This window comes from Acidovorax sp. A1169, from assembly GCF_030704685.1.
Classification (GTDB): domain Bacteria; phylum Pseudomonadota; class Gammaproteobacteria; order Burkholderiales; family Burkholderiaceae_C; genus Acidovorax.
On the sequence record NZ_JAUZDX010000002.1, the window covers coordinates 500,324 to 557,423 of the forward strand.

Sequence of the window (57,100 nt, forward strand, 5' to 3'; positions counted from 1 at the left end):
GGGGGGCGGCGGACATCAGGGCATGCATGGGTTGTCTCCATCAGGGGGTTGCCATCGCTATGCATTTGGCATGCCAAGAACATTGTGTGACAAGCATGCATTGCTTCGCCAGGCCCCGTGCAGCGGGCGTTTGGCAGGGGTGATCCCCCATTTGGCGTATGCCCGCAGGCATCGTTATTGCATACTGTGCGGGCAAGAGTAGAAGCGTTCACTGCGCGGCGGGTCGGGAGGTTCTCCCACCATGCCTGCGGCCGGAAATTGCTCTTGAAGCCCGCCCCAGTGGCATGCCAGCGCATGGCGTGCCAAGGCTTCAAGAGACCGGTTGCGCCGCGCGCGCAGGCCATTCTTTCGATGCGTGGGGGCGGGTGGATTTTTCTATCCATCCCACTTCAGGAGAACTGCCATGACGACGACTGCCACCACTGCCACGACGGCCACCGACACCTACGCCCTCGCCGAGCTCGACAAGGAAACCCGCATGGGCGCCCTGGGCTGCGAGACCGGCGCGCGCGAGATCCGCCGCATCGACCTCTCCGACTTCGCCCACCGCCAGGATGCCATCGCCGATGAACTGTGGGACGCTGCGGTCGATGTCGGCTTCTTCCAGGTGGTGGGCCACGGCATCGACCTGGCCGAGGTGCGCAAGGCTTTCGCGATGACCGAGCGCTTCTTCGCCCTGCCCGAGAGTGTGAAAGCCCAGTACCCGCTGCGCAAGGCGCTCAACGTGGGCTGGGAGAGCCGCGCGCAGGTGCGCCCCTCCACCGGCACGCCGGACCAGAAGGAGTCGTACCAGATCACGCGCCCGCACATGGAGGGCCTGTGGCCCACCGATGAGGAACTGGCGGGCTTTCAGGCCACCATGCTGGCCTTCGAGGGGCAGTGCTGGCAGGTGGCGATGCAGGTGCTGTCGTGCTTTGCGCGCAAGCTCGGCTTCGCGCCGGACTTCTTCGCCCACGCGCACGACCCGGCCAAAGCCAGCTACCAGAGCACGCTGCGCCTGCTGCACTACTTTGCCACGCCACCCGAGCAGCAGGCCCACCTGGGCCTGTGGCGTGCCGGTGCGCACACCGACTTCGACTGCCTGACCCTGCTGTTCCAGCGCCAGGGGCAGGGCGGCCTGCAGGTGTGCCCCGGCAAGGAAATGGACAGCCAGGCATGGACCTCGGTGACGCCCGACGAAGAGGCCATCACCTGCAACATCGGCGACATGCTGATGCGCTGGAGCGATGACCAACTGCCATCGAACTTCCACCGCGTGAAGAACCCGCTGCCCGGCGAGTACATGGGCCCGCGCTACAGCATCGCCTTCTTCGCGCAGGCCAACCGCGACGCCACCATCGAAGGCCCTGGCCGCAAGTACCCGGCGATTGCGGCCGGCGACTATTTGAACCAGCGCGTGGCCGCGAACTTCAAGGCGTATTAAGCGGGTCGGTCAGTCTCAGGGGCGCAGCAGGTAGAAGGCGGCCACGGCGACCACCAGCGCCGCCACGATCCAGACAACGCCCTGGCTGCCGCCGCGCGGCTGTTCCCCAGGGGACAGGCCGTGCGGGTTGCCGCTACCGGTGGCTGCGGCCAGTGCATCGACCCGGTCCTTGGCCTCCTTGAGGCCAATGCCTGCATGCGCGCGCAGCAGGCGAATGGCTTCGATCTTGTTGCCGGCGGCCAGTGCCTGGCGCACGGAGTCGGGCACGTGGCTGCTCGCGTCCGATGCAAAGCCAGTGGAGTGCGCCGGCGCCGCCGCATGGTGCCCCTGCTGGTGCGCGTCGATGAGGTCCTTGGCTTCCTTGAGCCCCAGGCCTTGCACCACGCGCAGTTGCTTGATGGCGTCGATGGTGCGGCCCGCGTCGAGCAGGGCCTGCACATCAGGCGGTAGAAGGAATCCGGTCGAAGGCATGGGGGCTCCAGTCCGTGGCACTCGGACCGTTGTACCACGCCCGCTGTGCAAGCCCCGTGCAGGTGCGCGTCAAGGTGCCCGTGCGACCGTGCCGTCGGGCAGGCCGAATGCGCTGAGCCGGAACACATGGTCCTCAGGGTCGGCCAGCACCGCCTGCCACTGGCCGTAGTAGGTGGCATAGGGTGGCTTGACCATGTGCCCGCCCAGTTGCACGGCAATGGCGCAGGCCGCAGTGACGGCGTCGGGCGATTCGAGCATGAAGGTGGCATAGCCCGTGACCGGGTCGGCCGACCCAGCGGACCGCTCGCGATCAGCCAGCCCGAGCAGGGCATACGCCCCGTGCGCGTTGAAACCGAGCTGGAAGTGCTCCGTCTCCACCGCACGGTAGATGGGCGAGCGCGTGCCCGCGGCCTCGGGCAGATGCAGCAGCGCCTGGTAGAACTGCAACTGGGCCTCGATGTCGCGGCAGAACAGGTTGAACCAGAGCTTCATGCCATTGCCACCGCAGCCTTGCTGTCCGCCAGGCCATAGGTCTTGCGGTACATGGCCTGCAGGTGCTCGCCCACCGTGCAAGGATCGAAGCGCGGTGCCTCGCCCTCGGGCACACAGGTGGCGACCGGGGCCACGCGCGCCTCGTAGTCGGGCGTGTAGAAAAAAGGGATGGAGTGGCGCGCAACACCGCCGCTGTGCACGTTGCGCACGCGGTGCGGGTTGGAGCGGTACAGGCCATTGGTCCATCGCGGAATCATGTCGCCCAGGTTCACCACCAACGCGCCTTCCACGGGCGTGGCAGCCGTCCACTCGCCGCTGGGCAGCTTCACTTCCAGCCCGCCATGCAGGTCCTGCGCGAGCAATGTGATGGCGCCCCAGTCGGTGTGCTCGCCAGCGCCAAAGGTCAGCGCATCCGCCCCCTCGGGGTGCGGCGGATAGCGCAGCAGCCGCAGCGTGAGCATGGGGTTGGCGTGCGTGTGGTCGAAGTAGTCCTCGGGCAAATCCAGCGACAGGGCCATCAGCTGCATGAGCCGCAGCGCCAGTTGCTGCATGGCGGCGATGTAGGCGCGGCACTGGTCGCCGAGTGCGGGCAGCTGCGCGGGCCACTGGTTGCTGCCGTACGAGTGGTAGCCGCGCTGCACGTAGGGGTGGTCGGCCGCGTAGTCTAGTCCGCAGTAAAAGCTCTCCTTGAGGTCGGGGCGCACACCCGCATCCAGCGTCTGCCCGCCCAGGCTTTCGTAGCCGCGCATCGACGGCGAGCGGTGCAGCGAGATGGCTTCCTTGTCGGCCAGGGGCAGATCGAAAAGCTGCTGCACCAGCGCGAACTGGCGTGCGATGAGTTCCTGCGGCACGCTGTGGTTCACCACGTAGAAGAAGCCCGGGCCCATGCAGGCCTGGCGCAGCGCAGCAGCCACTTCGGCGCTGCGAGGGGCGCCGGTGTGCAGCGCCCCGGTGAGGTCGATGAGGGGGATGCCCATGGCAGTGCCTCGGTCAGCCCTTGAGCTTGCGGTCTGCCGCCGTGGGCAGAAAGCGCTCGGTCCAGATGTCGGCCACGGCCAGGCTCGATTTGAGGCCAAAGGCCGCCACCGTCTCGTCGATGGTGGCCTGCAGGCGTGCCGGGGTGGCGGCGCCCCAGCCGTTGGCGCGGGTCTCAGCCGTCTTCATGGTGCCGTCCACGATGAGCTGCAGGCGTTCGAGCTCGATGGCCTCGTTGGCCAGCGGCTCACGCGCCTTGATGGCGGCGGCGCCTGCCTTGGGGTCGGCAATCGCCTCGATCCAGCCGCGCGTGGTGGCCTTCACAAAGGCTTTCATCGCATCGGGCGACTCCTGCATGGTCCTGGGGCTGGCCACCAGGCCGTTGCCGTACGACTGCATGCCGAAGTCCGAGAAGCGGAACACCGTGAGCTGCTCGGGCCCCATGCCGCGCGCCTTGAGGTTGAGCAGCCCGGTGAAGAAGAAATAAGCTGCCGCGTCGAAGTCGCCCTTGACGAAGCGCGTGTCGCCGATGTCGGGCGCCACGTTCTCCCACTTCACGCCGCCCGTGTCGAACCCCTGGGCCTTGGCGAACACCGGGAACAGCTTGCGCGATGCGTTGAACGGCTGGCCGAGGATGGTCTTGCCCGCCAGGTCGGCAGGCTTCTTGATGGGGCCGTCCTTGCGCACCATCACGGCGTTGGGGTTCAGGTCATACTGGATGGCCACGGCCGCCAGCCTGGCGCTCGGGTTGGCGGTGTTGAACTCGATCATGGTCGACAGGTCGGCCGAGGCCACGTCGTAGGCGCCGCCCGCCACCAGGCTGATGGCCGACGCCGAGCCGTTGCCGGTGTCGATGGCCACGTCCAGCCCCGCATCCTTGTAGTAGCCGCGCTGGTGCGCGAGCAGAAAGCCCGCGCCCGAGGCCTCGATCTTCCAGCCCAGGTTGAACTTGAACTTCTGCAGATTGCCCTGGGCAAAGGCCAGGGGAGAAGCGGTGCCGACAAAGGCTGCGGCGCCGGCGGCTTGAAGCAGGGAACGACGTTTCATCATGAGGGCACTCCGTCACAGGTGGGTCGGAACCACCGGCGGTGCCAGCAAGGCGGGTGCATGGGAGAGATGAACGAAGCCGGTGCACCCGCGCGCTTGAAGACACAGCCGGCGCCCATGCGGTGCATGGGCAGCGGTCTTCAAGAGCAATTTCCGGACGCGGCGCCTCGCGCGGCACCGGGGCGGTGCAGGCGCGGTCCACCACGGTGAACGCTTCTACTCTTGCAGGGGAGTCAGTGCAACAAGCGTGCCATTGCTTGTGTGGCAGGGGCGGTGGTTCCGCTCCTGCGCCCCATGCCTGCGGCCCTCGCCCGAGGTCATGGCCGAATGCATCAACGCCCTGGCTGCGCTCAGCGACACCGTGCTCCCCGGCCTGGCCGAAGGCCGCCAGCTCACCGACCGCCACACGGCCGAGGACATCGCTGCTTTTTTATCTGGATCGCGGCGCCAAGCAGGTCGTCGTCAAGCTCGGGCCTGAAGGGGCGTACTACGCGCAACGCGACGGCGTATCGGGTATCGCGCTTGGCCTGAGCGTGGAGCGCGTGGTGGATACCGTGGGCGCTGGCGATGGGTTTGCGGTGGGGGTGGTCAGTGGGTTGCTTGAAGGCTTTACCCTGGCTGAGGCCGCAGCCCGTGGCAACGCGATTGGCGCGCGCGTTGTGCAGTTTCCGGGGGATGCGGATGGGCTGCCTACGCGGGCGGAGTTGGGGTAGCCCAGAGCGACTGACCACGAAATGCTAGCCCGAGGCATTCATGGGAAACGACTCGACCGCACACTGCATTTGGCATTCTATATTCAGTGGGGCGGTGGTCGTAAAGCACCAGTGACACTGCCAATCCATTATGGAAATTCATTTTAGCCACCCCGGCCACTATATAAGATCCGTATTTTTAACGCCGCAGTAGGACTCAGGATCGGCATCTTCAGTGACGGAGCTGAGACCCGCAACGTCTCTGACCATGAGCATCTGTTCGTACTTCTTAATGTGGCTGCGTTAGCTCTCCGGCATAGGGTCTGTGCCGAATTTTATTCCTAGAATAGCCAAAATTGCGCGTAGGCCGCTAGTGCCATTATTGTTGGATAAGTCTGCCATGCCAGCTTAAGGTAAAAATTTGGGTTTTAAGCCAGTCGATGGTCATTTATAATAAAGCTTCAGGTCCTTTCCATAGATACGATCAATCGATTTAGGCGCTCTAAAAGGTCGTCGTAGGTGATGATCTTCACCAGTCTATTTGAATTGATGTTGAACAGAGTCTCTTTCTGTTCATTTGTCAGATGTGTGGAGCGGCCAATAACTACAAGCCCAGCTGGAAGATATTCTCCTTTCAGCCATGCCGGCATTTCCGGCGCGTTTCCTCGAATCTGCGTGATCCAATCTTCGATCTGCTGCGTTGCGTGTGCTACCTTATCCACGAGACGGTTGTTTTTCTTGAATATTCTGTCGTCATCCCGCTCGAGCTCGACTAGCAAAACGCGTTTGTCAGATTGCTCGTAACGCAGCACAAGGTCAGCCCTATAGCGACCAACTCGCACCTCGCTGTGGACTTGAGCCGCGTGCGCATCAAGCATAACTGGGTGGCGAACGAGGAACTGATGTAGATCCACCTCCAGCTTTCTGCGGCGCTCCAACAGATGGCAGAATTCAAAGTAGATTTTTGACAGATTCTGTATGGCGGTGGGTCGGCTAGGCTTCAGAACTTGGAGTTTCCATTCAAGACGTCGTGCATCGTCCTCTGGAGTCGATGGAACCGGATGAGGTCTTCGCTCAACTAGAATGGGCGGTATCAGCTCACGGCCACCGGTTTCAAGAACCTCAATGCCTGGTGCGTGGAATCGCCCTATAACTACGGCAGGAACACGCTTGAAGCCCAATGATTTATAGGAAAGAAAAGCGGAGTAATCATCATCCATGATGAATTTTCCTCCGCGCTGATATAGTAGGAGTGCGGAACTAGCCTGGCCGCCGTCGATATGTGCATCACGCAATCGGCGGATATCTTCTATCGGATAGTTCAGCGCATGAGGCATGTCCTTGGGGACGATCGCGTCAAGAGGTACCGTGACGCGTGTGCACGGAATTTTACCCTGCATGGCCAGCGCACATAGCTTAACGAGTTCTCGATTCTCACTACGTGGTGTATTCGATCCAAGGTCGGATTTTTCGAGATCAACTATTGAGATCTTGGGATAGCGCCACTGATGCAGTGCCACGATCACTTGGATCATAAGTGCTAGCTCGGGGATAGAGGATAGTTGCTCTCGTGGTACTTGCGACCAACCATTGGTTGAAAAAATCGAAGCGAATGGTTCTGGCTGGGTGCGGGCGGCCCTAATTTCAGCGCGTATCATGCGGTCAATGCCATCCTCGCGGTTCATGAGTGTCACTTCATAGAAGAGACCTCCACCTTTAAGCTCGTGGCGAGCAATATGGATCCCCAGGTCCTGTCCATTCCAGAACAACGACGCGAATGAAAGACTTTTCAATGGATTGCGTTCAAGAGCTTCGATTGAAGCTAGGCACTCTTCAATGTTTGGGAGTTTTTTTTCCTCTAGGATGGTGTCAACACGCGAAGCAAGTAGTCCTGCATAAAGCTCAGCTACAAAGCGTTGGGCCTTGTAGAGGGATCGCATTGTTGCACCTCCATTTAAATGCTCATCTCCCTCAGCACTGAGCTTTCGCCAAACCAATTTTTGCAGAATGCCGAGCATGGGAACAACAGACGACACGATCTCACTCCTCACGATCAATATCTGGTGATAGGCAAGCTGTATAGGCCGTGCCTCATGGAATTTGAAATATCCAGCAATCATAAGTTGCCTCGGCTTCAGATGACCGCTATGGACCAGCGACCGGTAGATTGAGATTCGGTAGTGAGCGGCAGCAATCGCTGCAAAGCATGAATGAAGACTGTTGGGCGGAAGATGTGCGCCTCATACTGCAGGTTCGCTACCGACGCTTCAAGTGGCGGTGCTTCGTAGGCCTTACCTACCTAACACCCGACGCCCCCGCACGTCCTCACTCATCCCCTCTACCCTGCCTAACTTCTGAAAGCTCGATCGCTTCTCCATACACGTCTTGTACTCCGCCTCCGAGCCTCCGGTTGCGCCAGTCGGCGGTTAGGACACATTCGGCTTGCAACTGGGCAATGAGCTTGCGGCTATGGCATGGTGGCCAATGCGGCTTTTCGCCTTCCAGGATGGCGATGGCGCGCTGGCCGAAGTCGGCGGGGCCAATGTCCAGCACCTTGGGGCGGAGCACCAAGTCGGCGCGGGCGAGTTCGGCCTCGCGCAGCCTCTGGCCCATGATGGCGATGGACTGGTCCAAGGTGCCCAGCATGTCGCCGGGCCTCTTACCGCGTGCACTGTTGGAGCACAGGTCCAGCACCGCCAGCGCGCCACGTGAGCGAGCCAGCCACACCACGGGGCCTTGGCGTCTGGCGTTGAACATCATCAACCTGTTCGGCAAGACCTATGTGGGCAGTTGCACCACGGGTTGCTTCTATGGAAAGCCGCGCAAGGCGATTGCCACCGCCAGCTACCGCTGGTAGTTAGACGTACCTGGGCACACCTGGTCGGCCCCGGCAGGCTACTTGCCCACTGGCGCCGGGCAACCTTCGCTCATCCCCGCCATCCCAGCCAACTTCTGCAAACTCGACCGCTTCTCCAGACACACCTTGTACTCCGCCTCCCGCACCTTCTCCTGCGCCAGTTGCGCGGCACGCGCGCGTTCGGCCTGCAGCTGGGCGATGCGCTCGCGCAGCTGCGGCATGGCGGCCAGCGCGGCCTTTTCGCCTTCGAGAATGGCGCTGGCGCGCTGGCTGAAATCGGCGGCGCCGATGTCCAGCACCAGGGGGCGTATCACCACGTCGGCGCGGGCCAGTTCGGCCTCGCCCAGCTTCTGGCCCATGATGGCGATGGACTGGCCCAGGGTGCCCAGCATGTCGCCCGGCGACTTGCCGCGCGCCTTGTTCGAGATATCCACCGCCACCACTACGTCGGCGCCCAGCTGGCGCGCGGCGTCCACCGGCACGGGGCTGACGATGCCGCCGTCCACGAAGTGGTACTTGCCGATGGTGACGGGCTGGAACACGCCGGGCACGCTGCTCGATGCGCGCACCGCCTGGCCGGTGTTGCCGCGGGCGAACACGGTACGCTCGCCGTCTTCCAGGCGCGTGGCGACCACCGCGAAGGGCTTGGCCAGTTGCTCCAGCGGCTTGCGGCCCACCTGTTCGTTCACGTAGTCTTCGAGCTTCTTGCCCAGCACCAGCCCGCCGGTGGAGAACTGCAGGTCGCGGATCTTGGCTTCGTCGAGGGCCACGGCCTTCTCCTGCATCTCGAAGGCGTTCATGCCGCTGGCATACAGCGCGCCGACCACGCTGCCCGCGCTGGTGCCAGCAATGTAGGCAGGCGCGAAGCCATTGGCCTCCAGCATCTTGATCACGCCGATGTGGGCAAAGCCCTTGGCCGCGCCACCGCCCAAAGCGATGCCGACCTTGATGGGGGCCGGGCCGATGGCCTGGATGGCAGGCGCTGGCGCGGCAGCTGCCGGCTGGCTCGGGGCGGTACCGCCACCGCATGCGGCCAGGCCGGCCACGGCCAGTGCGAGCGCCAGGGGGCGGAAAAAGAAGTCCAGGCGCATGCGAAAGATCCTGTGGTCGACAGGGCGGCGAGTATATCGATAGCCTCTTTCCGCAGTCGCTGTCAGGGTCGCAGCAGGGTCAGCGCCAGAAGTCCCGGTGCAGGGCCGTGATCTCTTCTTCCAGCGCAAGGACCGGTCCCATCACCTCGGTAGCGCGCTGGCCGGCGGCGAAGACGGTGCGGCAGGGCAGCTCGAGTGTCAGGTTCTCGGGGTGGTCGCCGGTCAGCGCCTTGAGGGCGGATTCTTCGGCCCCGTAAAGCACGCGGCCGATGCCGGCCCAGTAGATGGTGCCGGCGCACATGGCGCAGGGCTCGAAAGTCGTGACCAGCGTGCATTGCGCCAGGTAAGCGCCGGGGTAGTTGGCCGCTGCCGTGCGCGCCAGCGTGCTCTCGGCATGGTTCACGGTATCGATGTTGCCCTGCTCGGCCAGCACGGTCTGGCCATCGGGCGCGACCAGCAGGGCGCCGAAGGGGTGGCGACCCATGCGCATGGCGCGCTGCGCCACAATGTTGGCGCGGCGCAGCAGCGTGGCCGCCTGGGCTTCGCCCAACGCCGTCAGGTTACTCACCCTGCGAGCCCCGGTGCGCCCAGCCCGTGGTGCGCTTCTCGATCCAGCTGAACAGTTCGTACATCACCATGGCCATGGCGCCCACCACCATCAGGCCGGCGAAGGCCAGGCCCATCTGCATCGACGAGCCGGCGCTGATCAGCAGGTAGCCGATGCCCTCGTTGGCAGCGGTCATCTCCGACACAGTGGTGCCCACGAAGGCCAGGGTGATGGCCACCTTGAGCGAGCCGAAGAAGTAGGGCATGGAGCGCGGCAGACCCACCTTGGTGAGCACGTCCCAGCGCTTGGCGCCCAGCACGCGCAGCACGTCTTCCAGCTCGGGCTCCAGCGTGGCCAGGCCGGTGGCGATGTTCACCATGATCGGAAAGAAGCTGATCAGAAAGGCCGTGAGGATGGCTGGCCCCACGCCGATGCCGAACCACACCACCAGGATGGGCACGAAGGCTGCCTTGGGCAGGGCGTTGAAGGCCGTCATCAGCGGGTACACGGCGGCATACGCCAGGCGCGAGGATCCAATCACGAAGCCCAGCAGCACACCGACCACGATGGCGATGCCAAAGCCCGCCATGGTGACCCAGTAGGTGCGCCAGGCATGGCCGGCGATGACGCCGGCAAACTCCACCAGCTGCGTGGCGATGGCCCAGGGGCTGGGGAAGATGAATTCCGAGACGTTGAAGGCCGAGCAGATGATCTGCCACAGGATGATGGTGGCCGCCAGCAGGATCCAGGGCGACCAGCGTTCGAGGTTCTTGTTGTGCATGGGGAAGGGGGCCTATTGCGGGATGGGGGCGGCAGGCTTGCCTGCACCCTGGCGTATGGCGCCGATATGGCCGCGCAGCTCGTGCACGATGTCGCTGAACTCCTTGGTGTAGGTCAGCTCCAGGTCGCGCGGGCGCGGCAGCTCGATCTCGCGGCGCACCACGAAGCGGCCGGGGCTCTTGCTCATCACGTACACCGTGTCGGCCAGAAAGACAGACTCGCGCAGGTCGTGCGTCACCAGGATGACGTTGAATTTCTGCTCGGTCCACAGGTCGCGCAGGATGCACCACAGCTCCTCGCGCGTAAACGCGTCGAGCGCACCGAAGGGCTCGTCCAGCAGCAGCATCTTGGGCTCGTGGATCAGCGCGCGGCAGATGCTGGCGCGCTGCTGCATGCCGCCCGACAGCTGCCAGGGGAACTTGTCCTCGTAGCCGCCCAGGCCCACCTTCTGCAGCAGCTTGCGCGCACGCTCTTCGTACTCCTTGCGCTTTTGCTTGAAGTGGCTGCGGTAGGGCTCCACGATCTCCAGAGGCAGCAGTACGTTGTCCACCGTGGTGCGCCAGGGCAGCAGCGAAGGCGCCTGGAAGGCCATGCCCGAGATCTTGAGCGGCCCGGTCACGGGCTTGCCGTCGATCAGGATCTTGCCCATCGACGGCATCTTCAGGCCCGTGGCCAGCTTCATGAATGTCGACTTGCCGCAACCCGAAGGCCCGACGATGGCGATGAACTCGCCCTGGCGGATCTGCAGGTCGATGGCCTCGACGGCAAAGTGGTTCTGCGCGCGCAGCTCGTCGTTGTAGGCGAGCCAGACGTCACGGAAGTCCACGAAATAGGAATCGGCAGCCTGCATCAGGGGTCCGTAGGTAAGGTTTGCGCATTGGGCCGTGTGAGCGGCCCGTGCATTTCAGTGATCCATAGCGCTGTGCGCCACCCACACCGCACGAAACTGGCGAGGCCCAAGCCAGTGCCCCCGTGCAAGGGCCGCCCCGCCGCACCGGGGGCGTCCCCCTCCCAGATTGCGAAGCAATATGAGAGAGGGGGAAGGCGCGAAGCGACTCAGGGGGTGTTTCACTTCTTGGGAAGGATGTTCAGCTCGGCGGCGCTGGGCAGGAAGCTGTCGTTCCACACATCGTCGGCCTTCACGCGGGTCTTGGTGTTGAAGGCGTCGGATACCTGCGAGGCCATCAGCGACAGGCGGCCGGGCACGGCCTTGCCGAAGCCTTCGCTGCGTGCGTCGGGGCTGTTGATCACGGTGTCGATGGCCAACTGCAGGCGGCGCGTTTCCAGCGGCACGTTGACGATGCCGTCGCGGGCCTTCACGTGCTCGATGGCGGCGGCTGGGTTGGCCATGACTTCCTTGGCGCCCTTGGTGAAGGCCTTGAGGAAAGCCTTGATCGCCTCGGGGTTCTCCTTGATGAGCTTGGGCGAGGCGATGATCACGTTGCCGTAGAGTTTCACGCCGAAGTCGGCGTAGGGCAGCACGACCACGTCGGCGGCCTTGGCGCCACGCGCTTCGAGGTTCAGCAGCGAGGTGAAGGTGAAGCCGGTGATGGCGTCCACGTCGCCGCGCACCAGCATGGTCTCGCGCAGCGGTGGGTCCATGGCGGTCCACTGCACGCTGCCCACGCTGTTGGCCTTCTGGAAGATCGGGAAGGCGCGGCGGCCGGCGTCGAACACCGGGGCGCCGAGCTTCTTGCCTGCCAGGTCGGCCGGCTTGGTGATGCCGCTCTTCTTGAGCGCCATGACCGAGGCCGGGGTGTTGTTGTAGACCATCATCACCGCCACGGGCTTGTTCTGCGCGTCGGGGTTGTTGGCATGGAATTCCATCACCGCAGCCAGGTCGGCAAAGCCCATGTCGTAGGTGCCCGAGGCCACGCGCTGCACGGCGCCGCCCGAACCGTTGCCGGCGTCAACCGTCACGTCCAGGCCCGCCGCCTTGAAGTAGCCCTTGGCCACCGGCTGCAGGAACAGGGCGGCCGGGCCCTCGAAGCGCCAGTCGAGCTGGAACTTGATGGGCGTGGTGGCCTGCGCATGGGCCAGGGAGAAGCTGCCGGCGGCGACCAGCAGCACGGCGGCTTGCAGGAGGGAGCGTTTGTTCATGGGGAGGGTTCCTGTCGAGAGTGGCAGAGAAATAAAAAAAGGCGAAACGCGCTGGCGGCCGGTGTGCACCGCTGGTGTGCGATGCAGAGCAAACAGCAAAAACGATGCCCGCTTTCAGGGGAGCGGGGCCGGGGTGTGGCCTATTGTTCGCCAGATTGGTGCATGTGGCCCTACAGGCTTTCCCGAAATGGTGCATGCCGTGAACGGGCATCGCCTGCAGCCCGCTCCAGCGCGCGCATTGGTGCAAACGTGCACGCCACATGGGCGCGCCAGTGGTACAACGAAAGTCCATTCTCAGTGAACGGCTTTGGGAGGCCCCTATGGCAAATATCCAGGATTTTTTCGAAAACGTGCAGTTGCCGACCATTCCTGACGTGGCGCGCGAGCTGATCGCCACCATGAAGGACGACGACATCCCCTTCGAGAAGGTGCGCGCGGCGATCTCCAAGGACCCGGCCCTCACGGCCAAGCTGATCCGCCTGGCCAACAGCGCGCGTTTTGGCCTGCCGCGCCAGGTGGCATCGCTCGACGATGCCATCACCATGGTGGGCCTGAATCAGGTGCGCACCCTGGCCCTGGCGTCGTGCATGTCCGGCGTGTTCAAGGACGCCTCGGGCGTGGACGCCGAAGCCTTCTGGAAGGAGAGCATGGCCATTGCCGGCTACTCGCAGTGGCTGGCGCGCACCCTGGGCTCGGACGTGCAGGAGTCGTGGCTGGCCGGCTTTCTGGTGCGTCTGGGCGAACTCATCATTGCGCAGAAGATGCCCGAGCAGATTCCCGCCATCGAGCAGTTGCCGCACCATGCGGGAGGGCGCTGGGAGCGTGAGCGATCGCTGCTGGGCTTCACCGAGGCGCAGGTGACCGGAGAGCTGGCGCGCCGCTGGCGCTTCCCGGACACCATCGTGCGGGCGCTGGAGACGGCCGAAGACCCCGTGGCCTCCGTGCCGTTCTGCCGCCTGGGCGGCATCCTGCACGTGGCCACCTTGCTGGCCGAGATCGGGCTGGAAGAACCCAAGTCGCCCGCCGACACCATCGCCAGCCTGCCCGCCGAGGTGACCAAGGCCCTGCAACTCGACCCCGACTGGCTGGTGGAGCACCTGCCGCCCGTCGCAGGCTACGTGGACGTGTCGGTCCGTTAGCCAAAAAAAAGCCCCAGGGCCTGGGCCTTGGGGCTGCTTCGCGCGGGGGGGCCGCCGTCTACTTCGCCGTGCGCGAGCCCGCGTTGGCCGCAGCCAGCGCCGTCATGTTGACCACGCGGCGCACGGTGGCCGAGGGGGTCAGCACGTGGGCCGAGGCGGCGGCACCCAGCAGGATGGGGCCGATGGTCGTGCCCTGGCCGCTGGTGGTCTTGAGCACGTTGAACAGAATGTTCGCGGCGTCCAGGTTGGGGCAGATCAGCACGTTGGCCGAGCCCTGCAGCGTGGTCTCCAGCAGGCTGCTGTGGCGCACGCTCTCGGACAGCGCGGCATCACCGTGCATCTCGCCATCGCATTCGATGTGCGGCGCGGCCTGCGCGAACAGGTCGCGCGCCAGGCGCATCTTGCGCGCCGACGGGCGGTTGGACGAACCGTAGTTGGAGTGCGACAGGAAGGCCACCTTGGGCGGCAGGCCAAAGCGCTGCACCTCGTCTGCAGCCATCTGGGCAATGGCGGCCAGGTGCTCGGCGTCGGGGTCTTCGTTGATGTAGGTGTCGGCAATGAACAGCGTGTGCTCGGGCAGCATCAGCGCGTTCACCGTGGCAAAGCCGGGCGCACCCTTCTTCACGCCGATGATGTCGCGGATGTGCTCCAGGTGGCTGTCGAACTTGCCCACCATGCCGCAGATCATCGCGTCGGCATCGCCGAGCTTGACCATGAGCGCCGCGATCAGCGTGTTGGAGCGGCGCACGGCGGCCTTGGACGCCTCGGGCGTGGCGCCACGGCGGCCCATGAGCTGGTGGTAGGTTTCCCAGTACTGGCGAAAGCGCGGGTCATCCTCGGGGTCGCAGATCTCCACGTCCTTGCCCGGCTGCAGGCGCAGGCCGGCCTTGGCGATGCGCGTGGCGATCACGGCAGGGCGGCCGATCAGGATGGGCTTGGCCAGGCCTTCGTCAACGGCCACCTGGGCGGCGCGCAGCACGCGGTCGTCTTCGCCTTCGGCATAGGCCACGCGCTGCGGGTTGGCCTTGGTGGCGGCAAACACGGGGCGCATGAACATGCTGGTCTGGTAGACAAAGCGCGTCAGGCTCTCGCGGTAGGCCGCATAGTCGGCAATCGGGCGTGTGGCCACGCCCGATGCCTCGGCAGCCTTGGCCACGGCAGGCGCGATGCGCAGGATCAGGCGCGCATCGAAGGGCGTGGGGATCAGGTAGTCCGGCCCAAAGGAGAGTTCTTTGCCCGCATAGGCGGCGGCCACCTCGTCACTCATCTCGGCCTTGGCCAGGTCGGCGATCTCGCGCACGCAGGCCAGCTTCATGGCCTCGGTGATCTTGGTGGCGCCGCAGTCCAGCGCGCCGCGGAAGATGTAGGGGAAGCACAGGACGTTGTTGACCTGGTTCGGGTAGTCCGAGCGGCCCGTGGCGATGATGCAGTCGGGGCGCACGGCCTTGGCCAGCTCGGGGCGGATCTCGGGCTCGGGGTTGGCCAGCGCCAGGATGATGGGCTTGGTGCCCATGGTCTTGACCATCTCGGCCGTCAGCACGCCAGGGGCAGAGCAGCCCAGGAACACGTCGGCACCATCGACCACATCGGCCAGGGTGCGGGCCTCGGTCTGCTGCGCATAGCGCTGCTTGGAGGCATCGAGCCCGCCGGGGCGGCCTTCGTAGATCACGCCCTTGGAGTCGACCATGAAGACGTTCTCGCGCTTCACGCCCAGGCCCACCATCACGTCCACGCAGGCAATGGCGGCAGCACCCGCGCCCGAGACGGCGATCTTCACCGCGCCGATCTCCTTGCCCACCAGCTCCAGGCCGTTGAGCAGCGCGGCGCTGGAGATGATGGCCGTGCCATGCTGGTCGTCGTGGAAGACGGGGATGTTCAGCCGGTCCGACAGCTTCTTCTCGATGTAGAAGCACTCGGGTGCCTTGATGTCCTCGAGGTTGATGCCGCCCAGCGTGGGCTCCAGCGCCGCGATGATCTCCACCAGCTTGTCCGGGTCGCGCTCGGCCAGTTCGATGTCGAACACGTCCACGCCGGCGAACTTCTTGAACAGGCAGCCCTTGCCCTCCATCACCGGCTTGCTGGCCAGCGGGCCGATGTCGCCCAGGCCCAGCACGGCGGTGCCGTTGGTGATCACACCCACCAGGTTGCCGCGCGAGGTGTAGTCGAACGCCTTGGACGGGTCGGCCTCGATGTCGAGGCAGGGGTAGGCTACGCCCGGCGAGTACGCCAGCGACAGGTCGCGCTGGTTGGACAGGGGCTTGGTGGGGGTGACCGCGATCTTGCCCCGGCTGGGGTTGCGGTGGTATTCGCGAGCGGCGTCGCGCAGTGCCGCTTCGGCAGCGGAAAGGTTCTGTGTCATACGGAAATCCTGGAGGAGATTCTCAGCAAATGCCAAAAATGAGCTTACTCCATGGCGAGTGCGATGAGAGTGAGGGTTAATGCGTTGATTGCATGGAGTCCAACCCGGGTTCCATCGATGAAATGGTCACAGATTGGAAGCCTGGCCTTGCCCGGTGGGGCAGGTGAGGCGGCGTGGGCGGTGGGCCCCGGTGCATGGAAAAAATCGGATTGTCTTCCTTTTCAGAAAGCCAATAGGCTTATCCAGGTTTGGACAGCCGTGCCTTTTTGTTGGCCTCCACCTTGCGGGTGGCCGGCGCCAGGCCGGGGATTTCGAGGGTGGTCAGGTCCAGGTGCGTCACGCCCATGCTGCGCAGCAGCAGCAAAAAGTCCGAGGCCTTGAACGCACCCCGGCTCTGCCGGGTGGTGAGGTTGTTCGGGGTTTGCTCGATGCCCAGCTCGGTGAGCAGCTCCGACACCTCCTGCCAGCCCCAGCGCTTGTCGTTCTTCGCGGCGGTCAGGGCCTTGCGCACCTGCTCCTTGGCGAGGGTGTGGACATGGTCGCTGTCGCTGCTCATAGGCGCAACTGGCTGCGCACGCGCTTCATCTCGGCGTGCAGTTCGTCGGTGGTGCGGTGCTTGAACTTCTCGGGCAGCAGGCTGCGGCGCGAGGCCTCGGAGATGGCCAAAAGCTCCATGTACTCGATCATCAGCGTGTCGCGCGTGGGCATGTAGTCCACGGCGGCCTGCAAAAAAATCTCGCGCGTGAGCCGGCCGTCGGCGCGCTCGGCCAGGTCGATGGACAGCAGCGTCAGCGCTTCGAGCTCGGCGTTCGAGAACTCGGTGTCTTCGAGCGCGGCCTCCATCCAGCCGGCGCCGGTGCCTTCATCTTCGTCATCGTCCTGCGGCGGCTCTTCGATCGCCTTGCCAAAGCGCTTCAGGATCACGCGCACGATGTTCGCGCGCTCGGCCCCGTTCTCGGGGAAGAACAGCGGTATCTTGGTGTCGAAGCGGCCGGGCCGCTTCATGTCGGCGTCGAGCTTGTCGGGCCGGTTGGTCATCATGATGAACAGCACCTGGCCGCGGTTGTCGGTGTCCGACATGAACTCCTTGAGCCGCGCCGTGACCCGCGACGAGGTGCCGCCATCCTCGTCGCCTTCGCCGCCCAGGCTGCGGTCGCCCTCGTCGATAATCAGCGCGATGGGCCCCATGGCCTTGACCATGGCCAGCACCTTCTCCAGGTTGCTCTCGGTCGCGCCCACCCACTTGGAGCGGATGTTCTTGAGCATCACCGCCGGTATGCCGGCCTCGCGCACGAAAGCCTTGGTGACGAAGGTCTTGCCCGAGCCCATGGGCCCCACCACCAGAATGCCCATGGGGATGCGCGCCACGTTGCCCGAGCGGATGGCGGCGGCAATGGCGGCCAGCTCGGCCTTCACCATGCTCATACCGCCCACGCCTTCGAGACCGAATTTCGGCTCGACGAACTCGATCAGGCCAAAGCACTCCTGCGTCACCAGTTCGCGCTTGCGCGTGCGCAGCAGGGCCGCGATCTCCTCGAAGGCGTTGCCCTTGGCCGGCGCCTTGCTGCCCGGCTGCAGCAGGTGGCGTATCTGCTCGTTGGTCTGGCCGCTGGTCAGCTTGGTCAGCTGCTTGGCGCGCGCCTCGGCGTCCTCGGTGCCGGCAATCAGCTCCTTGATCAGGGCCTCGCGCTCGGCATCGTTGGGGGCCTGCACATTGGCGTCGTTGCCCAGCAGGCCGAACAGCTGCACCAGGCGCAGGCCCGAGGCCTGCTGTGCCAGCCGCGTGACCTGGCCGGCATCGAGCGAGCTGTCGGCCATGCGGATGGTGGTTTCGCGCTCAGCCTGGCCGGGCATGGGTATCTCGACGGTGGCAATGCGCGGGTTCGACAGGATCTGCGCGTTCAGCTCGGCCAGCGATTCCACCAGCAAAAACACCACGTTGTCGCTGTCGCCGATCTGCGGGTTGAGCGACCAGCGGTGCAGCTTGGCAATCGCCTGGCGGTCCTGCATGGTCATCATCGACGGGTCGCCCGCCGGGAACAGCGAGCCTGCGTAGTGGATCACCACTGCCGTGCCGCTTTCGTGCATCAGCGCGGCCTCGATGCCATCCAGTGGTTCTGCCTCGGTGTCGAAGGCGCGGCCCGCCAGCGCCTGCGTGCCCGAGGCGATGCTGTGCGAGAGCACACGCTTCTTCTTGCCCTCCAGCAGCGAGCGGAACAGGTACTGCTCCAGTTCGACGAACTTGCCATCGAGCAGGATGCGGTCGTAGATGTTGCGGTACAGCACGAAGACCGAGGCATCGCCGCTCAGGTAGCGCCGGCGCACGGTGTCGACCCAGGCCGGCGTGGCGGGCGTTGCGGTCGCGGCGGTCGTCGCGGGGGAGGAGGGTATGCTCACAGGGTTCCTTGGGCGTGGCGGGCGCGCCGCCCCGGGGCAGCGCGCGGTGGACTGCGGTGGCTGCTGCGCAGCGTGTTACATCTGCTTTGCGCCTGCGCCCTGGGCGCGGGCGGCCTTGAGCTGCGCCAGCTGTGCTTCGGCCGTGGCGCGCGAGGCACCCTTTTGCAGGCCCTTCATGCGCACGTCCAGGTCGGCGCCGCGCAGCTCGTCGCCCAGGTTGGCTTCGGAGATCACGTTGGCGATGTGGCCGCGCACGTTGTCCAGCGCGCGGATCTCGGCATCCACCGACAGGCCTTCGAGCTGGCTGTGGATCTGGATCTTGGCCTTGGCGCCGGCCAGCTTGGCCAGGTTGCGGTCGCGCTCGTCCTCCACGCGCTTGATCTCGCTCTTCATCTCGAGCAGCGCGTCCTTCATCTTCTCGGCCTCGGCCATGGCCGTCTCGGCCTCGGCCGTGAGCTCGGTCACCGACTGGTCGTTGTCGTTCTTCATCTGCAGAATGCTCACGGCCAGGTCGTCCTGGTTGGTGTCCATGGCCTGCTGCAGGTTGGCTTCGAGCTGGGCCTGCTTCTGCTTGGCGTTGTGCAGGCGCGTGGTCACGTCGTCACGCTGGCGGATGATGGCGCCCGCCGCCTTCTTCAGGCGGTCGTAGTTGGCCTTCATGCTGTTGATCGAGTTCTCGTACGCGATCTCGGGGTTGTTCTTTTCGATGCCCGAGACGAAAAGCGAGAGAAAGCCGGTGAACAGGTTGCTCAGGCGGCCGAGGAAGTTGGAAGAAGCCATGGTGCAGGTCCCTTGCTTAGCTGATGTTGACGTTGTCGAAGAAGATGCGGTGGTCCTGGGCAAACGCGGCAAAGCCCTGCTCGACCTGGGCCAGCATGGCCGCGCGCTGCGCGGGGTCGATGAAGTCGAAGGCGGCATTCACGCCCTGGGTGGCCCACTCGAAGTGGTCTGCCTCCACGGCACCGCCCTCGCCCGAGTGGATGCCCACCCAGGACAAGGCCTTGTGCTTGGTGTTGCCGATGTCCACCTCGGTGTGGAACAGGCGCTCGGCCAGGCCGCCGCCGGCCTCGCGCAGGGTGGCGCCGATCACGGTGAACTCGCGGTCGGCCAGCAGCTCGCTGCCCAGGTGGTAGCCCATGGCGTGGAAGATGGATGCGAGCGAATCGTCCTGCCCGCCGCCATAGCCGCGCAGCACGCCCTGGTTCAGCGCCTTCAGCCAGGCCGGCTCGGCCGCCAGCGCGTTCAGCGTGGCCATGTCGGCCCCCGGCATGGTGGTCTGCACGATGCCCTTGAGGAACGCCTGCGCCAGGCTGCGGTGCGGGTCGCGCGCGCGGGTGGAGTGGTCGTCGAACTCGTCGCGCGCCGCGTCGAAGATGTAACTGGCCACCAGCACGTTGCGGTCGGCCGCCGGCAAAAAGGGCTCGGCCGGGTCGGTGAACAGGTGGCGCGCGCAACCGATCTTGCCCGCCAGCGAGGCCACGCTGCAGCCGAAGTAGCCGTTCCAGGCGATGTAGCGCGCGAAGAAGCGCACCAGCCGGCCCGGCTCGTCGGAGACGATGGCGGCCTTCAGCGCGGCCTCCATCAGCCGCGTGTACTCGTCGAAATCGACAAGGGTCTGCAGGTGCGATTTCTGTACGGTGGTGGTCGTCATGGCAGGGGTCATTTCATGGCTTGCGCCGTGGGGCGGGGGACAGGGGCAGCTGCGGCCTTGGCCACGGCAGGGCTGGGCACATGGACGCCGATGGTGTCCAGCTCCTCGCTGATGTCGGCCTCCAGGTTCTCTTCGATCGCCAGGCGGTCCACGCTCTCGCGCAGCCGGGCCGATGCGTCGGTAGCCATGGGCATCGACACGGCCTGCTGAAAGACCTCCTCGATGATGTCGGGCATGGAGACCATGGCCGCCTCGATGGCGAACATGCGGCTGCTCAGGCGGCTGCTGCTTTCCATCAGCCGCTGGTAGTCCTTGCGTGCCTGCAGCAGCTGGCGGCGCTCGCGCTCGCCGGTGGTTGCTGCCAGCTGTTCCTCCACGCTGCGCAGGCGGTCGGCGATCTCCTTCTTGCTCAGCTGGCTCTGGCGCTCGTTGGCGCTCACGATGGCCAGCCAGCGCGCCAGGTAGTCGCGCGTCACGTCCTTCAGGCGGTCGATGTCCTCCACGCTCAGCGCGCAGGTGCGGGCCTTGACCATGCGCTCCAGAGCGTCGATGCGGTCCAGCGTCTGCAGGTACACGCGCATGCGCTTGGAGCTGGGGTCGCATTCATTGCGGTCGCCCAGTTCCTTGAGCAGGCTGTCCACCTGCGCCTGGTAGCGCAGCGTGGCGTACTTGCGCCGCACCGCGTAGCGAAAGGTCGACATGCCCGGCACGTACAGCAGGGCCAGCCCCTCCACGGCCGCATACGCCGTGCCCACGAAGACGAAGCCCGGCAGCCCGTACGGGAAGGAGGCCAGCACCGCCAGCGCGGCTGCGCCCAGCGATGCCGTGACGTTCCACTTGCTGGTCAGAAACTCCTGGATGTACGGGGGCTCTTCCCGTTCGCCCGGGTCGAATTTCATACGCTCAGCGTGATCTGGCCATGGCCCTTCGCGTCGCGCAGCGACGTGAGGATGCGGTCCTGCATGCGCAGGGTCTCGGTGGACCGTGCCCAGGCCTCCGAGCGCGGGTGCTCGGCGTGGATGGCAAAGTCATCGGCAATCTTCGCGGGCTGGGGCGACAGCACGATCACCCGGTCGCCCAGCGTCAGCGCCTCGCTCACGTCGTGCGTGACGAAGACCACCAGGCAGGGGTTGGCCTTGCACAGCGACAGCAGCAGGCGCTGCATCTCCTCGCGGGTCTGCGGGTCCAGCGCGCCAAAGGGCTCGTCCATCAGCAAAATGCGCGGGCGCAGCACCAGGGCGCGCGCCAGCGCCACGCGCTGGTTCTGGCCACCCGACAGCTGCGCCGGGCGCATGGCCTTCTTGTCGGCCAGGCCCACGGCGGCGAGGATGGTGTCCACCCGCTCCTTGATCTCGGCCTGGGTGATGCGCCCCTTCCACAGCTTGAGCGTGAACGGAAAGGCCACGTTGTCCCACACCGTCAGGTCGGGGCGGTTGGCGTACTGCTGGAACACGGTCACCGCATCGTCGTGCTGGTCCAGGCACTCGCGGCCGTCGATCTCCACCCGGCCGATGGTCGGCGTCTTCACGTTGAACGGGCGCACGCCGCCCATCATGCGCATCAGCGTGGACTTGCCGCAGCCCGAGGGGCCCAGCAGCATGTTGATGCTCGGGTTCGTGAGCTGCAGGTCGATGCCGTCGATCACGCGCAGCACGCCCTTGCCGTTGGCGGCAGGGTACTCCTGCACGATGCCGCTCATGTGGATGGAAATGCTCGCAGCGCTCGGGGTCGATGTCATGCTTGGCTTTGTTGTATCAGTTCTTATTGGGAGTGCATGCCCGGGCCGTCAAACGCTCTGTTCCCAGGGGAACATTTTTCGTTTTGCCCATGTCATCACGCGGTGCGTGATCAGCGCCAGCGCAATGATGGTGATGATGCCCGCGAACACCTGGTCCATGGCCGAGAAGCGGCGGGCGTTCTGGATCAGCTGGCCCAGGCCCTCCTTGGCGTTCACGTACTCGGCCACGGTGATGTAGGTCCACATCACCGAGATGGCGATGATGATGCCGTCCACGATGCGTGGCATGGCCATCGGGATCACCGCGCGGCGGATGCATTCCCACGGCGTGGCGCCCAGGTCGCGCGCGCTGATCCAGTACGACTGGGGCACCGAGCGGATCGCGTCGCGCACCAGCGGGATCAGGTAGACCACCGCGCCCGAGAACAGGAAGACGATCTTCATCTCCTCGCCAATGCCGAACCACATCACCATGATGGGCAGCAGCGCCACGATGGGCGCCGAGCGGAACGGGTCGATCAGCGGCGACAGCGTGGCGTTGATGCGCGGCGATGCCCCCATCAGAATGCCGATGGGCAGGCCGATCAGGATGACCAGAATGCCGGCCACCACCAGCCGCCCGCCCGACCACAGCACCGAGGTCAGCAGCAGGCTTTCCTGGCGCACCGGGTCCCACGCCAGGCGCGAGAAGGCCATGGCCACCTCCCACGGCGCAGGCAGCCGGTTCGAGTTGACCAGGCCCGATGCGCTCACCAGCGCCCAGGCCGCCAGCACCACCACCACGGCGCCCACGCCCAGCATGCGCTGGGTCTGGGGCGAGATCGGATGGCTGGGGTTCCAGAATTGGGCCATCGCCGGCCCCTCAGCGTGCCAGCACGGCGATGCGGGTGGCGCGGTTCATCTGGCGGCAGGTGTCCAGGTCCACCTCCAGCGCGCCGGGGTTGGCTTCGTTGCAGATGGGGTAGTTCGAGCCATTGCCCACCACCTTGAAGCGCGCGGCCGGAATCTCCCACTGCGTCACCACGTACTTGGTCACCGCGTCGGCCCGCGCCTTCGACAGGCGCTGGTTGGCCTGCGCACTGCCGGTCGAATCGGTGTTGCCCGAGATCTCGAAATACGCCGAGCCGTTGCTGTTGATGAACGGCACCACCTGGGTGTCGATCACTTCCTGCGCCTTCTTGGTCAGCTCGGCCTGGCCGACGGGGAAGTTCACGCTCACCGGCTTGGTCAGCGCGGCGGGGCGGGTTTCGGCCTTTTGCATGCCGGCCGTGTCGAAGGTGAACTCAGGCTTGGCGGCGGCGGCACGCGCGGCCTGGTTGTCCTTGAGCAGCGCGTTGATGAAGCGGTAGTCGAACGAGTTCTGCGGCGAGACCACGGGCGAATTCGGGTTGGCCAGCGAGCCGGCGGCGCGGTAGATCGCGTCGAACTCGCGGTACACGCGCTCATAGTGGTTGGTGTCGCCCGCCAGGCCCAGAATGCGGGCGTTGTCATCCAGGCCCGTCCACACCAGGTTGGAGAACAGGCTCGAGATGAAGGGCATGCCCTCCTTCTTGGCCAGTTGGTCGAAGAAGGGTTCGGTGCGCACCAGCGCCTCGGCAGCGCCGGCCGGGTTGGCGCGGGCGGCGGTCACGCCGTCCATCCAGCCCTTGACGAAGCCCTGGAAGGCCTGCTGGTGCGCAGGGTCCTGCAGGAACTTCTGGTTGCAGACCATCACGTCGTAGATCAGGTTGGTGGCCACCTTGGTCGAATACACCACGCGCGCGCCGGGCGTGGCCTTGACGGCCAGCGACAGGTCCGGGTCCCACAGCACGGCGGCGTCCACGCTGCCGGCGGCAAACGCGGCGCGCACGCCGGGCGTGCCCTCGTCGGCGTTGATGTAGACCACGCGGTCCAGCACATTGGCCTTTTGCTTGGCGCTCAGGCTGGAGTTGTTGATGGCGTTGATGAACAGGCCGTGCGAAGGCGTGTACTTGAGCAGCGCCACCTTCTTTCCCACCAGGTCTTCGATGCGCTTGATGTCCGGGTCGCGGGCGATCACGGCGTCGGCGCCCTGGGTGTTGTCCACGATCATGATGGCGCGGCCATCGAGCTTGGTGTTGATCAGGTTGGGCTGCTCCTGCGCCCAAAAGTCCGAGGTGCGCCAGGCGCACTGCGCCGTGTTGCTCTCGAAGATGGTGGTCAGCGTGGGGATGTCGTCCTGGATGATGAACTCCACGTTCACCCCGGCCTTCTGGAAGATCGAGCCCGGCTGCGTCTTCAGGCTGTTGCCGTTGGCCACCAGGGCCGGCGCATAGCCGTGAAAGCTCACGATGCTGACCTTGAGCGGGTTGCCGGCCGAGCCCAGGGCACCGCCCTTGGGCGCCGCCACGGCGGGGGCGGACGGCGTGTTGCCGGCCACCACCGCAGGCGCGGTCGTGCTGCCCTGCGGGCTGCTGCTGCCAGCCGGGGCCGACGCCTCGGTGTTGCCCAGCTTGTCCTGCACCCACATCTTGCCGCCCATGTTCCACAGAACAGATCCCGCAGCCCCCACGACGATGACCGCGATCAGCGCCTTACCCATGCCAGTCAATTGCATTGCCAACTCCTACTTTATTTTTGAACCTGTGATTGGCCCGAGAACGTGATGACGATCTGGCCCAGCCGGTTCATTTCTGCATCCAGCCGGGCGGATTCCCTCTCCCCGGCCTCCTGATTCGTTCTGGCCGCTGCTCGCACGTCGGCCGTCTGCTGCGCGGCGCGCGCCACGCCTCGGTCCAGCAGCGCCGTCAGCTCGGCGATCTGCTTGCGCACCTGGGCGCTCTTGTCCTGTTCTTCAGCCTGGATGGCCGCGATCTCGCGGTCCGCATTTTGCAGTGCGGAAGCCACTTGCTGCGCAATCTTTTGTTTGGCGATGGCCAGCGCCTTGACCTTGCGTTGCGCGTCCAGCACGGAATCGTCCACCGTCCAGGTCTCGTCGGCGTCGTCCATGGCCTTGATGGCCTGCTTGCGCACCTCCATCGGCATGCTCTCCAGGCCCCCCATCAGCTTGAGCAGCTTTTCGGCGCTGTAGGCCACCACGGGCACATTGGCCTCGCGGTACAGGTCGGCAAAATCCTTTTGCTCGGCCACCACGCTCTGCTCGGGCGCCAGCACCGGCGCGGGCGCGGCGGGCGCAGGCGCGGGTTCGGGCTCCGCCTCGGGCTCGGGGTAGGCCTCGGCGGGCGCGTCCAGGTGGGTATCTTCCTCCGGGTCGAGCGTCACAAGCCCGGTGGCCGCCAACATTTTGCTGAATTTTGTGCGCATTGGATTCCTTGCAAAGGATCAATGTAACGTACTGCATGGTACGCAATATTGCACGGGTGCAAGTTGGCAATTTATGTGGCCCCCCAGCAACCTGCCCAGAGGGGAAACGCTCGCCGGCTTCTCCATCGGTCTTGCATGGGTTTTTCGTGCAAAACAGTCCAGAGCGGGGCGCTGAAAGCAAAAAAGCCCCCAGCGGTCAGCCGGGGGCCTTGGTTCGTGCGGACCAGGTCAGTGCGCTTCTGCCTGGCGCGCTGCGTTCACGGCAGCGCTGGTGTCCTTGCTGGCGCCGTTGAAGAACACATTCAGCGCCACCGCCGTGATCGAGGCCAGCAAAATGCCCGACTCGATCAGCGGGTGGATGGCATGCGGCATCCACTGGCGAAAGCTTGGTGCGATCAGCGGGATCATGCCCACGCCGATGGACACCGCCACGATCATGCCGTTGAAGCGGTTGTTGCGGAAATCCACCCCGCCCAGGATGCGGATGCCCGTGGCCGCCACCATGCCGAACATCACCAGCCCCGCGCCGCCCAGCACCATGGTGGGCAGAGACTCCACCAGCGCCGCCATCTTGGGCAGCACACCCAGCACGATCAAGATCACGCCGCCGGCCACGCAGACAAAGCGGCTCTTCACGCCCGTCACCGCCACCAGCCCCACGTTCTGCGAGAAGCTGGTGTACGGAAAGGTGTTGAAAATGCCCCCCATCAACGTGCCCAGGCCATCGGTGCGCAGGCCGCGCGTCAGATCGTCCTGCTCGATCTTGCGGTCCGTCATGTCCCCGAGCGCCAGGAACATGCCGGTCGACTCGATCATCACCACGATCATCACCAGCGTCATCGTCAAAATCAGGATGGGGTCGAACACCGGCAGCGCAATCTCGAACGGCAGCACCAGGTCGAACCAGTCGGCCTTGCCCACCTTCTCGAACGACATCAGCCCCATGGCCGCCGCCACCACGCCGCCGATCACAATGCCCAGCAGCACCGAGATATTGGCGACGAAGCCCTTGGCGAACTTGGCGATCAGCAAGATGGAAACCAGCACCAGCGCCGAGATGCCCACGCCCGTCAGGTCCGCATAGCGCGGGTTGGGCACCGTGGGCACCACCGCAAAGCCCTTGGGCACGGGCGGCAGCGACGAGCCCGGCGCCCCGGCGGCCGACTGCGCCTCGGTCAGCCACTTGATGTGCTCGGGATTCACCACATTGGGCGCCGTGGGGCCCACCGGGTTGCCAAAGATCCAGTTGATGCCCACCCGCATCAGGCTGATGCCGATGACCGCGATGATGGTGCCCGTGACCACCGGCGGAAAAAACCGCAGCATGCGGCTGACCATGGGCGCGATCAGGATCGAGATCACCCCCGCCCCGATCACCGAGCCGAAGATCAGCCCCGCCCCCGCCGTGCCGCTGGTGCTCTGCGCCATCGACACCATGGGCGCCACCGAGGCAAAGGTCACCCCCATCATCACCGGCAGCTGGATGCCGAACCAGCGCGTGGCGCCCAGTGCCTGGATCAGCGTCACCAGCCCGCAGACGAACAGATCGGCCGAAATCAGCTTGGCCACCTGGTCCGGCGTGAGGTTCAGCGCCCGGCCCACGATCAGCGGCACCGCCACCGCCCCCGCATACATCACCAGCACATGCTGCAAGCCCAGCGCCCCCAGGCGCCCTATGGGCAGTTGTTCATCCACAGGGTGCACGGACGGTTGCATGGCAAAGCTCCTTCGGGTGGGTCTGTCGGGTGTCGTTTGAATGCGGAGGGCGCACGCCATAACGTGTACAACCATCCATACAAAAAGTGTATACACGATATGGCGACAACCTTATCCCGGTAAACCCTAGGCGACCCATGAAGGTGGCTTGGTGTCTATCGACGCTTGGTCAGTTGCAGTGCGTTCGGCAGCGCGCGGCCAAGGCCGCCGACAGAGGACCGATCCACCTGCCAGGCGACTTTTCTCTTGCTTGCTCTGGCGGTGTGCCTATTTCCTAATTGCGCAGCCGTTCAAGAGAGGGGTTGGGTGCTGCGGCTTGGCAAGCTGTTGAAAACGATTCCCAGAGCCTCAAAACGCCATTGGCAGGCACGAAAAATCACTTTTGGCGCTTTCTGAGAGGCAGGCTGCCGGTCTCGGTGGGAGCCGCAGCTGAATTTCAACAGCCTGTTCGAGCATCAATACTGTACCGAGTTTGTAGTTCAGGGGAGGGGGTTGCCGCGTGCAAGCAATATTTCCCTAGGTCGCTTTGTAAAGAGCCGGTAGAACTGGCGAGCGGTACAACCAAGCAGGAGGGAAACTATGACATGCAGCGTGAAAAGCAGTGATCGGGCTGAGTACGTACAGATCCTCATCCTTGAATATTTCCGGAAGATTGAAGGCCCGGGTGTTGTCGTCACACTCGACACCTTTCTAGGAAAACATGGTTTGGGTCACTCCATGATCAGGCGCAAGGGCTACCGGGACGGCATAGCGGAAATTCTCAGTGTGAGGGGCTGCTCTATGAGAACTCTCAGGCCGACCGATTTCGTTGATGGAAAGCTACCCACGGTCGGTCACATCGCGGCCTTGGTGCTGAAGGACTTAGCATGAAAAGCCTTTTCTGCGCCTCGATCCTTCTTTCTGCTGCCACCGCTGGCATCGCGTCTTCCATCGCCTCCAATGATTCAAATGGCCAGTTCCGCGAGGGGATGTTTCTTCTCCCAGAACTGACAAGCGCCAAAGACTCATACTTAGTCATTGTTGTGCCCGCGAGCGGAGAGTCTCCGATCAACTTCGCTCTACCTCAGGGCAGTACCGGCCTGCGAGTGACTGGTAGTGCTCTACCTTCTGGAGAGTGGAGTTGGTACTTCAAGCTGTCAAGTCAGAACGTGCCGGAGGTCGAATTGGTGACCAACAAGATGCTAGCGCTGGGCGCTGCCGATACAAAAGAAGGGCGCTTTTCGCTGGCCTGGAAGCCGGTGGAAGGGGCTACTCGCTACACTGTATCTGGAAGGGCGAAAACTGCCGACAGTGTCGAGTTGGTTGGTAGCAAGTGGGAAGCATCTTGCATCGCAGTTGCCTGTACCCTCGGTGAGACGGTCACGATGGCGATTGACCTGAAGCCTGGGTCGGAATTGACGTGGCAAGTGACAGCCTTGGACAAGGATTCCATCCCAATCAGAAAGAGCGCGGTGGCGCAGATCCAGATGGAGGATACGTTCATTCGGAAAGCCAGTAGCGCTGGCTTCAAAGTTCAGCGTTCGGACACGTTGTCTAAAGCGATGGCGGGACTGCCGGCAACGTTCTCCTATCTTTCCAACCAGCCAGCCAACGCAACCGCGCGTGCTACCGCATACCAGTCTGAATTCGCACTTATCTATGAGGGCTCGACTGCTTTGGGCCGCTTTTGGCCACGCGCATCCCTTGAAGCTCGATTGACATCTCGTGGAGAGCAAAAACCAGGGGATCAATTAAAGTTGCGAGTGGGTGGATACACCGAAATCGGTTCACGCCAGACGGGCGAATTCACTGACGTTGTCGCGGGCTTGAAGTATGAGACGGAGCGAAAGACTGGCACGAAAAAGGGATTGGTTGAACTGAGCATCACCCCAGTTTATGGTCCACTAGGGAGACTGTGGCCCGGCCCTCCTTCGAAAGGTCAGGCTGATGTGGCGGGCAATTACATCAAGCTCCCATGGCTCCAGCTCGCACCCCTCGTGTCGTTCGGCGCAGAGGTCGGTAAAACCATGGAGGTAGGAAACTCCGCGGAAAAGCAAGACACCATTCTTCGGCTACGCACCACCCTCAGGCTTGATGGAGAGATGAATGCGCTCTCCAACATGCTCGGCACGCGCAGTGCTACAGCCTATGTCGAAGGAACGTACTGGCGATTGCCACGAGAGGATGATGTCCGCAACTACCGTGTGGCAAGGACAGGACTTAGCTTCGGCCTGACCGAAGCCTTGAGCTTTGATCTGGCCTATAGCGTTGGACGTGAGGCGCCAGCGTTCAGGTTTTTAAGGGTAGGTACTGCCGGATTTGGCCTTAAGTTCTGAGCGATCGCCAAGTGCTGCGTTGGCATTGCCGACGAGGCGCACAAGGGATGCGCTTCATGAGCGCGGATTGGCTGTGCTCTAGCAGTTTCGCGCAGGCCTGGATAAGACCGTCGTACGATGTTGGTCAACCAACTGTTCAGGTGTCTAGTCCGCATCCTGCTGCTTTTCACGCCAGCAAGGCCTTGACCAGGTCGAGTTGCCTGTCAGTCCGCCCCGTATCCAGCGCCAGATTCGCCTCGATGCGCTGCAGGTGCTCCGTCATGCTGGCTACGGCGGCCTGCACGTTGCCGCCTTTGCACAGCGCCAGGAAGTCCGCATGCTCCTCGGACGAGCAGTGCGGGTCGTTCGACGAGTCGTACAGCATGGCGATCAGCGAGCTGCGGGCCACCAGGTCGCGCACCAGCTGCGCCAGCGTCTGGTTGCCGGCGGCCTCGGCCAGCACCACGTGGAAGTCGCCCAGCAGCTTTTCGCGCACCCGGCCCGTGGTCGTGCTCTCGCGCAGCGCCGCGCGCTCGAAGCGGATGTGCTGCTCCAGCATCTGGTAGTCGGCCGGCGTGGCGCAGGCGATGAACAGGCGCACCACCTCGGCCTCGAGCACGCGGCGCACGCTGAACACCTCGCGCGCCTCCTGCACGCTGGGCCGGCTCACGAAGGCGCCCTTGTCGGGGATGATCTCGATCAGCTTGTCCTTGGACAGCATCACCAGCGCCGCGCGTATCTTGGTGCGGCTCACGGTGTACACGCGGCCCAGCGCCTCCTCGCGCAGCCAGGTGCCCGGGGGCAGGCGCTTTTCGACGATGGCGGTGGCCAGGTCCTGCGCAATGCTCTCGGTCGAGGCCAGGCGCCCGTCCGCTGCGGCCATATCAGGCGTGGGTTCGGCAGCGGGCGTCAGGTCGGCGGGAAGGGCTTTGGGGCTCGTGCGGGCGCGGGGCATGGTGGCCGATTGTGGCCTGATTGGCCGGGCTGCAGTGCAGCAGGCCTCAGGCGGCGCGGGATATGCGGGCTGGCGGCACCGCCGCCATGGGCGCCAGCGCAAAGCCCGCCAGCGCTCCGGCCATGGCCTTGGGCAGCGGCCGCGCCAGCTCGCCGTGCTTGCTCGTGCGCAGGCCCAGCAGCACCAATGATTCGACCATCGAGGTGGCAGCCGCCACGCCGTCGATCACCGGCACGCCCAGCGTGTGGCTGATGTGCTCGCACAGATCGGCCATGCCCGCGCAGCCCAGCACCAGCGTGTCGCAGCCGTCCTCGGCCAGCGCGCGGCGGCATTCGTCGGTGATGCGTTCGCGCGCGTTCGAGCCCGGCACCTCCAGCTCCAGCACCGGCAGCTCGCAGGCGCGCACGTTGGCGCAAAAGCGCTGCATGCCGTAGATCTCGGCCAGGTGCCAGGCCTGGCCCATGGTGCGGCCCAGCGTGGTCACCACCGAAAAGCGCGCGCCCACCATGCTGGCCATGTGCATGGCCGCCTCGGCAATGCCCACCACCGGGCCGTGCGCCAGCTCGCGTGCGGGTTTCAGGCCCGGGTCGCCAAAGCAGGCGATCACATAGCCGTCCACCCCCTCGCGCTCGCCCGCCGCAATCTCCTGCAGCAGGCCGGGCACGGCCAGCGCCTCGTCGTAATGGCTCTCGATGGAGGCCGGGCCCATGGCGGGGCTCACCGCCACCACCTCGGTGCCCGGTCGCGCCACGGCGCGCGCGCAGGCACCGATCTTCTCGGTCATGCTCCAGGTGGTGTTGGGGTTGATGATCTTGATGCGCACGGGCTCAGCTCTTTCGGTTCAATGCAAGGTAGATGACGAAGCCCAGGCCCATACCGATGAACCAGGCGTAGTTGGCGGCCGGCCGCAGCACCGGCACCATGACGCACAGGATGGGCACCAGGGCCGATGGGATCAGCGTCCAGATGGCGCGCGGGTTGTAGCCCTTGCTGTACCAGTAGGCGCCGCGGCTGTTCATGGTGTACAGCTCATCCACCAGCACCTGCTGGCGGCGCACGAAGTAGTAGTCGGCGATCAAGATGCCGAACAGCGGCCCGATGAACGAGCCCAGCACGTCCAGCGTGTAGTGGATCACCTCGGGGTTGGCGTACAGGTTCCACGGCGTGATGAAGATCGAGCCCACCGCGGCGATCATGCCGCCCGTGCGCCAACTGATGTGCTGCGGCGCCACGTTCGAGAAGTCGAACGCTGGCGACACGAAGTTGGCCACGATGTTGATGCCTACCGTGGCGATCATGAAGGTCAGCGCGCCCAGCACCACGGCCGTGGTGCTGTCGATCTTGCTCACGGTGTGCACCGGGTCGGTGATCAGCTCGCCAAACACCGGCAGCGTGGCCGCCGTGGTCACCACCGTCAGCAGCGAGAAGAACACGAAGTTGATGGGCAGGCCCCAGAAGTTGCCCTTCTTCACTGCATCAAAGCTCTTGCCATAGCGCGAGAAATCGCCAAAGTTCAGCATCGGCCCGCTGAAGTAGCTCACCACCAGGGCAATCGCCGACAGCATCACCGGCAGCGCATCCCAGCCCTGGAACTTCACGCCCCCCAGGTTCAGGTCGATGTTCTTCCAGCCTGCCTTCCACACCAGCCAGCCGCACAGCACCGCCATCACCACGTACACGGCAGGGCCCGCCCAGTCGATGAACTTGCGGATCGCCTCCATGCCGTGCCAGAACACCAGCGCCTGCAGCACCCACATCACCATGAACGCCAGCCACCCCAGGCTCGACAGCCCGGCATACCCGTGCTGCGCCACATCGGCATACGGCGCCAGGTTCGGGAAGAAGTGCAGCGCCAGCAGCAAGAAGGCGCCTGACGCAAGGTAGGTCTGAATGCCATACCACGCCACCGCGATCAGCCCGCGGATGATGGCCGGTATGTTCGCCCCCAGCACCCCGAACGATGCCCGGCAGATCACGGGGTAGGGCGTGCCCGTCACCTGGCTGGGCTTGGCCACCAGGTTGCAGAAGAACTGCACGATGACGATGCCCACCAGCAGCGCCACCAGCACCTGCCAGCTCGACAGGCCCAGCGCAAACAGGCTGCCGGCCGTGATGTAGCCGCCCACGCTGTGCACGTCGGACATCCAGAACGCGAAGATGTTGTATTGGCCCCAGGTCTGGCGCTTCAGGGGCGCCAGGTCTTCGTTGGTCAGGCGCGGGTCGTAGCCCGGCTTGATCAGGGCGTTGTCGTGGTGCGGCCCGGCGGGCGCTGTGCCCCCGGCCAGAGGGGTGCTGTTGCTGACGGCTGTGTTCACGGGTGTCTCCTCGTGTGGAAAAGGACGGGTTCCGGGCATCTGGCGTCCCGGTGATTTCGTACCCTATATTTGTATACAAAAATAGGATGCAATAAAACACCGCCTGGGAGGGAATTGCCTGGGGTTTACCCGTGTGTGCATCTGGGCGCGCAAAACAAAGCCGCCCGGGCCTTGGCGGCCGGGGCGGCGGTAAGAGAAGGAAAAAGGGGAGGCCGCTCAGCCGTCCGTGCCAGCCCGCGTGCCCGCCAGTGGGCTCAGCGAATCGCGCAGCCGGTCGCGCACCAGCGGCTGCCCCGGGTTCAGCGCCGCCTCCACATGGCCGATGTGGGCCAGCAGGCGCTCGCGCGCCAGGGCCGTGTCGCCGGCTTCCAGCGCTTCGACAATGGCCTCGTGCTCGGCGCACGACTGGCTGGCCTCGTGCCGCGACTGGTACAGCGAGGCCGCCAGCGTGGTGCGCGCCGTCAGGTCGCGCAAAATGTCGCTCAGGCTGCGGTGGCCCATGCTCTCGGCCAGGCACACGTGAAAATCGGCCAGCAAAAAGGCGCGCGTCGCCGCATCCGCCCCTTCGATGGCCAGTTGCTCCTCGGCAATGTGCGCGCGCAGCCGGGGGGTGACCGACTGCAGTGGCCGCCCCGCATCGGCCAATATGCCCGACTCGATGATGCGCCTGGCCGAGAACGCGTCGCGCGCGTCCTCCACCGTGGGCTCCACCACGTACCAGCCCTTGCGTGGCCGCACCTCTACAAAACCGCGTGCCTGCAGCTGCATCAGCGCCTCGCGCACCAGGGTGCGGCTCACGCCGAACAGGTCGGCCAGCTCCTGCTCGCCCAGGCGCTCGCCGGGGGCGAGCTTCTGGGCGAGGATGGATTCGACCACCTGCTGTGCAATCTGGGTCTGGCTGATGGTCATGGGCTTGGTGGTCGTCAGTGGTGCGGGGCCGGCAGGCGGGCCCGGTTGGGCGCTTGGGAGGCTTCTAGGGTGAAGCCCGCCACCGTGCGCGAGAGGTGGTGGGCCTGGTCGTTGAGCACCGCCGACGCAGCGGTGGATTCCTCGACCAAGGCTGCATTTTGCTGTGTCGCGCGGTCCATCTCTGCCACCGCCTGGTTGATCTGGCCGATGCCGTCGCTCTGCTCGGTCATCGAGCCATTGATTTCGCCCACGATCTGCGCCACGCGCTGGATGCTGTTCACGATCTCGTCCATGGTCTGTCCGGCCGCGCGCACACGCTGCGTGCCCGTGGCCACACTGGCGCCCGAGGTGTTGATGAGCGCACGCACCTCCTGCGCCGCCGTGGCGCTGCGGTGCGCCAGGCTGCGCACCTCGCTGGCCACCACGGCAAAGCCCCGGCCGTTCTCGCCGGCGCGCGCCGCCTCCACCGCAGCATTCAGTGCCAGTATGTTGGTCTGGAAGGCGATGGAGTCGATCACGCCGATGATCTCGCCAATGCGGGCCGAGGCGCTCGAAATTTCGTCCATGGTGCTCACCGCACCCGCCACCACCTCGCCACCGCGCGCGGCGGCGGCACTGGCGGCACGCGCCAGCTGCGCCGCCTGCGCGGCGGAGTCGGCCGACTGCTGCACCGTGGCCGTCAGCTGCGACAGCGAGGCCGATGTCTCCTGCAGGTTGCTGGCCGAGGTCTCGGTGCGGTGCGACAGGTCGTGGTTGCCGGCCTTGATCTCGTCGGTGGCCGTCTTCATCGACTCCACGCCCTGGCGCACATCCAGCAGCACTGCACCGATCTTGTCCACGAAGGCGTTGAACGACGAGGCGATCTGCGCCACCTCGTCGCGCCCGGTCACCGGCAGGCGGTGGGTCAGGTCGCCGCCGCCGGAGCCGATCTCGTCCATCGCATCGCGCACCTGCGACAGGCGCCGAAACGACTGTGCCGTGAGCAGCGCGCACGCCCCGGCCGCCAGCAGCGCCAGCAGCACCGTGGCAATGGCCGATGCACGCAGCACGCTGGCCAGCCCCGCCGTGGCCTCGGCCTTGTCCAGCGCCACCACAAGGTACCAGTCCGTGCCCGGCACGGGCAGGGCGCGCAGCAGCTTCGCCGCGCCACCCAGGTCCACCTCCAGCGCACGGGTGGCGCCCGGCAGCGCTGCCACCACTGCCGGGGTCAGCGCGGGCGACAACTCCGACGCGGGCTTGAGCATGCGCTGCGCATCGGGGTGGGCCAGCACCAGCCCGTCCTTGTCGATCACCAGGCCCAGGCTGTTGGGCGTGGGGTGCACCGCCGCCACCACCTCCTGCACGCCCTTGAGCGGCACGGCCCCGCTCACGGCGCCCTGCGCCGCCCCATCGCGCACGATGGGCGCCGCGAACGACACGAAGGGCTCGCCCGTGGAGGCATCGCCATAGGGCTTGGTGACCACCAGCTTGCCCGCCGCCACCGCACTCTTGTACCAAGGGCGTGCCGTGGGGTCGTAGGTGGGCGGCGTGGTGGCGCTGCTGGACACCCAGCGCTTGTCCTGCCAGCCCGCCGTGGTAACGGGGAAGCCGCCCGCCTTGTTCATGTGCAGCACGATGCCCCGGGGGTCCCCGGGCTCCACCGCAGCGGCGCTGGCCTGTACGGCCATGGCCTTGGCGGCCACCCATTTCTCGATGGCCAGCGTGTTGCCCAAAGCAATGGCCGCCAGGTTGTCCTCGATGGTCTGCAGCGTGGCCGAGCGCACGATGGTGTAGGTGGCCGCCCCCGTCAGCGCCAGCGCAGTGGTCACGGCGGCGGTGGTGATGAGCAGGATGCGGGTGCGAAGTGAAGTGATCATGGGGAGTGCCTCTGGCGGTAGATGGGAGGCGTGCCTTGATTCAGGCCGGGTAAAAAAGGGGGAGTTCCTACGTATCTGGATTCAGCCGCATAGCCAGGCGGGTGGCCGCAGACAGTGCTTCAGCACGGCAAGGCGACCCAACGACGCTGTATGGTTGACGGCAAATCCGTATCAACCTTTGCCGTCGCGGAACATCTCGGGCGACAGGCTGTGCTTGAACCACTGCATGGCATTCACCATCAGCGCCTGCGAAGACCGCGCCTGCACCAAAAAGGCATCCACCCGGGCCAGCAGGCGCGGCTCGCGCTTGCGCACCCCTATGTGGCAGGGGCTTTGCCGCAGCACGGCCAGCCGGCGAATGCGCTCGCGCAGGGCCGTGTCGGGTATCGACTCGGCCACCACGTTGCCCGCCGCAAAGGCATCGACGTTGTGGCGCACATAGGCATCAAGCAGCGGGGCCGAGCTGTCGAACAGCACCGGCGTGGCCTGCGGCACCTGGGCCTTGAGCTCGGCCTCCTCCAGGCTGCCGCGCACCACGCCCACGCGCCGCCCCTTGAGTGCGGCGGCGGCGTCGGCCACGCCCGGGGCAGCGGCTTCGCCAAACACGCCGATGTAGGTCGGTGCGTAGGCCGATGAAAAATCGATATCGCGTTCGCGCTCGGCCGTCTTGCCCAGGCTGGCGATGATGATGTCCACCCGGTCTTCCAGCAGCGCCGCCATGCGGTCGCCGCTGGCCACGGGCACCGTCTTCAAGGTCACCCGCAGGTCGGCCGCCAGCATGCGCGCCACGGCTATGTCGAAGCCGTCGAGCACACCATTGCGCGTAAAGCCAAACGGCGGAAAGTCCTGCGGCACCGCCACGCGCAGCACTTTGCTGCGCAATATGCGGTCGAGCTGGTCCGCCGGTGCGGCGCTGCCCTGTGCCAGGGCAGCACCACCCCAGCCCAGGCTGCCCAGGCCGGTGGCTGCGCCTGTCAGCACCAGCAGGCGCCGGTTCAAGGAATGGTGCGGCTGCATGCTCAGTCTTTCAGCGGTACAACGGCCTTGCCGTCCAGCACCGCATGGGCGCGAACTCGGTCAATATCGCCCTCCCACGCGGCCACCGCCACCGTGGCCACGCAGTTGCCGATCAGGTTGCCCAGGGCGCGGGCGATGCCCATGAACCAGTCCACCGACAGCACCAGCACCAGCCCGATGGCCGGGATGGCCGGAATCGCCTGCAGCGTGGCCGCCAGCACCACGATGGCCGAGCCCGGCACCCCGTGCGCGCCCTTTGACGTTACCAGCGATATCGCCAGAATGGTCAGCAGGTCCGCCATCGAGATCGGCGTGTTGGTCGCCTGCGCAATGAACACGGCGGCGAGGGTGATGTAGATCGAAAACGCATCCAGGTTGAACGAATACCCCGTGGGGATCACCAGCCCCACCGTCGAATCGCGAATGCCCATGTGCTTGAGCTTGGCCATGATCTGCGGCAGCACGCTGTCCGACGAAGTGGTGGCAAACACCACCGCCAATTCTTCACGCAGGTAGCGCAGCAGCTTGAACAGGCTAAACCCCGACACCCGCATGATCAACCCCAGCACCACCACCACGAAGATCGCCACCGCCGCATAGAACAGCACCACCAGCATGCCCAACTGCTTGAGCGAGCCAATGCCGTACTTGCCCACTGTGAAGGCAATCGCGCCCAGCACCCCCAGCGGCGCCAGCTTGATGATGATGCCCATGGTCTTGAACAGCACGTGCGACAGGTCTTCGATCAGCACCGTGACCCGCGCCCCGCGCTCACCCAGCATCGCCAGCGCGCAGCCGAACACGATGGAGAACAACAGCACCTGCAGCACATCGCCATTGGCAAACGCGCTGACCGCCGTGTTGGGTATCAGCTTGAGCAGAAAGTCCGTGAACCCGCCCCCCGTGAGCTTGCCCGCGTTCTCCACATAGGCGCCCATGGCCTTGGGGTCCAATGCCTTGGGGTCGATGTTCATGCCCACCCCAGGCTCGAACACAAATGCCAGCACCAGGCCCAGCACCAGCGCAATGCTGGTCACTACCTCGAAGTACACCAGCGCCTTGATGCCCACCCGGCCCACCCGCTTCAGGTCTCCCGTGCCCGCAATGCCATGCACCACCACGCAGAACACGATCAGCGGGATCAGCATCTTGATCAGCTTGATGAACCCGTCGCCCAGGGGCTTGAGTGCAACGGCGGTGTCAGGCCACACCAGGCCCACCACCACGCCGGCTATGAGGGCCAGGATCACCTGGCCGAAAAGGGATTTGAAAAACCGCAGCATGCCCCGTCTCCTTCAGTTGTGTCTTGAAAGCAAATCTTGCATACAAGAAATGTAGGCAAGCTGACGCCTTCGGCGTATGAGGGTATGCCCGGGGGTGGACTCCATGTTTGGACTATGTCAGTCCTAGAACATGAGCGTCTGAGTGCACGAAAAACATTTGGTCATGAGGACTTAGCCCCACTTAGAGAAACGTAGATGAATTGAGAAATAGGAGGCGCTTACAGCCCGAGCAAGGAGATCTGCCGCAGTATGAACATCTGTGCTGCTACAAATTGCAAATCGTAAGTGAAAACTCACTAGCGACTAGATATTACAAGGCGTATTACAGAGGATGTAGTTTCCAGCTTAGCTTAAAGTAGCTCGGAAAAATTAGAGTTCAACAGTGTACTGCCAAAGGCGCTTTAAGCCTTCACTGGTTTCGGTGGAGTATGTAAGGCATTCGGGGAGCAATACAGTGACGCCTCCGCGCACACGCCCCTCTAGTTGCCAATAGAGGGCCACTCCTAAGGTTTGTACCTTTGTTGATAGTGGAGCCAAATAGATATTTGCAGAAGGCTTTTCTCGGTCAATAGACGAAACTATCTCACTTATCACTCCAGCAGTTGAAAATGGATCATTCGCAGGTGCAAAGCGACGATTGGTTATCCATTCATGACGCTTGGCGACAGCCCCGCTTTCAGCGGCCTTAATTGCACTTTGCTGATACATGTCAGCGCTAAGTGATGGAAATGCAAAAAGAGGGTGCACGTCGGCATCGTCTTTGTAGCTTGCAACCTCGGAAATGAGCTTGAAATCGTATCCAACTGCGATAATAAGCTGATCCTTCACATTGGTGGGAGTGCTGAGTGCTGTGCCGCGTACCGGCCTGACGACTCCAGATGTAGTGGTGCTAAAGGACGTCTCTTCTCGTTTTTTATATATTTGCGGTTCGGAGTATAATGCGACAAACTCATTCAATCCAAGATAGGCGAGCTTGCCTACTAAATGCGTCAGAGTGTGCCGCATAAATCCGGTGATATCGATGCAGATGCTTTTTCCGGAGATGTCCCCTAGTTTGGCTAGAAGTGCATTGCTTTGTGAAATTTCGTCAAGCGAGCTTGGAGCTATAAACTCTGAATCGGAAATTTTGTCTTGTACTTCTTTTTCTGTGTATCCATATTCCGGTTGAACAAACCAAATTTTCCGATCTGCTTGAATTTGCGAAAAAACCTTCAAAACTCTGTCGCTTGAATTATAGGCTGAAATAAATATATCAGACTTCATTGCCTCTTCGGTTATTCGATGAACGTCGATTGTCCGGCGATAAAAGATTGAATAATTCATTCGAAGAGCTTTGTTTGATTCTGTTCATTGGAAGATGTTGAAAATGGATCATTCCACTTTAAACTCAACGATTTGAGATGTGAATCAAACTCAGCCTTCCGCGACTGATCGAAGATTGAATTTACAAGCTCATCATTCAAACTAATGTCTCCTCTTCTTCCGGTGCCCAATCCCCAACGAGGGGATAGCATAGGATTGAGGAAAATTTTACGCCTAAGCTGATCGCTGTTGCGGTCCGGCCTGCCTTCCTGTATCTCGAATACAAGGGAGTAGTTCAAAGAATACTGCAAGACTTGGCTTGCCTGAGGTGTAAGGCCTTCATTTGAGAAACTCACCGCTAATGGCGAGACTTCTGGAATATTCAGGCTATACCTTGCAGTTCTAAGCAAAACCCCTAGTCGCGCAATTGCAATCTTTGCTAAATCTGAGTCACTGCCGTAATTGGTGTCCTGCTCGAACATAAATTTCGCTGCCTCTTCGGCGGCGGCAGTTTGAAGATCGACAGGAAGCGGGTTTTCAGGGGCGAACATTAACTCACGAAATGCCGCTATAGAATATGCCCCACCAAGTACAACAAGCAAATTTCGAGGATTTCCGGAGGACATATCTACAAATGTATCCCAGCCCGCATAAGGAACGCCGCCGTCCTGCTTCGACTCTCGACAAATTTGAGCGAATAAGTCGCCTTTATAGTGCCCATATGCATTCGCATAAGCCCCGCCTTTGCTATGCCTCAAATAGGCGCGAGCCTCTTTGGCTACTTCTGCTGAAAGAATTATAGGATTGGTGCCAATTTTGTATCTCTTTGCGAATATTAAAATATTGAGTTTGGCAAGTATTGTAGGAAAGCGTTGAGTCAAAGCTTTTACAACGCCATATAGCGGATGTTTTGTGGCGCCCTTAGTTGGAATCCCTAGCATTCTAGAGAAATTCGAGATAAAAGAAGGCGCATCATCCGATATCCTGAGGCTTCGAAGTGCTGGTTCAAAAAATTCGCTCGAAGTTATTTCGCAGAATAAACTCCTGATATTCAGTTTGTTACCGATTTTAGGCTGTAGCCTGCTGATAATAAAATTTCGTGCGAACTCTGGGTATTCATTGTGATCCTTTAGTATTGGATCTAGATTCGTTACGCTGAACTCCGAGCTGGGTCGATTTTCCTCTCCTCCACCCATTGTTGCCAGTGTCTTTCGAGCGTACAGTCTTCCTGTAACCCTAAAGGTGGCGCGGCCTTCACCATACCGAATAAGCGAGTTAATAACCTGCTGCTGATGCTCTGATAAGTTCTCTATCTCATCGAGTAGATAAAGAAGAGGGATTTTTGCAAGATCCGGATGAAACAAACCTATGGCATCTTTGATCGGCAGACATAGGGCGCCAATGGCAAACGGCATGGTCAGATTAAGTTCGCCAGAGAAGGCGGCGTTGTTGATCGCGGCATCGAAACTTTTACGTTGCCCAATCACCCACGTTCGGAAATCATGCACATCCCGACATTCGGAAACTGCTGTCGATGTCAGGCTTTGTGATATTTTTTCTATAAATCCAGCATCATCAAATTTCTGATCGCTGGAGGTTGATTTAACATCACAAATTGCATCCAGCACGCCTTCTGCTAATCTTAGCTCTATATAGACGCCGAATAGCATTTGCCAGTTTGCCCGCACCCCATCCATAGCTTCAAATCTTGCCGCATCCAATGCTGTTGTGCGCAAAAATATGGCCAGATACCCTAGTTTTTTCAGTACCTCTAATCCACTGTCGCTCGCAAATCGGAGTCGAGCAACTTGATATGAGTGATAGCGTAGTAAATGAGTCTTACCAGTTCCTTTCCCCCCGAGAATGTACTTTGAGCTTCCTGAGGTAGGTTCAATGACTTTTTCAACCAACTGTGGTCCGAGCTCCACCCAAAGCTCATTTATTTGATCATCCGTGTAGTCGGATGCTCTTACAAGTGCAAAAGGATTTACTTGACCAGGTTGCATGGAATTTAATACTTCTTGTCGAAGCGAATAAAGACAGGATTCCAAGCAATCTTACTTCCTTCATCCCAAAAAATAGGAAGAGTATTGTTTGGCGTATTATGGGAAAAAGCAATTAATAGTTGATTGTCTTTGTACCCGAGAGGCATGGATGGCCTAAGTGCATGACCATAATGCTTTGCAAGCGCTTCTAGCTTGCTTCTTTCGAACCACTCTGGCGCACTTGCAAGACTGCGCGAGTTGACATCAAAAGCTTTGTAAGTGTCATCAAGTTCAAATAGCGTGCTACTCTTCCCATCAAAAAGAGCCTGAGAATTGAGTCGGGTCAGCCCTTGCGTTGTAGCAAACAGACTCATGAATCGGAGATCAATTCCAGAGGTGCCAAGTCGAATCTTAGGAAGATAATCACCTAGGTAACGCGTGATCTGCGTCCCTGAGCCGACGAGGTCATCAAAAAATACGATCCTAGAGACGCCCGTTTCCCTTGGCAATAGGGATACGGTCGAGTCCTTCGCATTTTTTGAAACACTGGTTGAAAATGCCTGAGCAAAATCACAAAATAAGTTTTTTGAGAGATAATTTACCTGTCGAAAATAGTACAAAAGGTGGGCGCCACTTTCTGATGGATTGCCTACGCTTATAAAGCGTGTCGACCTGAGTTCGCGCTCATAGACCTCTTGAATTTGCGCAATATTCTTTGTTCCACCGAGATTTCGGCGGATGCGTTGCATTATTGGTGCCTCAAAATGATCTCGATACAGAGATCGTAGCATTTCCCTCACCAATCTTTTTCCGAAATACGTAAATCGGGTCAGAGCGAAGAGTGCATAAATTTGCTCTTCATCCGTTGTGCATGTTTGGCCCGTGAAGTTTTTTGTCCACGCCTCAATTTGAGGCCATCTTACTTCCTCATCCCAAGCTTGCTCTGCAAGCGAATGCAGTCGACGCTCGAGCTCAGGCCTATACATCAGGCACCTTTCCTAAAAACGAGCACAGTTTCATGAGAAATTGCAGGAGTAGCTCGATTTCTGGTTGTCATTAAGCCTCGTGCTCGTATGTCATCCCGAACGGACAATTCAGTAGTCATCCCATGAGATTCAAAACAATCTTGCAAGAATTGATCGTTGGAGATAACTTCTCCACACACTTGATTGTTACCGACGATAAGGACATTTCTGCCTCCTGAAGCTGTTACTCTGGACAGTTCTGCCACCACACAGCTCATCTCGCGCATATATGTTGCGGTTAGCTTGGCTCGAAGAAGGTTTACACGAGATATTCTATCAAGTTGGTGTCGATATTTTTTCGAAATTCCTTCGAGACTTAGACTCTCTCTCTCTGAGAGATGCTCTCTGCCAATAGAGCGGCGCTCGAGAGCAGAAAGATCTTTGGGCGCCGCTAACCCCAGCCAGTTAAGTGCAAGGCTAGATGCTCGAACATACTTTTGTGCGCTTCCGTAAGGTGGCGACGTAATGATCAAGCTGACAGAGGAATCAGGCAGTGGCGCTCCCAATCGTCTGCGTCCAGATCTAAGATTTCGAGCATCATCACCCAGTTCTTTAATGCAATTCCGGGAAGGGTATGCATTGTTTGTAAGCGCGACTCTATTAATATTGGAGTTGCAAATTTTAGAAAATTCATCGAACGCGGAAACATTTTTTAGCCAATCAAACCGAGCTTGAACTGAGGCCTTTGCTGCCGGTGAGAAGCTATCTTTGATTTTCTGTCTGACTGGGACGTTAACCCTCGGGTCTGCATAACTTATTTTTCTGGCCAGAACTGAAAAGCAGATAAGAAAAAATTCTCGCGTCGATTTGTCTTCTAGCTCATGAATTGATCGAATAATTCGTTCAAGTGCGAATTTGTTTTCTTCCGAGTACCAGAGGTCAGAATTTACAATTTCAACCTTTGGTGCCGAGCGAAATTTGGCGGACCGGCTTCTAAGAGTTTCCAGGCATTCCTCTAGTTCCTTTACGCAATAGGGAGTTGTTTTGACCCTTGAGAGCATTAGAGCAAATGGATTCGCGTCTGCTACGTAAGGCTGTATACCCGCCATTGAGGCTTCAAGCGCGACGGTGCCTGACCCGCAAAATGGGTCAAGCAGGATCCCAGAGGCTTCTTTAAGAATGGATGCACGGCAGAAGAAGTTTGCAATTTGGGGGAGGAGTTTAGCGGGGTAGGGATGAATATGGTGAGTAAGCTGATCACCACCTTTTATCCATGAAACCATCTCCCGAAAATCAACATCAATAGTTTTTCGGTGCGTCACGTAATTTCGACGAAGTTCCTCGTAAAGAAACGAGGTATCAAGGGCATCGATCCCTGCTGCTCCATCGGCAGTGGCTTGTCCGCGGGGTGCCTTAATTTTGAGGTTCATTCGTTGAGTCTGGTAGCTTGATTTTCGGTAAAAAACCCCGCACCGATTGTAAGTGTGTAAAGCGGGATACCGCTATGTTTGGTGACGAGACGAGGATCTTCGACATCCCCATTGCCAAATTTTGGCGCCTCGGACGAACCAAGCGGCACGACTGACGATTCGAATCCCAGCCGATGCGGAGGAGAGGCAAAGAACGGTAGCGGCGTTGAACTCATTCCCGTGAGGTGTTGACATAGTCGGGACGCTCCTAGTGTCACTTTGGCCGGCCTGCAATAAAAAAGGCCACGCCTGTTGTGGTGGGCGCGGCCTTCTTTAGTGTCGTGGCCGCTGCAAACGGGCCAATCACCTAACCCTTCAATACCCCAACGTCTTCCCATCCGGATTCCGAGGATCCGAGTACCCATACAGCGCCCCACCGCGCAGCTGAATCGTCTGCGTGCGTCCCATCGACGGCTTCACCGCGATGTTGTGCCCGCGCTGCTTGAGCAGTGCCACGGTGTCGGGCGACAAGCCCTTTTCCACGCGCAGCTCATCGGGCGTCCACTGGTGGTGCACACGCGGTGCGGCGGCGGCTTCGGCGGGGTTCATGCCGAAGTCAATCGTGTTCACCAACGTCTGCAGCACCACAGTGACGTAACACCCTCGGGTACGGCAGCCGCTTTGGCCACAATGACGGGCAGGCGTTGGGGCTGGCTTGCAAGCCCGCCCAAGCCTTCATGCAACAAAGGAAAGAAAAACCTCCATGGGAAGGCCACCTGTTTGCCTCGGTATCCCCTGAAGACCTTCTGCGCTTCCAGGCCGATCCTTCCAAATTGCAGGAGTACCCGCACTCCGAACCCGATGACCCGCCGGGCTGGTTCGATGTGGAGAAGGCTTGCCACGCCAATGCTGTGCGGTGACCCTATGGTGCGTATTTCGGTCGCTGCTGGTCAGCCGCGCAGGAAGTCGTCTCTGGCACCTTTTGTTGAAACACGCACACGCCCGATGACTGGCTTTTGGCCTGGTACATTGCGGTGTCTGCGGCGCGCAGGTATTCGTCCACCGTCGCCAGCCTGGATGCACTGCTGACAAGTCCAATACTCGCGCTACTGATCACGGTGTGTTCGCCGACCACATAAGGCGCTGCGAGGGCGGCGGCGATCTGTTGAGCGCGGTTGCTGGCTTCAGCGGGATCAATGGACTCCAACAGCACATTGAATTCGTCGCCACTCATGCGGGCGACCAGATCAACCGCCCGCACGCAGGATTCGAGCCGCCGCGCCACCTGCTGCAGCAGCCGATCGCCCACATGATGCCCGTAGTTGTCATTGACGGCTTTGAACCCGTTGAGATCCAGCAGCAGCACGGCGAACATGGTGGCTCCATCGCGTGTTGGCACGCCATCACCATTCGCAGCCTCGTTCTGGTGCAGCGCCATGAGATTCGCGAGGCGATCGCGGAACAACGGCCGGCCGGGCAAGCTGGTCAGCGCATCGTAGGAACTGCCACGGTCAGCCAGATCGCTCAACGAGCCCGCCATGCGCACCGCAACGCTGTCTTCAAACTCGGCGAGCCCGCGCCAATTGACCCACACCAGCCGTCCATCCGCGTGGAACGCGCGGAAATCCACCGAAAAGTTCGGGCTGTTCCCCGACAGATGCCTGCGGTAGGCCGCTTGCACGCGCACGCGATCTTCGGGATCGATGAGTTGCCCCAGAAAGCTCCAGCCGCCGTCGTGTACAAGATCGCCGCTACCCAGCCCGACGATCTGGTGAAAGCGCCCGGACGCATGCAGGGCGTCAGTTCGCAAGTCCCAGTACCAGATGCCGTCATTGGATCCGAGGGTCGCCAGCGAATAGCGGTTTTCGGAGCGCAACAACTCAAGTTCGGTGTTCTTCTGCTGGGTGACGTCGATCATCAGGCCGATCATGCGGTTCGGCCGCCCCGGCTCGACCACTGCGCGGCACAGATCGCGCACCCACACGACCTTGCCGGATTTTGCAATCAGCCGATAACTCATCTCGTAGGCATAGCTGTGCGTCGCGTTGTAGGCGGCATCATCGATAAGCACGGCCTGCGCTAGATCATCGGGATGCACATGCGCCCGCCAAAAGCCCGGGTCAGACCGCCACTCCTCCACGGAGAAACCGAACAACCGTTCGACCTGCGGGCTTAGGAAAGTATTGCCCACGCCGATTTCAGCCTCCCAAACTACGCCATCAATGGTTTCCAGTAAGCGCAAAAAGCGCTGGCGAATCTCCACCAGCACCTGCTCGGTGACCTCGGTGATCTCGATCAGGACACCCTGGCGGCTGATCACCCGCTCCGCTGCATCCGTCTCCGGGTGGAGTTTCAGACGCACCCAGCGATAGTTCGCGTCGGCAAATCGCAACCGGAACACCGGCATGCCCGAGCGCATGGTGCCAATGTCGCCGGGATGCACAAATTCAAGCAGAGACCTGCCGAGCGCTGCCTCCACCGAATGGCCGGTGAGCGTTGTCCACGCCGGATTCAGGTAAGTGATCTCCCACAGCGCATCGGTCTGCACCACCGCCTCGGGTAGCAGTTGCAACAGTTTTGCGGACGGCGTGAGAATGGTAGGCATGCGGGGCTGGCGCAAAAAGGGAGTCAGGTGAAAGTATGGCAGGGGTTTTGGGCAGGCTCGTGCCATAAACCACTGACGAGTCGATTGGCAGGTCATGATCGAAGCAGTTGCTCAGCCCGTCGAACGTGAATGACTGCAATCAACGTTGAGCGACTGCTTTTCTTTGGTCGCCACCGACCGCTACGAGTCGAAACCGTCAGTCTAAATTACTGAGAAGGGGGCGCACAGGCGACAGAATCAGGCATTCGCTCAAAATGCGGCCATGAAATTAGAAGTGCGAGGGTGATCCGAATGTTCAGTAGCAAGAAAGAACATGACCCGCTGGAAACCGTGGTGCGCTTTGTCTGCGGCGCATTGGTTGGTGCATTCGTGGGTTTCTGGATGGGCTTTAGACTGAAGCTCTCCGGCTTTTTGCCGATGCTGGCCATCACCATGGGCTTCTGCCTGGTGTTTGCGTTCTGCGCAGTCCGCTACGGCGATGATTTTTGGGCCAGTTTGTTGAGGCGATAAACCCGGCACAGGCACGACAAGGACAAAGGCCACGCCCCTCACAGGGCGCGGCCTTTGTTCGTTGGTGCCTTGTTGGCTGAGCTATGAATCAACCATGACGGGCCTGCGGAGCGGGCAAGTCAGGCCGTGCATCAATACCCCAACGTCTTCCCATCCGGATTGCGCGGATCCGAGTACCCATACAGCGCACCACTGCGCAGCTGAATCGTCTGCGTACGCCCCATCGATGGCTTCACAGCGATGTTGTGGCCGCGTTGCTTGAGCAGTGCCAGGGTGTCGGGCGACAAGCCCTTTTCCACGCGCAGTTCGTCAGGCGTCCACTGGTGGTGCACACGCGGTGCGGCTGCGGCCTCGGCGGGGTTCATGCCGAAGTCAATCGTGTTCACCACCGTCTGCAGCACCGTGGTGATGATGCGCGCGCCGCCGGGGCTGCCGGTCACCAGGGTGGGCTTGCCGTCCTTGAGCACCAGGGTGGGGGTCATGGAAGACAGGGGGCGCTTCTTGGCGGCCACGGCGTTGGCGTCGCCGCCGACCAGACCGTAGGCATTGGCCACGCCGGGCTTGGCCGAGAAGTCGTCCATCTCGTTGTTGAGCATGATGCCCGTGCCCTTGGCGACGATGCCGCTGCCGAAGTTGGTGTTTAGCGTGTAGGTCACGGCCACGGCGTTGCCGGCCTTGTCGACCACCGAGTAGTGGGTGGTCTGGTCGCTCTCGTACGGCTGGGGCTGACCGGGCTTGATGCTCTTGCCGCTGCGTGCGGTGTTGGCGTCGATGCCCTTGGCCAGCGATTCGGCGTAGCGCTTGGAGGTGAGGCCCTTCAGGGGGATCTTCACGAAGTCCGGGTCGCCCAGATACTCGGCGCGGTCGGCGTACGCCAGCTTCATGCTTTCGGCCATGTAGTGGATGGTCTGGGCGCTGTTGGGGCCCCACTGGGCCAGGGGCAGGGGCTCCAGCATGTTCAAGATCTGCACCAGGTGCGGGCCGCCGGAGGAGGGTGGCGGCATGGTCACGATCTCATAGCCGCGGTAGGTGCCGCGCGTGGGCACGCGCTCGGCCACCTTGTACTCGCGCAGGTCCTGCAGCGTCAGGGCGCCGGCGTGCGGTGCCATTTCGGCGGCGATCTTCTGGGCAATCTCGCCTTCGTAGAACGCCTTGGCGCCCTGCTGGCCGATCAGGCGCATGGACTGGGCCAGGTCTTTCTGCACCAGCGCATCGCCCACCTTCAGCGGCGCGCCGTTCTTCCAGAAGATGGCCTGGGTGGCGGGCCACTTGCCCATGTTCTTCTTTTCCTGGTCCAGGATCTTGGCCAGGGTTTCGCTCACGGGGAAGCCACGGTCCGCCAGCTCGATGGCGGGGGCGATCACGCGCGACAGGGGCAGGGTGCCCCAGGTCTTGAGCGCATGCTCCATGCCGGCCACGGTGCCGGGCACGCCCACGGCGTAGTGGGTGTACAGCGACTTGCCGTCCACCACGTTGCCCTTGGCATCCAGGTACATGTCGCGCGTGGCCTTGTTGGGCGCCACTTCACGGAAGTCCAGGGCCACGCTCTTGCCGGTCTTGGCGTCGTGCACCATCATGAAACCTCCGCCGCCCAGGTTGCCCGCATTGGGCAGGGCCACCGCCAGCGCAAAGCCGATGGCCACGGCCGCGTCCACCGCGTTGCCGCCGGCTTTCAGGATATCCAGGCCGATCTGCGAGGCCAGCTCCTGCTCGGTCGCGACCATGCCGTTGCGCGCCACCACGGGGTGGAACACGTCCATGTCGAAGTCATAGGCGGCGCTGGCGGCCTGGGCCGCTGCCGTCTGCTGCACGGCGGCAACCGGTGGAGCCGAAGCCGTAACGGCCGGGGTGGTGCTGCCGCAGGCGGTCAGGCTGGCCAAGGCCAGTGCGACGCTGTTGGCCAGCAAGGTGTGGCGGATGCTCATTGGTAGGTGCTCCTCTATTATCGGTCTTTTGGGTGTGCCCGTCCGGGTGTCGGAATGACAAACGGGCGCATCCCTTGTGGAATGCGCCCGCAGCAAGTGTAGGACTGGCACGCATGGCGCGCCTGTACTGGCTTATGCCAATCAGATACTCACGCCATGCAAGGCGGGTATCGGTGGCTCAGGAAAGCAGGTCTTTGAGCGTGCGCGCAATCACCTTGGTCGCACGGCGCAGGTCTTCCAGGTCCAGGCGCTCGTCGGCGCGCTTGGCATGCGATTCGAGCACGGTGCGCGGGCCGGCGCCGTAAATCACGCCGGGGATGCCGCGCTCCACGTACAGGCGCACGTCGGTGTAAAGGGGGGTGCCCAGGGCGGGCACGGGCTCGCCCAGCAGCTCTTGCGCGTGCTTCTGGATGGCATCGACCAGCGGCTTGTTGCCGGCCAGCGGCGTCATGGCGTTGGCCAGCAGCAGGCGGCGGATGTCCACCGAGATGCCGGTGCGCTCGCTGGCGGCCTGCTCGATCACGCGGCGGATGTTGGCTTCCACCTCCGCCGGGTTCTCTTCGGGGATCATGCGGCGGTCGAGCTTGAACGTGACCTTGCCGGGTACCACGTTGGTGTTGGTGCCACCCTCGATGCGGCCCACGTTGAGGTAGGGGTGCTTGATGCCGGCCACGTTGGAGGTGACCTTCAGATACTCCTGGTTCTGCGCGTACAGCGCGTTCAGAATGTGCACGGCGCCCTGCAGTGCGTCCACGCCGGTGTGGGGCACGGCGGCATGGGCCATCTTGCCGTGCACCGTCACTTCCATCTGCAGGCAGCCGTTGTGGGCGGTGACCACCTCGTACGAGAAGCCGGCCGCGATCATCAGGTCGGGCTTGGTCAGGCCCTTCTGCAGCAGCCAGCCGGGGCCGAGTTCGCCGCCAAACTCTTCGTCGTAGGTGAAATGCAGTTCCACCGCGCCATGGCTGGGCTTGGCCACGGCCTCCAGAGCGCGCAGCGCAAAGGTGAAGCTGGCGAAGTCGCTCTTGCTCACGGCGGTGGCGCGGCCGTACATCTTGCCGTCCACGATCTCGGCGCCGTAGGGGTCGTGCGTCCAGCCTTCGCCGGGGGGCACCACGTCGCCGTGGGCGTTCAGGGCGATGGTGGGGCCCTTGCTGTCACTGCTGCCGAACTTGCGGCGCACGATCAGGTTGGTGATGGACTCCATGCCGTAGGCCTGCACGTCGGCGGCGGGCACGGCGTGCTTCTCGGCCTCATAGCCAAAGTCCTTGAGCAGCTCGGCCGTGCGCTCGGCGTGGGGCGCGTTGTTGCCGGGCGGCGTGTCGGTGGGCACGCGCACCAGCGCCTGCATGAAGTGCACCTCCTCGTCGAAGTGCTGGTCGATCCACGCATCCAGGGCGCTGTAGGTGGAGGTCAGTGGAGCGGTGGTGGCGGTCATGCGGGGGTTTCCTCGGCGATCTGGTTCAGGACATGCGTGAAGGCGTCCACGGCCAGCTGCATGTCGTTGTTGGTGGTGGATTCGAGCGGGTTGTGGCTGATGCCGGCGTTGAGCCCGCGCACGAAGAGCATGGCCTGCGGCATGATCTCGTGCAGCTTCATCGCATCATGCCCGGCGCCGCTGGGCATGCGGAACACGGGCACGCCCAGGGCGTCCACGGCGCGTTCCCAGCGGTGCTGCCAGGCGGCGGCGCTGGGGGCGGCGGCGGCGCGCATCGATTCTTCCAGCGTGTAGCGCATGCCGCGGCGCGCGGCGATCTGGCCCAGCTGGTCGAGCACGTCTTTCACCAGCGCATCGCGCTGCGGGTCGGTGGGGGCGCGCAGGTCCAGGCTGAACTGGCAGCGGCCCGGCACCACGTTGATGGAGCCGCCGGGCACGTTCAGCAGGCCGATGGTGCCCACCGAGTCGCCGTCCTTGGCGGCGCGCTGCTCGATGTACAGGGCCAGCTCGGCCACGGCCACGGCGGCGTCGCGGCGGCGGTCCATGGGGGTGGTGCCGGCGTGGCTGGCCATGCCGATCATCTCGCCGATGTAGCGCACGCCGCCGTTGATGGAGGTGACCACTCCCAGGGGCAGGTCCAGCTCGTTGAGCACCGGGCCCTGCTCGATGTGCACCTCGATGAAGCCCAGGTACTGCGCGGCGTCGCGCTGCAGCTTGGGGATGTCGTCTATGCACAGGCCGGCATGCTCCATGGCGGCGCGCATGGTCACGCCGTCGGCGTCCTTCTGGTCCAGCCAGGCGGGGTTGAAGTGGCCGATCAGCGCGCCCGAGCCCAGGAAGGTGGCCTTGTAGCGCTGGCCTTCCTCCTCGGCAAAGCCGATGACCTCGATGCCGAAGGGCAGGCGCTTGCCGACGCGGTGCAGCTCGCGCACGCAGGCCATGGGCACGAAGATGCCCAGGCGCCCGTCGTACTTGCCGCCGTTGCGCACCGTGTCGTAGTGCGAGCCGGTCATCAGGTACTTGCCTTGCGCTGCACCGGCGGCCGGGTGGTAGCGGCCCACCACGTTGCCCACGGCGTCGATCTCGACCTCGTCGAAACCGCAATCGCGCATCCAGTGGCTGATGCGCTGGGCGCAGGCGCGGTGTGCGTCGGTGAGGTAGGTGACGGTGAGCTGACCCTTTTCGGCAAAGCCGGGGTCGGAGTGCTGGGCCAGGGTCTCCTGCCAGTCCCACACGTCGTTGCCCAGCACGGGCTCGGCGCCGAACTTGTCGTTCAGGCGGATCTCGGCGATACGGTGGATGTTGCGCAGCGCCTCGGCCAGCTCGAAGTCGGGGTGGTTGTCGAGCCGGCGCGCAAAGGTGGCGATGATCTCCTGCCGTGGCAGGCCCGCGCCGCGCGGCCCGCGCACTGCCAGGATGAAGGGGAAGCCGAAGCGCGTGTTGTAGTCCGCATTGAGCTGCTGGATGCGCGCGAACTCTTCGGGCGTGCACTGGGCCAGGCCCGCCTTGCTCTGCTCGTTGGTCGACTCGGCCGTGAGGCTGTTGGCCACCATGGCCTTGCCCGCGAGCTCGGGGTGGGCGCGTATCAGCGCCAGCTGCGCAGCCTGCGGCGCGGTGCGCACGGCGTGGGCCAGCGCATGGCGCAGGTGCGCCAGCGAGCGGAAGGGCCGCTGGGCCAGCGCCTGCTCTGCGATCCAGGGCGAGTGCTCGTACACGCCGTCCAGCCACTGCAGGGCATCGGCCGGGGTGGCGGCGTTGAGTTGGTCAAGGGTGAGTGCCATGGTGGTCAGGCCTTGCTGTTGCTGCCGGCGACGGCGGCGGTGTCGTTGAAGGGGTGCACCTGGGCCCAGTGCCGCGCGATGTCCACGCGGCGCGCCACCCACACCTTGTCGTGCTGGGCGATGTGGTCCAGAAAGCGCTGCAGCGCCGTGATGCGGCCAGGGCGGCCGAGCAGGCGGCAGTGCATGCCGATGCTCATCATCTTGGGCGCGTTGTCGCCATCGGGGTCGCCTTCGGCGTACAGCGCGTCGAAGGTGTCCTTGAGGTACTGGTAGAACGGGTCGGCATGCGAGAAACCCTGGGGCAGGGCAAAGCGCATGTCGTTGCAGTCCAGCGTGTAGGGCACGATGAGCTGCGGCGCCACGCTGCCGTCGCTGCGCTGCACCTTCATCCAGAAGGGCAGGTCGTCGCCGTAGTAGTCGCTGTCGTACTCGAAGCCGCCGAAGTCGGCCACCAGGCGGTGGGTGTTGGGGCTGTCGCGGCCGGTGTACCAGCCGGTGGCGCGCTGGCCGGTCATGCGCTCGATGATGGCCATGGCCTCGGCCATGTGGGCGCGCTCCACCTCTTCGGGGATGTGCTGGTAGTGGATCCACTTGAGGCCGTGGCAGGCGATCTCGTGGCCGGCCTGCACGAAGGCCTGGGTCAGCTCGGGGTGGCGCTGCAGCGCGCTCGACACACCAAACACGGTGAGCGGCAGATTGCGTTTTTCAAACTCGCGAAGGATGCGCCACACGCCGGCACGCGAGCCGTATTCGTAGATGCCCTCCATGCTCATGTGCCGCTCGGGGTAGCTGGCGGGGTTGAACATTTCCGACAGGAACTGCTCGGAGCCAGCGTCGCCATGCAGGGTGGCGTTTTCGCCGCCCTCTTCGTAGTTGAGCACGAACTGCACGGCAATGCGTGCCTGGCCGGGCCACTGCGCATGGGGCGGGTTGCGGCCGTAGCCGACGAGGTCGCGGGGGTAGGGTTGGGTGGCGTCGTAGATCATGGTGTCAGTGGACTTGCGAAGCGGTCACGGGGGCGAGCGCCATGGCCAGGTCGCTGGCGGGGCGCTTGCGGTCGAAGGTCAGGCTGGCCTCGACATGTTCGAGGTGCGACTGCATGAGGGCCACGGCATGGTCTTCGTTGCGCGCGGCCAGGGCCGTCACGATCTCGCCATGCTCTTCGTGCGAATGCTCGGCGGCGCTGGCCGACTGGTACATCAGCGTGATCAGCGCGCAGCGCGAGATCAGGTCGCCCAGCAGGTGGGCAAGCACCTCGTTGCCCATGAGCTCGGCCATGCGCACGTGGAAGTCGCCCAGCAGCTCGGTGCGGCTGCTGGCATCGGCCGTGCCCATGGCCGCCTTCTCGCTGGCCACGTGGGCGCGCAGGGCCTTGATCTTGGCGGGCGTGACGCTGCGCACGAAGGCGCGGGTCATCTCGGTCTCCAGCATGCGGCGCACGGCGAACACCTGGCGCGCCTCTTCGACCGAGGGGGTGGAGACGAAGGCGCCGCGCGCGGGCTCCAGCGTGACGAGCTTGTTCTGCGCCATCTGGAACAGCGCCTGGCGAACCAGCGTGCGCGATACGCCAAAATGGTCGGCAAGCTTCTGCTCGGCGAGCTTGGTGCCCGGCTGCAGGCGGTGTTCAACGATGGCGCGGGTCAACGCCTCGACGATGGCACTGGTGGATGAAGATTCCATGGCGACATGATAGGAGGATTGGCCAAAAGTGTATACACTTTTAGTCTACAGGTCGCACTTTTACGGCCTCCATCCTTCAGGAGATTCCCTATGGGCTTGAGCACACATGTTCTGGACACGATGCACGGCTGCCCCGCCGCCGGCATGGAAGTGGCCCTGTATTCCACCCATGGCGACGCCGCCACGCTGCTGCAGCGCCTGGTGCTCAACCACGACGGCCGCACCGATGCGCCGCTGTTCGACAACGCCAGCCTGCGCGCCGGCACCTACCGGCTGCGCTTTGACGTGGCGGGTTACTTCAAAGCCAAGGGCGTGCAGCTACCCGAGCCGAATTTTTTGAACCAGGTGAGCCTGGACTTCGGCATTGCGCACGAAGACCAGCATTACCACGTGCCGCTGCTGGTGAGCCCGTGGAGTTATTCCACGTACCGGGGTTCCTGATCCTCAGTGGGAATCAGAGCTGGCCTTCGGTGAGGGTATCGAGTTGGAACTTGCCGCTCTTGTCCCACAGCCAGGTTTCGGTGTAAGTCACCTTGCCCATGCGGGTGGGCACCGGGAAGGGGGCTGCGGCACGGATGGTGCGCTCGATCTCCTTGACCACTTCGGGCGCATGGCGCGGGGCGCGCAGCCAGTTCACCCGCGTGACCTTGCCGGTGCGGTCGATGTCCACCTCGATCACGCCGATGGCGTACAACTGGGGTTGCAGCTTGCCCTTGAAGATGCGCTCGGCGTTCAGGCCGTAGAGGTGGGTGGCGCCGTCCTGCCGGTAGGCGCGGGGCGTGGCCGCCGCCGACGGGCGGGCCGAGCCCGCGGTGGCCGGCACAGGGCCCTTGACGCCCTGGATATCGGTACTGGTGGGAGGGCGGCTCTCTGGCGTGGCTGGTGCGGGTGCGGATTCGGGCGCAGACTTGCAGGCAGCGACCAGGGCGCCAACAGCGGCCATGATGCCCGCCAGCAGCCAGTGGCGGCCTTTGCCGGGGCGGTGATTGGGCGGAGTATCGGGCATGGTGGGCTGGTGGTGTAACGAAAGGACGGCGGCAGTGGAGAACTTGCGTTTGTTGCTGGAAGGCCTTGCAGCCGAACCGGCGTGTCTGGTGACAGTGGAGTCTACCCAAGGCTCCGTGCCGCGTGAATCGGGCGCGTGGATGGCCGTGTTCGCAGACAGGTTGGTGGGCACCATCGGCGGCGGCCACCTGGAGCACCAGGCCATTGCCGAGGCGCGCCGCCGCCTGGCGGACCCTGGCGCCGCGAACGACTTGGCACCGATGCGCTTTGCACTGGGCCCGGCGCTCGGCCAGTGCTGCGGTGGCGTGGTGTACCTCGAATTCGAATGCGCGGCCGCGCAGGACGCGCCCGCTCTGGCTCGGCGCCTGACGGCCGACCTGTACCCCGTGGCCTTGTTCGGCGGCGGCCATGTGGGCCACTCCCTGGCCCGCACGCTGGCGCCGCTGCCCTTTGCGCTGACCTGGATCGACAGCCGCGACGGGATTTTTCCGGACACACTGCCCCTCAATGTGCACTGCGAGCATTCCGAGCCCGTGCAGATGGCCGTGCCCGCGCTGGCACCCGGCTCGCGCGTGCTCATCATGAGCTTCAGCCATGCCGAAGACCTGGACGTGGTGGCCGCGTGCCTCAAGCGCCAGCGCGAGCGCGGCGACCTGCCCTTCATCGGCCTCATCGGCAGCAAGACCAAGTGGGCCACCTTCACCAGCCGGCTCACGGCGCGGGGCTTCAGCCCGGGCGAGCTGGCGCATGTGACCTGCCCCATCGGCGTTCCGGGCATCCCCGGCAAGGAGCCCGAGGTGATTGCCGTGGCCGTGGCGGCACAGCTGTTGCAGTCGGTTGCCGCAGCCCAGGTTGTCGCAAATCCGCTGCAAGGGTATTCACAGGCCTGAAAGGCCGGCGACAGGACTGGAATCGGGAACAATTCCTGCATACACTTTCACACAGGATCCGAACCGGCCGTTTTGGCGTGGTTCGGGGCCTTTGGGTCGCAGCGGTGCCCCGGCAGACATTGCCAAGGTGCGCGACCCCATCTTCTGCTCAGAGCGCCCGCAGTGGTGAGCAGGTTGTACAGCGGTGTGTTCCCCCCACACCGCCAAGGTTGAGAAAATATGGAAAACTACCTTCTCGACTGGGCCAACCTGCTGCTGCGCTGGGTCCACGTCATAACCGCCATCGCCTGGGTTGGCTCGTCGTTCTACTTCGTCTTTCTGGACAGCAGCCTCACGCCGCCCGAAGACGAGGATTTGAAGAAGCAGGGCGTGAGCGGCGAGCTCTGGGCCGTGCACGGCGGCGGGTTCTACCACCCGGTCAAGTTCGCCGTCTCTCCGCCCGAACTGCCCAGGCACCTGCATTGGTTCTATTGGGAAAGCTACAGCACCTGGCTCAGCGGCTTCGCGCTGTTCACCGTGTCCTACCTGTGGAGCGCGGGCACTTATCTGATCGACAAGTCGCGCATGGACTGGGCGCCGCCCGCAGCCATCGGCGCGGCGCTGGCCTTCCTGGTCGTGTTCTGGCTGCTGTACGACGGCATCTGCCGCATCTTCGGGCAAAAGAAAAACGGCGACGCCATCGTGGGCGGCCTGGTGCTGGTGCTGGTGTGCATCGCCTCGTGGCTTGCCTGCCACCTGTTCGCCGGGCGCGCGGCCTTTTTGCTGGTGGGCGCGATGATCGCCACCTCGATGAGCGCCAACGTGTTTTTCTGGATCATCCCTGGCCAGCGCACCGTGGTGCGCCAGATCCGCACCGGCCAGAACGTGGACCCGATCCACGGCAAGCGCGGCAAGCAGCGCAGCGTGCACAACACCTACTTCACGCTGCCGGTGATCTTTGCGATGCTGAGCAACCACTACAGCTTCACCTGGAGCCACCCGCAGAACTGGCTGGTGCTGATCATCATGATGTTCGCGGGCGCCGCCATCCGCCAGTTCTTCGTGATGCGCCATGGCTACAAGCTCGGCCGCAACCCGAACCCGCTGCCCTATGCGCTGGTGGGCGTGGTGGCCTTGGTGGGCGCCATTGTCTGGATGCGGCCCGCACCGGTACCAGCGCCTGTGGCTGTCGCCAAGCCGGTGGTGGTTGCAGCGCCTGCGGCCACCAGTGCTTCCACGGCCTCCCAGGCTGCGCCTGCTGCGGCAGCAGCAGCACCCGCTGCGGCCGGCGCGGGCGGCGACTTCGCCGCCGTGCAGACGGTGCTCGAACAACGCTGCTACCTGTGCCATGGCGCCCAGGTGCAGATGAAGAACATGCGTCTGGATTCACCGGCCCTCGTCAAGCAGCACGCCCAGGCGGTCTACCAGCAGGCCGTGGTGCAAAAGCTCATGCCCATGAACAATGCCACGCAGATGACCGACGCCGAGCGCGCGCTGATCGGGCGCTGGTTCCAGGACGGCGCGAAAGTGCCCTGATGCTGCGCTGAGTTCAGGCCGCCAGAACGCTTTGCAGAGCGCGCAGGGCGTTGTGCGGCGGCCCAGGCAGCTCGCCGCCGTGCAGCACCACGCCGGTGGATGCCAGCTTGGCCTCGTGCTTGGCCACGGCGGCCAGGTTGGCTACTTCTTCGGCATGGCGGTAGGTGCCGGGCTGTATGCGCACGGCGCCGATGGCCAGCGTGGTGCAGGGAAAGAAGCGGCGCACGCCGTGGCGGTCTTCCGAATGGATGCCGCCCATGGCGCGCGCGCCGTCGTCGAACAGGGTGAGTGCCTCGCGCGCGAACTCGTCCACGATGTTCTTGCAGCGCTGCAGCCAGTTGCTGCTCTGGAAGATGAGCATGAAATCATCGCCCCCCACATGGCCCACGAAGTCACGGCGCGCGTCGCAGTGCGTGGTGGCCAGGCGCGCCACCAGGCGGATCATCTGGTCGCCGCGCCAGTAGCCGTAGTGGTCGTTGAAGGGCTTGAAGTTGTTCAGGTCGGCATAGCAGGCCACGAACTCGGTGCCGCTCTCCAGCAGGCGCTGCATGTGCATGCTGATGGGGATGTTGCCGGGCAGAAAGGTCAGCGGGTTGGCATGGCGCGCGGCCTCGATGCGGGTCTCGGTCACCGCGCGCACCAGTTGGTCGCCGGTGCCCAGGCCCACGTAGCGGCCGTTGTCGGTGACGATGTAGCCGTCGCTC

General features: G+C 63.2%; 50 protein-coding genes and 2 pseudogenes (2 of these 52 cut by a window edge). 9 read left to right on the forward strand and 43 right to left on the reverse strand.

Annotated features, from left to right (window positions below; all coding sequences use genetic code 11):
• On the reverse strand, positions 1-28 hold the beginning of the coding sequence (locus tag QYL93_RS05580; RefSeq protein WP_179683766.1) for a nucleoside deaminase. Its footprint begins 500 nt before the window's first position; only the first 28 of its 528 coding nucleotides appear in the window; it begins with the start codon at positions 26-28; the stop codon falls past the left edge of the window.
• 375 nt (positions 29-403) lie between these two features.
• Here QYL93_RS05580 and QYL93_RS05585 point away from each other — a divergent pair, with 375 nt between their 5' ends.
• Positions 404-1,423 (forward strand): isopenicillin N synthase family oxygenase, encoded by a 1,020-nt coding sequence (locus QYL93_RS05585; RefSeq protein ID WP_305742713.1) that lies wholly within the window; start codon positions 404-406, stop codon positions 1,421-1,423.
• Positions 1,424-1,438: 15 nt separating this feature from the next.
• Here the strand turns inward: QYL93_RS05585 and QYL93_RS05590 are convergent, their stop codons facing one another.
• The 4 genes from QYL93_RS05590 to QYL93_RS05605 form a co-directional block, all read right to left on the reverse strand.
• The gene (locus QYL93_RS05590; protein ID WP_305742714.1) at positions 1,439-1,894 is read right to left on the reverse strand and encodes a hypothetical protein; all 456 of its coding nucleotides are present in this window, start codon (positions 1,892-1,894) and stop codon (positions 1,439-1,441) included.
• A 69-nt stretch (positions 1,895-1,963) separates the two neighbouring features.
• Positions 1,964-2,386, reverse strand: coding sequence for a VOC family protein (locus QYL93_RS05595; protein WP_305742715.1), 423 nt, complete (start codon positions 2,384-2,386; stop codon positions 1,964-1,966).
• Positions 2,383-3,363 carry an isopenicillin N synthase family oxygenase gene (locus QYL93_RS05600; RefSeq protein WP_305742716.1) on the reverse strand — a complete coding sequence of 327 codons (981 nt, stop codon included), beginning with the start codon at positions 3,361-3,363 and terminating at the stop codon, positions 2,383-2,385. The genes QYL93_RS05595 and QYL93_RS05600 overlap by 4 nt, the downstream gene beginning before the upstream one ends.
• Before the next feature lie 13 nt (positions 3,364-3,376).
• Positions 3,377-4,408, reverse strand: a complete 1,032-nt coding sequence (locus QYL93_RS05605) for an ABC transporter substrate-binding protein (RefSeq protein ID WP_305742717.1) — start codon at positions 4,406-4,408, stop codon at positions 3,377-3,379.
• Positions 4,409-4,700: 292 nt separating this feature from the next.
• Here QYL93_RS05605 and QYL93_RS05610 point away from each other — a divergent pair.
• Positions 4,701-5,121: pseudogene (locus QYL93_RS05610) on the forward strand (carbohydrate kinase family protein); the annotation flags it as partial.
• Positions 5,122-5,561: 440 nt separating this feature from the next.
• Here QYL93_RS05610 and QYL93_RS05615 read toward each other — a convergent pair.
• From QYL93_RS05615 to QYL93_RS05645, 7 genes are all read right to left on the reverse strand, one after another.
• Entirely contained in the window at positions 5,562-7,136 is a 1,575-nt protein-coding gene (locus tag QYL93_RS05615) for a Shedu anti-phage system protein SduA domain-containing protein (protein WP_305742718.1), read from the reverse strand.
• Between the two features lie 289 nt (positions 7,137-7,425).
• Complete coding sequence (locus tag QYL93_RS05620) at positions 7,426-7,860, reverse strand: hypothetical protein (protein ID WP_305742803.1); 435 nt, start codon at positions 7,858-7,860, stop codon at positions 7,426-7,428.
• 135 nt (positions 7,861-7,995) lie between these two features.
• Positions 7,996-9,048 (reverse strand): patatin-like phospholipase family protein, encoded by a 1,053-nt coding sequence (locus QYL93_RS05625; RefSeq protein ID WP_305742719.1) that lies wholly within the window; start codon positions 9,046-9,048, stop codon positions 7,996-7,998.
• A gap of 79 nt (positions 9,049-9,127) precedes the next feature.
• Positions 9,128-9,616 (reverse strand): nucleoside deaminase, encoded by a 489-nt coding sequence (locus QYL93_RS05630; protein WP_305742720.1) that lies wholly within the window; start codon positions 9,614-9,616, stop codon positions 9,128-9,130.
• Positions 9,609-10,376, reverse strand: a complete 768-nt coding sequence (locus QYL93_RS05635) for an ABC transporter permease (protein WP_305742721.1) — start codon at positions 10,374-10,376, stop codon at positions 9,609-9,611. Before QYL93_RS05635 ends, QYL93_RS05630 begins: the two co-directional genes overlap by 8 nt.
• 12 nt (positions 10,377-10,388) lie before the next feature.
• On the reverse strand, positions 10,389-11,225 hold the full coding sequence (locus tag QYL93_RS05640; protein ID WP_179683784.1) for an ABC transporter ATP-binding protein: 837 nt from the start codon (positions 11,223-11,225) through the stop codon (positions 10,389-10,391).
• 218 nt (positions 11,226-11,443) lie between these two features.
• A complete protein-coding gene (locus tag QYL93_RS05645) occupies positions 11,444-12,475 on the reverse strand; it encodes an ABC transporter substrate-binding protein (RefSeq protein WP_305742722.1) in 1,032 nt (343 codons plus the stop codon).
• Positions 12,476-12,795: 320 nt separating this feature from the next.
• On the opposite strand from QYL93_RS05645, the gene QYL93_RS05650 reads away from it, so the two are divergent.
• A complete protein-coding gene (locus QYL93_RS05650; protein ID WP_305742723.1) occupies positions 12,796-13,614 on the forward strand; it encodes an HDOD domain-containing protein in 819 nt (272 codons plus the stop codon).
• Positions 13,615-13,672: 58 nt separating this feature from the next.
• Here QYL93_RS05650 and QYL93_RS05655 read toward each other — a convergent pair whose 3' ends face one another.
• From QYL93_RS05655 to QYL93_RS05705, 11 genes are all read right to left on the reverse strand, one after another.
• On the reverse strand, positions 13,673-15,973 hold the full coding sequence (locus QYL93_RS05655) for an NADP-dependent malic enzyme (RefSeq protein WP_305742724.1): 2,301 nt from the start codon (positions 15,971-15,973) through the stop codon (positions 13,673-13,675).
• 238 nt (positions 15,974-16,211) lie between these two features.
• Complete coding sequence (locus QYL93_RS05660) at positions 16,212-16,529, reverse strand: DUF6471 domain-containing protein (RefSeq protein WP_305742725.1); 318 nt, start codon at positions 16,527-16,529, stop codon at positions 16,212-16,214.
• Positions 16,526-18,370, reverse strand: a complete 1,845-nt coding sequence (locus QYL93_RS05665) for an ATP-binding protein (RefSeq protein ID WP_305742726.1) — start codon at positions 18,368-18,370, stop codon at positions 16,526-16,528. The genes QYL93_RS05660 and QYL93_RS05665 overlap by 4 nt, the downstream gene beginning before the upstream one ends.
• A gap of 75 nt (positions 18,371-18,445) precedes the next feature.
• Complete coding sequence (locus tag QYL93_RS05670; RefSeq protein ID WP_305742727.1) at positions 18,446-19,150, reverse strand: PspA/IM30 family protein; 705 nt, start codon at positions 19,148-19,150, stop codon at positions 18,446-18,448.
• Positions 19,151-19,166: 16 nt separating this feature from the next.
• Complete coding sequence (locus QYL93_RS05675; protein ID WP_305742728.1) at positions 19,167-20,021, reverse strand: hypothetical protein; 855 nt, start codon at positions 20,019-20,021, stop codon at positions 19,167-19,169.
• An 8-nt stretch (positions 20,022-20,029) separates the two neighbouring features.
• Positions 20,030-20,920 (reverse strand): hypothetical protein, encoded by an 891-nt coding sequence (locus tag QYL93_RS05680; protein WP_305742729.1) that lies wholly within the window; start codon positions 20,918-20,920, stop codon positions 20,030-20,032.
• Complete coding sequence (locus QYL93_RS05685; RefSeq protein WP_305742730.1) at positions 20,917-21,759, reverse strand: ABC transporter ATP-binding protein; 843 nt, start codon at positions 21,757-21,759, stop codon at positions 20,917-20,919. The genes QYL93_RS05680 and QYL93_RS05685 overlap by 4 nt, the downstream gene beginning before the upstream one ends.
• A gap of 48 nt (positions 21,760-21,807) precedes the next feature.
• Entirely contained in the window at positions 21,808-22,611 is an 804-nt protein-coding gene (locus tag QYL93_RS05690) for an ABC transporter permease (protein ID WP_305742731.1), read from the reverse strand.
• Between the two features lie 10 nt (positions 22,612-22,621).
• Positions 22,622-24,334 carry a phosphate ABC transporter substrate-binding/OmpA family protein gene (locus QYL93_RS05695; RefSeq protein WP_305742732.1) on the reverse strand — a complete coding sequence of 571 codons (1,713 nt, stop codon included), beginning with the start codon at positions 24,332-24,334 and terminating at the stop codon, positions 22,622-22,624.
• A gap of 14 nt (positions 24,335-24,348) precedes the next feature.
• Positions 24,349-25,041 (reverse strand): hypothetical protein, encoded by a 693-nt coding sequence (locus tag QYL93_RS05700; protein ID WP_305742733.1) that lies wholly within the window; start codon positions 25,039-25,041, stop codon positions 24,349-24,351.
• A 228-nt stretch (positions 25,042-25,269) separates the two neighbouring features.
• The gene (locus QYL93_RS05705; protein ID WP_305742734.1) at positions 25,270-26,757 is read right to left on the reverse strand and encodes a nucleobase:cation symporter-2 family protein; all 1,488 of its coding nucleotides are present in this window, start codon (positions 26,755-26,757) and stop codon (positions 25,270-25,272) included.
• 579 nt (positions 26,758-27,336) lie between these two features.
• On the opposite strand from QYL93_RS05705, the gene QYL93_RS05710 reads away from it, so the two are divergent.
• Positions 27,337-27,627 (forward strand): hypothetical protein, encoded by a 291-nt coding sequence (locus QYL93_RS05710; RefSeq protein ID WP_305742735.1) that lies wholly within the window; start codon positions 27,337-27,339, stop codon positions 27,625-27,627.
• Positions 27,624-29,072, forward strand: a complete 1,449-nt coding sequence (locus tag QYL93_RS05715) for a hypothetical protein (protein ID WP_305742736.1) — start codon at positions 27,624-27,626, stop codon at positions 29,070-29,072. Before QYL93_RS05710 ends, QYL93_RS05715 begins: the two co-directional genes overlap by 4 nt.
• A gap of 166 nt (positions 29,073-29,238) precedes the next feature.
• Here the strand turns inward: QYL93_RS05715 and QYL93_RS05720 are convergent, their stop codons facing one another.
• The 13 genes and pseudogenes from QYL93_RS05720 to QYL93_RS05780 all read right to left on the reverse strand — a co-directional run bounded on the left by QYL93_RS05720 (position 29,239) and on the right by QYL93_RS05780 (position 45,652).
• A complete protein-coding gene (locus tag QYL93_RS05720) occupies positions 29,239-30,006 on the reverse strand; it encodes a GntR family transcriptional regulator (RefSeq protein WP_370876940.1) in 768 nt (255 codons plus the stop codon).
• Positions 30,007-30,052: 46 nt separating this feature from the next.
• The gene (locus QYL93_RS05725) at positions 30,053-30,829 is read right to left on the reverse strand and encodes an aspartate/glutamate racemase family protein (RefSeq protein WP_305742737.1); all 777 of its coding nucleotides are present in this window, start codon (positions 30,827-30,829) and stop codon (positions 30,053-30,055) included.
• A 4-nt stretch (positions 30,830-30,833) separates the two neighbouring features.
• Positions 30,834-32,321 carry an NCS1 family nucleobase:cation symporter-1 gene (locus QYL93_RS05730; protein ID WP_370876941.1) on the reverse strand — a complete coding sequence of 496 codons (1,488 nt, stop codon included), beginning with the start codon at positions 32,319-32,321 and terminating at the stop codon, positions 30,834-30,836.
• 216 nt (positions 32,322-32,537) lie between these two features.
• Positions 32,538-33,230 (reverse strand): GntR family transcriptional regulator, encoded by a 693-nt coding sequence (locus tag QYL93_RS05735; protein WP_305742738.1) that lies wholly within the window; start codon positions 33,228-33,230, stop codon positions 32,538-32,540.
• A gap of 14 nt (positions 33,231-33,244) precedes the next feature.
• A complete protein-coding gene (locus QYL93_RS05740) occupies positions 33,245-35,086 on the reverse strand; it encodes a methyl-accepting chemotaxis protein (RefSeq protein ID WP_305742739.1) in 1,842 nt (613 codons plus the stop codon).
• Positions 35,087-35,257: 171 nt separating this feature from the next.
• A complete protein-coding gene (locus tag QYL93_RS05745) occupies positions 35,258-36,103 on the reverse strand; it encodes a transporter substrate-binding domain-containing protein (protein WP_305742740.1) in 846 nt (281 codons plus the stop codon).
• A 2-nt stretch (positions 36,104-36,105) separates the two neighbouring features.
• Entirely contained in the window at positions 36,106-37,386 is a 1,281-nt protein-coding gene (locus QYL93_RS05750) for a C4-dicarboxylate transporter DctA (protein WP_305742741.1), read from the reverse strand.
• 369 nt (positions 37,387-37,755) lie between these two features.
• The gene (locus tag QYL93_RS05755) at positions 37,756-38,709 is read right to left on the reverse strand and encodes a hypothetical protein (protein WP_305742742.1); all 954 of its coding nucleotides are present in this window, start codon (positions 38,707-38,709) and stop codon (positions 37,756-37,758) included.
• The gene (locus tag QYL93_RS05760; protein ID WP_305742743.1) at positions 38,706-40,694 is read right to left on the reverse strand and encodes a hypothetical protein; all 1,989 of its coding nucleotides are present in this window, start codon (positions 40,692-40,694) and stop codon (positions 38,706-38,708) included. The genes QYL93_RS05755 and QYL93_RS05760 overlap by 4 nt, the downstream gene beginning before the upstream one ends.
• Positions 40,695-40,699: 5 nt before the next feature.
• On the reverse strand, positions 40,700-41,422 hold the full coding sequence (locus tag QYL93_RS05765; RefSeq protein WP_305742744.1) for a hypothetical protein: 723 nt from the start codon (positions 41,420-41,422) through the stop codon (positions 40,700-40,702).
• Positions 41,423-41,658: 236 nt separating this feature from the next.
• Positions 41,659-43,068, reverse strand: a complete 1,410-nt coding sequence (locus QYL93_RS05770) for a hypothetical protein (RefSeq protein ID WP_305742745.1) — start codon at positions 43,066-43,068, stop codon at positions 41,659-41,661.
• Between the two features lie 354 nt (positions 43,069-43,422).
• Positions 43,423-43,701, reverse strand: a pseudogene (locus QYL93_RS05775) (gamma-glutamyltransferase); the annotation flags it as partial.
• Positions 43,702-43,969: 268 nt separating this feature from the next.
• Complete coding sequence (locus QYL93_RS05780; RefSeq protein WP_305742746.1) at positions 43,970-45,652, reverse strand: sensor domain-containing diguanylate cyclase; 1,683 nt, start codon at positions 45,650-45,652, stop codon at positions 43,970-43,972.
• A gap of 291 nt (positions 45,653-45,943) precedes the next feature.
• Between QYL93_RS05780 and QYL93_RS05785 the strand changes: the two genes are divergently transcribed.
• Entirely contained in the window at positions 45,944-46,162 is a 219-nt protein-coding gene (locus tag QYL93_RS05785) for a hypothetical protein (RefSeq protein ID WP_305742747.1), read from the forward strand.
• A gap of 131 nt (positions 46,163-46,293) precedes the next feature.
• On the opposite strand, the gene ggt is transcribed toward QYL93_RS05785, so the two are convergent.
• From ggt to QYL93_RS05810, 5 genes are all read right to left on the reverse strand, one after another.
• Positions 46,294-48,087 carry a gamma-glutamyltransferase gene (gene ggt / locus QYL93_RS05790; RefSeq protein ID WP_305742748.1) on the reverse strand — a complete coding sequence of 598 codons (1,794 nt, stop codon included), beginning with the start codon at positions 48,085-48,087 and terminating at the stop codon, positions 46,294-46,296.
• A 178-nt stretch (positions 48,088-48,265) separates the two neighbouring features.
• Positions 48,266-49,525 (reverse strand): ArgE/DapE family deacylase, encoded by a 1,260-nt coding sequence (locus QYL93_RS05795; RefSeq protein WP_305742749.1) that lies wholly within the window; start codon positions 49,523-49,525, stop codon positions 48,266-48,268.
• Entirely contained in the window at positions 49,522-51,306 is a 1,785-nt protein-coding gene (gene uraD / locus QYL93_RS05800) for a 2-oxo-4-hydroxy-4-carboxy-5-ureidoimidazoline decarboxylase (RefSeq protein WP_305742750.1), read from the reverse strand. Before uraD ends, QYL93_RS05795 begins: the two co-directional genes overlap by 4 nt.
• A 5-nt stretch (positions 51,307-51,311) precedes the next feature.
• The gene (puuE, locus tag QYL93_RS05805) at positions 51,312-52,292 is read right to left on the reverse strand and encodes an allantoinase PuuE (protein WP_305742751.1); all 981 of its coding nucleotides are present in this window, start codon (positions 52,290-52,292) and stop codon (positions 51,312-51,314) included.
• Positions 52,293-52,296: 4 nt separating this feature from the next.
• Positions 52,297-52,986 (reverse strand): GntR family transcriptional regulator, encoded by a 690-nt coding sequence (locus QYL93_RS05810; RefSeq protein ID WP_057201428.1) that lies wholly within the window; start codon positions 52,984-52,986, stop codon positions 52,297-52,299.
• A 90-nt stretch (positions 52,987-53,076) separates the two neighbouring features.
• Between QYL93_RS05810 and uraH the strand changes: the two genes are divergently transcribed.
• Complete coding sequence (uraH, locus tag QYL93_RS05815) at positions 53,077-53,427, forward strand: hydroxyisourate hydrolase (RefSeq protein WP_305742752.1); 351 nt, start codon at positions 53,077-53,079, stop codon at positions 53,425-53,427.
• A 13-nt stretch (positions 53,428-53,440) separates the two neighbouring features.
• Here the strand turns inward: uraH and QYL93_RS05820 are convergent, their stop codons facing one another.
• Entirely contained in the window at positions 53,441-53,992 is a 552-nt protein-coding gene (locus tag QYL93_RS05820) for a hypothetical protein (protein ID WP_370876942.1), read from the reverse strand.
• On the opposite strand from QYL93_RS05820, the gene xdhC reads away from it, so the two are divergent.
• Both xdhC and QYL93_RS05830 read left to right on the forward strand, forming a co-directional pair.
• Complete coding sequence (xdhC, locus tag QYL93_RS05825; protein ID WP_305742753.1) at positions 53,991-54,881, forward strand: xanthine dehydrogenase accessory protein XdhC; 891 nt, start codon at positions 53,991-53,993, stop codon at positions 54,879-54,881. The two genes, QYL93_RS05820 and xdhC, sit on opposite strands and share 2 nt — an antisense overlap.
• 219 nt (positions 54,882-55,100) lie before the next feature.
• Entirely contained in the window at positions 55,101-56,396 is a 1,296-nt protein-coding gene (locus tag QYL93_RS05830; RefSeq protein WP_305742754.1) for a urate hydroxylase PuuD, read from the forward strand.
• Between the two features lie 13 nt (positions 56,397-56,409).
• Here QYL93_RS05830 and QYL93_RS05835 read toward each other — a convergent pair whose 3' ends face one another.
• Positions 56,410-57,100 carry the end of a phosphodiesterase gene (locus QYL93_RS05835; protein WP_057201424.1) on the reverse strand. The gene runs 1,181 nt beyond the window's last position, so the window shows 691 of its 1,872 coding nt (coding positions 1,182-1,872); its start codon lies off the right edge, out of view; the stop codon is at positions 56,410-56,412.

Bases quoted from the DNA above. Each gene is read 5' to 3' on its own strand.
- QYL93_RS05585 (WP_305742713.1), top strand. From the start codon at position 404: ATGACGACGACTGCCACCACTGCCACGACGGCCACCGACACCTACGCC.
- QYL93_RS05590 (WP_305742714.1), bottom strand. From the start codon at position 1,894: ATGCCTTCGACCGGATTCCTTCTACCGCCTGATGTGCAGGCCCTGCTC.
- QYL93_RS05595 (WP_305742715.1), bottom strand. From the start codon at position 2,386: ATGAAGCTCTGGTTCAACCTGTTCTGCCGCGACATCGAGGCCCAGTTG.
- QYL93_RS05600 (WP_305742716.1), bottom strand. From the start codon at position 3,363: ATGGGCATCCCCCTCATCGACCTCACCGGGGCGCTGCACACCGGCGCC.
- QYL93_RS05605 (WP_305742717.1), bottom strand. From the start codon at position 4,408: ATGAAACGTCGTTCCCTGCTTCAAGCCGCCGGCGCCGCAGCCTTTGTC.
- QYL93_RS05620 (WP_305742803.1), bottom strand. From the start codon at position 7,860: ATGATGTTCAACGCCAGACGCCAAGGCCCCGTGGTGTGGCTGGCTCGC.
- QYL93_RS05625 (WP_305742719.1), bottom strand. From the start codon at position 9,048: ATGCGCCTGGACTTCTTTTTCCGCCCCCTGGCGCTCGCACTGGCCGTG.
- QYL93_RS05635 (WP_305742721.1), bottom strand. From the start codon at position 10,376: ATGCACAACAAGAACCTCGAACGCTGGTCGCCCTGGATCCTGCTGGCG.
- QYL93_RS05640 (WP_179683784.1), bottom strand. From the start codon at position 11,225: ATGCAGGCTGCCGATTCCTATTTCGTGGACTTCCGTGACGTCTGGCTC.
- QYL93_RS05645 (WP_305742722.1), bottom strand. From the start codon at position 12,475: ATGAACAAACGCTCCCTCCTGCAAGCCGCCGTGCTGCTGGTCGCCGCC.
- QYL93_RS05650 (WP_305742723.1), top strand. From the start codon at position 12,796: ATGGCAAATATCCAGGATTTTTTCGAAAACGTGCAGTTGCCGACCATT.
- QYL93_RS05655 (WP_305742724.1), bottom strand. From the start codon at position 15,973: ATGACACAGAACCTTTCCGCTGCCGAAGCGGCACTGCGCGACGCCGCT.
- QYL93_RS05660 (WP_305742725.1), bottom strand. From the start codon at position 16,529: ATGAGCAGCGACAGCGACCATGTCCACACCCTCGCCAAGGAGCAGGTG.
- QYL93_RS05670 (WP_305742727.1), bottom strand. From the start codon at position 19,150: ATGGCTTCTTCCAACTTCCTCGGCCGCCTGAGCAACCTGTTCACCGGC.
- QYL93_RS05675 (WP_305742728.1), bottom strand. From the start codon at position 20,021: ATGACGACCACCACCGTACAGAAATCGCACCTGCAGACCCTTGTCGAT.
- QYL93_RS05680 (WP_305742729.1), bottom strand. From the start codon at position 20,920: ATGAAATTCGACCCGGGCGAACGGGAAGAGCCCCCGTACATCCAGGAG.
- QYL93_RS05685 (WP_305742730.1), bottom strand. From the start codon at position 21,759: ATGACATCGACCCCGAGCGCTGCGAGCATTTCCATCCACATGAGCGGC.
- QYL93_RS05690 (WP_305742731.1), bottom strand. From the start codon at position 22,611: ATGGCCCAATTCTGGAACCCCAGCCATCCGATCTCGCCCCAGACCCAG.
- QYL93_RS05695 (WP_305742732.1), bottom strand. From the start codon at position 24,334: ATGCAATTGACTGGCATGGGTAAGGCGCTGATCGCGGTCATCGTCGTG.
- QYL93_RS05700 (WP_305742733.1), bottom strand. From the start codon at position 25,041: ATGCGCACAAAATTCAGCAAAATGTTGGCGGCCACCGGGCTTGTGACG.
- QYL93_RS05705 (WP_305742734.1), bottom strand. From the start codon at position 26,757: ATGCAACCGTCCGTGCACCCTGTGGATGAACAACTGCCCATAGGGCGC.
- QYL93_RS05710 (WP_305742735.1), top strand. From the start codon at position 27,337: ATGACATGCAGCGTGAAAAGCAGTGATCGGGCTGAGTACGTACAGATC.
- QYL93_RS05715 (WP_305742736.1), top strand. From the start codon at position 27,624: ATGAAAAGCCTTTTCTGCGCCTCGATCCTTCTTTCTGCTGCCACCGCT.
- QYL93_RS05720 (WP_370876940.1), bottom strand. From the start codon at position 30,006: ATGCCCCGCGCCCGCACGAGCCCCAAAGCCCTTCCCGCCGACCTGACG.
- QYL93_RS05735 (WP_305742738.1), bottom strand. From the start codon at position 33,230: ATGACCATCAGCCAGACCCAGATTGCACAGCAGGTGGTCGAATCCATC.
- QYL93_RS05740 (WP_305742739.1), bottom strand. From the start codon at position 35,086: ATGATCACTTCACTTCGCACCCGCATCCTGCTCATCACCACCGCCGCC.
- QYL93_RS05745 (WP_305742740.1), bottom strand. From the start codon at position 36,103: ATGCAGCCGCACCATTCCTTGAACCGGCGCCTGCTGGTGCTGACAGGC.
- QYL93_RS05750 (WP_305742741.1), bottom strand. From the start codon at position 37,386: ATGCTGCGGTTTTTCAAATCCCTTTTCGGCCAGGTGATCCTGGCCCTC.
- QYL93_RS05755 (WP_305742742.1), bottom strand. From the start codon at position 38,709: ATGAATTATTCAATCTTTTATCGCCGGACAATCGACGTTCATCGAATA.
- QYL93_RS05760 (WP_305742743.1), bottom strand. From the start codon at position 40,694: ATGCAACCTGGTCAAGTAAATCCTTTTGCACTTGTAAGAGCATCCGAC.
- QYL93_RS05765 (WP_305742744.1), bottom strand. From the start codon at position 41,422: ATGCAACGCATCCGCCGAAATCTCGGTGGAACAAAGAATATTGCGCAA.
- QYL93_RS05770 (WP_305742745.1), bottom strand. From the start codon at position 43,068: ATGAACCTCAAAATTAAGGCACCCCGCGGACAAGCCACTGCCGATGGA.
- QYL93_RS05780 (WP_305742746.1), bottom strand. From the start codon at position 45,652: ATGCCTACCATTCTCACGCCGTCCGCAAAACTGTTGCAACTGCTACCC.
- QYL93_RS05785 (WP_305742747.1), top strand. From the start codon at position 45,944: ATGTTCAGTAGCAAGAAAGAACATGACCCGCTGGAAACCGTGGTGCGC.
- ggt (WP_305742748.1), bottom strand. From the start codon at position 48,087: ATGAGCATCCGCCACACCTTGCTGGCCAACAGCGTCGCACTGGCCTTG.
- QYL93_RS05795 (WP_305742749.1), bottom strand. From the start codon at position 49,525: ATGACCGCCACCACCGCTCCACTGACCTCCACCTACAGCGCCCTGGAT.
- uraD (WP_305742750.1), bottom strand. From the start codon at position 51,306: ATGGCACTCACCCTTGACCAACTCAACGCCGCCACCCCGGCCGATGCC.
- puuE (WP_305742751.1), bottom strand. From the start codon at position 52,292: ATGATCTACGACGCCACCCAACCCTACCCCCGCGACCTCGTCGGCTAC.
- QYL93_RS05810 (WP_057201428.1), bottom strand. From the start codon at position 52,986: ATGGAATCTTCATCCACCAGTGCCATCGTCGAGGCGTTGACCCGCGCC.
- uraH (WP_305742752.1), top strand. From the start codon at position 53,077: ATGGGCTTGAGCACACATGTTCTGGACACGATGCACGGCTGCCCCGCC.
- xdhC (WP_305742753.1), top strand. From the start codon at position 53,991: ATGGTGGGCTGGTGGTGTAACGAAAGGACGGCGGCAGTGGAGAACTTG.
- QYL93_RS05820 (WP_370876942.1), bottom strand. From the start codon at position 53,992: ATGCCCGATACTCCGCCCAATCACCGCCCCGGCAAAGGCCGCCACTGG.
- QYL93_RS05830 (WP_305742754.1), top strand. From the start codon at position 55,101: ATGGAAAACTACCTTCTCGACTGGGCCAACCTGCTGCTGCGCTGGGTC.